Here is a 41,742-nt window from a genome sequence, read left to right on the forward strand (position 1 = left end):
CCTGATCTTCGCCCTGATCTTCGCCGCGCCCGCTTGGGCGCAGGACGATTCCGTGCCGGCTGAAACGCCTGATACCGCAAATCCGGTGGCTGACGCCGGACCGGCCCTGCCGCCGATCGAATTTGGCGGACCTGAACCCCTGACCATTGATACCGGCTCGGCGCAGCACGTCTTCATGGCCGAGATCGCGACGACGCCGGAACAGCTGGCGCGCGGCCTGATGGGGCGCGAACAGGTCGATCCTGATTCGGCGATGCTGTTTGTCTATCTGCCGCCGCGCCGTGCCGTGATGTGGATGGAGAACACGCTGGTCAGTCTCGACCTCCTCTTCATTCGTGAAGATGGCACCATCGTCAAACTGATCGCCAATGCCCAACCGGGTTCACATCGCAGTCTGGTGTCAGATTTCGACGTCGCTGCGGTGCTTGAAATCGCCGGCGGCCGGGCAGCCGAGCTGGGAATTCGTCCCGGCGCGATTTTGCGCGATGAAGCCTTCGGTTCGCTCGAGCTTGATACAGCAGTTGTCGAGCCGCTTGAATCCACACTTGATGAGGCATCTGCTGCACCTGAATCGCCTTCAGAAGCTCAGTAGACTTGCCTAACTGCAAAAGCGCTTTCATAAGGGCGCTCTCGGGGCGTAGCGCAGCCTGGTAGCGCATCTGGTTTGGGACCAGAGGGTCGCAAGTTCGAATCTTGCCGCCCCGACCATTTTCAAGGCCCGCAACAGGCAGGGCCGCAGCATGATGGGGAGAACCGCATGTTTGCGAAGATTTACCAGCCAGCCCGCAATGCGATGCAATCGGGCCGGGCTCTCTCCAAACACTGGTTTCTCGAATTCACCCCTGAAATGGCCGAGCGTCCGGATCCGCTGATGGGCTGGACCTCAAGTACGGATATGCGCGCCCAGATCCGCCTGAGCTTTGACAGCAAGGAAGCGGCCGTCGCCTATGCACGCCAGCAGGGTATCCCGTATCAGGTTACGACGCCGCACAAAGCCAGACGCTACGTCAAATCCTATTCCGACAATTTCGCCACCAACCGCAAACAGCCCTGGTCGCACTGACCGTACGGGCCGCCGGTCGCGTCGCCTCCGTAGCTCAACCGGATAGAGCACCCGCCTTCTAAGCGGACGGTTACAGGTTCGATTCCTGTCGGGGGCACCATTTCACAAATCATTTCAGCGTGCCCGGCCTTGGCGCCGAGGCCGGCGATGGCACCGGTGCTCGCTCGCCCTGGCTGGCGCGAGCGAGCACCGGCATGCCGTCAGAAACGTTGGAGGATGGCAATCCGGAAAGAGCGTCCCGGGAGCGGGATCGTGTCCTTCAATTGCGAGGTGTGCAGACGACCCTCCTCGTCGGTAATATTGCGCGCCTCAAGGATCAGCCGGGTGTCTGACCCGAATGGACGGGCCACTGCGGACAGGTTGACCATGGTGTAGCCATCCGTCGGCAATTCGGAGTTGGCAATGTCATCCTGGTCGGCCGCCCAGACGATTTCACCGCGCAGATCGACGATGTCACGCTGCAATTCCGCACCGATCGTGGTGGAGAGCGGAGGCATGCGGGGAAGATTGCCGAAACTGTCCGTTTCGCCCTGGACATATTCCAGGGTGAAATCGCCCACCAGGGCCCAGGGTCCGAGTTCCGCGAGGTCATGTTCGACATAGACCTCGCCGCCCCACAGCGTGGCATCGTCCTGCAGATAGCGATAGACCGGAGCTTCCTCGACGGGATCTTCCAGGCCGGTCGGGGCCAGGTAGATGAAATCGCTGAAGTGCGAATAGAAGGCTCCCGTCTCCACGCGCCAGCCGTCGCCGCTCCAGCGGAATGTGCCATCGAGCGCCCAGCCGGTTTCCTTGCCGAGGCTCGAATTGCCGATCTCGACCGTGCCTGTCGCAGCATGCAGTCCATCCGAATACAGTTCCGCATCGGTTGGTGCCCGTTCGGTCCGCGCCAGCGAGACGCCAAGAAACAGGCCGTTGGCGGGCCGCCAAAACGTACCGGCTGCCAGGCTGACCGTGTCGAAACGGCGGTCCGGTCCTGTTGCGGTATCCAGTTCGCGGCGTTCCACCCGCGCACCCAGATCGAATCCGTAGCTGTCGAGGTCATAGCGCTGGGCAGCGAACAGGCCGATATCTTCAGTCGTCACGGGCGGTATGAAGGCCTCTTCGCCGGAGGCGGACAGGTCGGTTTGCAGCATCTGTATGCCCACAGACCCGTTCCACCGGCTGTCTCCCCCGCCATTCACGAGGGCCGCACGCGCTTCCCAGCCCTCGCTTTCGAACAGCGTCCCGATTTCGCCATCCGGTTCAAGCTCGACATGTTGATAGTCCGCAATGCCCGATGAGATATCGAGGTGATCGAATGGACCCAGATCGAAGTTGAACTGGCCGCGAATGTCCCAGCGCGTCTGTTCCATCACGATCATCGGATCGCCTTCTTCGTCCTCGTGCCCGTCCTCGTCCTCGTCCTCGTCGTGTTCGTCCTCTTCGGGATGGTGTTCATGGGCTGGCAGGCCGTATTCGGCATCGTAACTGCGCACCGATATGCCCAGGAAGCCCCAGTCACCGATCAGCGAGGCGCCGGCACCGATTGTGTCGAAGGTCAGCCCGGAATTCGGAACAGTGCCGCGGACTTCTTCCTCCTCCTCGTGCTCATGTCCCTCCGCCTCGTGCTCCTCCTCGTGTTCAGCTTCCTCAAGGGCGCGCAGCCGCGCCGATTCCGCATAGCCCGGAATGTCGAAATCATCCGCTTCGCGATGCGAGGCCTCAAGCTGGAAGACGAAGGGGCCGGCGCCGGTACGGATCCGCGCTGCTTCCTGGTGTCCGCTGTCAACCGAGGACATCCCGGCATAGACCTGGCCGTCGAACAGACCGTCGACGGGGCGGGTCGGGATGCGCCCGTCGATCACATTGATCACACCGCCGATCGCGCCACCGCCATAGGCGATCGCCGCGGGCCCGCGCAGGATGATGATTTGTTCCGCATCGAGGACTTCGGTGGTGCTGGCGTGATCCACGCTGACGCCGGAGGCATCGACCAGCCCGACGCCATTGTTGAGAATGCGCACGCGATCGCCGCCCAGCCCGCGAATGATCGGACGTCCGACTGCCGGTCCGAAGGATGTCGTTGAAATGCCGGGCAGGGCCGCAAGCGACGCACCAAGCGAGCCGTCAAAGGAGTCCACGATATCGTCCAAGGTGATGACATCGACTGACTGCAGGGTCTCTCCGCTCAGGGCCTCGATCGCTGTGCCGGTAACAACGATCACGTCGTCTGTGGCGGGATTGTCCTGTGCGGCTGCGCTTGTCGCGATTGCGGCGGCCAGGGCCACGCCAGAAGCGGTGCTCAACCAGTGTCTTGTCATGACGTCAGTCCTTGTTGGAATGTTATAGTGTAACACACCAAAGAAACGTTATAACATCGTCCTCGTCAAGGCCGGCCGAGGCGGAAAATGCAGGGTGAAAGATGATGGGCGAGGGGACGGTGAGGGGGAGTGGCGTCGTCTGCCTCGCCGGGGCGCGTTGCCGCGAGCAGGGATGGCAGCTGACGCCCCTGAGACGGCGAGCGCTCGCGGCGCTTGTGCCTGCCGACCGACCGATAAAGGCCCACGGTATAGGAAAAAAAGAGTGTTCCTGGTGGCAGGACCCAACCATTTTCCGCATATCGGACGCCCGCATTCCTGCAGGCGATCAGTCTGGCCCGGCGGGTGGAAAGGCTCAATGCCCATATGCTCCGGGTTGAAAATAAGCAGAGCGGACCGGTGTTGCCATTCATCGGCGAGCGGTGGCGTGAAGTCCAGACCAGCCCCATCGACACAGAAGCGCTGTGGATGCCCGGCGAATTTCGAATGACGCACCCGGTGTCTGACGATTATGGCGTCTGCGCCGCCTGTGGCGCGGCGATGGAGTGAGGCACAGCCAGGGGGCCGCTGCCCCGATGCGGGGTGAATAAACCGGTCATGCCCGAGGCCCGGCCGGCTCAGTTATCGGCCGCAAGTCTCAGCCCACCGCGGCAAATCCCTTCTCGAGATCGGCCATCAAATCCTCCGGCGCTTCCAGACCGCAGGAAAAGCGGAGCAAGGCGCCGTCATGCCTGTGCTCGGTTGCGGTGCGCTTGAGTTGCGGGTCGCAATGGATGGCGAGGCTTTCATAGCCGCCCCAGGAAAAACCGAGGCCGAAAATATCCAGCGCATCGAGGAAGCGTTCGCTCGTCGCCACGTCCCAGCCCGGAAATTCCACCGCGAACAGGCCGCAGCCGCCAGTGAAATCGCGTTTGAAGATCGCGTGATCGGGATGGTCGGTGCGCACCGGGTGACGGATGGCGCCGGTTTCGGGACGCGCCGCGAGCCAGTCGGCGAGGATGAGGCTGGTCGCCTCGCTGCGCTGCATGCGCAGCGCCATGGAGCGGAAACCGCGCAGGGCCAGATAGGCGTCGTCAGGCGCGGTGTGAATGCCAAAGGCGCGCTCGGTCGTCTGCAGGCGCTGGGCCATGGCTGCGTCGCGCGCGATCACCGCACCCATCAACAGGTCGGAATGGCCACCGACATATTTGGTCAGCGACTGGGCAGCGAGGTCGACGCCCAGGGCGAGCGGTTTCATCGTCAGTCCGGCCGACCAGGTATCATCAATAATCGTGGCGACGCCCTTGTCCCGGGCCAGTTTGGCAATCGCCGGGATGTCCTGCAATTCCATGGTCAGGGAGCCAGGCGATTCCAGCAGGATGGCCTGGGTATCCGAGGTGATCAGATCGCTGATTTCCGCGCCCATGCGCGGCGCGAAGAATTGCGCCGTGACGCCATAGCGCGGCAGCGTGTTGAGCAGGAAGCTGCGCACCGGTCCGTAAATGCAATCGGCTGCCAGTACCGTGCCGCCGGCTTCGACCACGGTCATAATGGCAAGCGTATTGGCCAGCAGGCCCGAAGAGGTGAGGGCGCAGCCGGCGCCGCCCTGCAGCCCGCTCAGCGCCTCGCGCAGGGCGCTCTGGGTTTCCAGGCCGACGCGGCCATAATGCGGCATGCCCGGCGGGAAATCATAGAGTTGTGCCGCCGAGGGCGCGAGAATCGTCGAGCCGCGCTCGACGCCGGGATTGACCAGGCCGCGCTTGTCATGGGGACGCCCCAGACGGGTGAGCCGGGTCTCGTCCTTCATCGTGGTCTGCGCCCGCCGCCCTTGACGATCGGTGTGTCCGTGCGCGAACCCCATTCCGACCAGGAACCGTCATAGACTGCCGAGGTGCGTCCGGCGCGTTCCAGCGCCAGGGCGACGATACAGGCGGTGACGCCGGAACCGCAGCTGGCGATCACGGGCAGGTCCGGATCCAGGCCGATATCATAGGCAAGGTCCTCATCGATCTCGAGCAGGTTATTGTCGTCATCGAACAGGTTTTCATAGGGCAGGCTGGTCGAGCCCGGGATGTGGCCACTACGCATCCCGGCGCGGCGCTCCGGTTCCAGCCCGGCAAAACGGCTGAGCGAGCGCGCATCGAGAATTTGATGCGAGGCATTGCGGCTGGCGATTTTCACATCCGTGACGGTGGCGACGAGTTCACGGCGATAGCTGGGTGTGTAGACGCCGGGCTCCTCGGCCGCGGCGCCAGGCTGATCCTCGATCGGACCACCGGCGGCGATCCAGGCGGGCAGGCCGCCGGCCATGACGCGGACATTGTCATGCCCCATCACCCGGAAGGTCCACCAGACCCGCGGCGAACTGAACAGACCGATGCGGTCGTAGACGATCAGCTCGCTATCATTGCCGATGCCCAGCGTCTCGACATGGCGCGCGAAAACGTCCGGCTCGGGCAGCATGTGCGGCAGGGAGGAGCGCTTGTCCTTGACGGTATCGATATCGAAGGCCAGTGCGCCGGGAATGAAACCCTCGCTCTCAACCACCGGTCCGCCATCATAAGTCCAGCTGGCGTCGATGAAAATTGTACCGGGCTGACCCAGGCGGGTCAGGGCCTCGGTGGCAGTAATAAGCGGGTCGGTCATGTGGCGAGCCATGCGGGCACTGGCAGCCCCTTTTCGTTTCGGAAATCTGGGTATAGAGCTTTGAAGGATATTATAGAGCTTTGGATGGTAACGGGAACCTTGATTTCGCAATACTGTCACACGGATGCGGGCCGGCGGGTCGCGCCGGAGTTGGCGCGCGTTCCAATCCTGGCGTCTGCCCTTTCGTGTATCCTCTTGCGGCGCGTGCAGCCTGACGCGAAGGGCTATCAATGGCGATTGTGATCCGGCCGCGCGGGAGCTGCGTAAACCAGCAATGAGATCAATCTTGGAAGTCTTCACGATAGCAGGCTTTTGCGCTGCCATGTTCGCCGTCGACACAGCGTATGCAGCGGACCTGCCGGAGCCGGCGGACATCCATTTCCAGGTTCTGCGCAATGGGACCCCGTTCGGTGAGCATCGCGTCAGTTTCACGCGCTCGCCTTCCGGGGAACTCCGGGTTGATACCGAGATCGAGCTGACAGTCCGGTTCGGTCCGCTGACTGTGTTCCGCTATGAACAAAGCATCGAGGAAGCCTGGGATGGCGATGATCTGATCTCGCTTGCCGGCAATACATTGAGAAATGGCCGCGAGTACACGATTGATCTGGACCGCGGCAGCGCCTTTGCCAACCTGATCCCGTCAAGCCATTGGCGGGGCTATGAGGCGGGTACGGAGCAAATCCTCAACACAGAAACCGGCGAGCCGATGGCCGTCACGATCACCGAACTCGGCCGCCGGGAAATCTTCACCAGCCGTGGCGCGGTCGCGGCGCGCGGTGTCCGGATGACCGGAAGCCTGAGCGTCGATCTCTGGTATGATGAGGACGGCGAATGGATCGGGTGCGAGTTTGAAGTCGACGGGCAGTCGGTCCGCTACGTATTGCTCTAGGCTGATCATTTTAGGCTGACGGCGCGTTGGCACTGCCCTCTTTCATCTCCTTATAGGCCGACAAGGCCGCATCGCGGCCGGTCGCCAGGTCGCAGATCGGGAATGGATAACCGGCCCCCAGCTTCAGACCGGCCGACTGACGGATTTCGGCCGGCGCTTTCCAGGGTTGATGAATCCAGCGCACCGGCAGCGCGGCCAGTTCCGGAACCCACTTCTGCACATAGCGGCCTTCCGGGTCGAAGCGTTCGCCCTGGCGGATCGGGTTGAAGATACGGAAATAGGGTGCCGCATCGGCGCCGGAGCCGGCCACCCATTGCCAGCTGGCGGCGTTCACGGCGCGGTCGGCATCGACCAGTGTGTGTTCAAACCAGGCCATGCCGTCACGCCAGTCGCAGCGCAAATGCTTCACCAGGAAGGAGGCGCACACCATCCGCACCCGGTTATGCATCCAGCCCGTGGCCCACAATTGCCGCATGCCCGCATCGACCATCGGAATCCCGGTCTGTCCGCTTTTCCAGGCCGCCAGGCCTGCGGCATCCCGGCGCCAGGGGAAATGATCGAATTCCCGGTTGAAATTTGCCGTCCGCAAATCGTCGAAATGGTACAGGAGATAATAGGCAAATTCGCGCCATCCGATTTCGGCCAGAAAGCGCTCGCCGGCCTGGAATCCGGTGCCCGATGCGAGTTGCGTCTGCACGCTGTGCCAGATCTGTCGCGGGGAAATTTCCCCGAAGCCCAGATGCGGTGAGAGCATGGAGGTGCCGGGCTTGTCCGGCCGGTCGCGGCCATCGGCGTAGTCGTGCAGGGCGTCCGCGAGAAATCGGTCCAGCCGGTCTGCGGCGCCCGCTTCGCCTGGCCGCCACTCAGCATCAAGGCCGCAGGCCCAGTCGGGATTCGACGGACGCAGGACCCAATCCCTCAGCGCCGCACCCGCTGGCTGGCCGGCCGCCATTGGTAGACGCTCGGGGGCGGGCAGCGCTGTCCCGGGCGCAAGATCGCGCAGCGCGGCGCGCCAGAACGCACCGAACACCCGATAGGGCGTTCCGGCGCCGGTCAGAAGGGCGAGGGGGTTGATCAAGTTTGTGCCCGCAAGGGCATGCGGCTGGGTACCGGCACCCTGAAGCGAAGCGGCGATCACACGGTCGCGGGCATTGATGTCAGGTTCGCCGGAGTGATTCCAGAACGCCTCGGCGACACCGTGTTGGCGCGCGAGCTCCGGGATGAGTTCTGCCGGGTCGCCGCGCAGCAGCGTCAATTGTCCGCCCCGGCGCGCCATGTCCTGCGCCAGGCGGGTCAGGGAGCCCTGCAGCCACCAGTCTGCCGCCTCACCGGGAGCGCTGCCCAGGGCGCGGTCGCGCTGGTCGATGAAGACCAGGATGAGCGGCCGGCCCGTCTGGACGGCGGCGTGCAGCGCGGGATTATCGGCGAGGCGCAGGTCGCGGCGAAACCAGACGAGCGCTGCGTCGGTGGCGGAAATGGTTGCCATGGAAGCCCTGTGGACAGATAACGGGTTGAACTTGGTACGCGCCACACCAGATACCGGATCAGTGGCGAACGCCATCAATGACATCGGCCGCACCAGGGCCGGTCGCACGCTTCAAGAGGATATCTTCGTGAGCCAGCTTAATGCCGTCATCTCCCTGCCCAGGCCCGGCCGCGATCCGATCGAGATCGGCAATGCCCGCAAGCTCACCATCATCGCCGGCCCCTGCCAGCTGGAAAGCCGCCAGCACGGTCTGGAAGTCGCTTCCGAATTGCGCGCCATCTCCGACCGGCTCGGCATCGGCCTGATCTACAAGACCTCCTTCGACAAGGCCAACCGCACCAGCGTCAATAGCCAGCGCGGCATGGGGCTTGAAGCATCATTGCCGGTGTTTGCCGAGATCCGCGAAAGCATCGGCCTGCCGGTGCTGACAGATATTCACACCGCCGAGCATGCCGCGATCGCGGCCCAGGCCGTCGATGTGCTGCAAATTCCGGCCTTTCTGTGCCGCCAGACCGACCTTCTCGTCGCTGCCGCCCGGACCGGCAAGGTGATCAATGTCAAAAAGGGCCAGTTCCTGGCGCCCTGGGACATGAAGAATGTGCTCGAGAAAATCGCCGGCGCCGGCAATCCCAATGTGATGGCCTGTGAACGCGGCGCCAGTTTTGGCTATAATACCCTGGTCAGCGATATGCGGTCCCTGCCGATCATGGCGAGCTTTGGCGCCCCGGTCGTATTTGATGCCACCCATTCGGTGCAGCAGCCGGGCGGTCAGGGCACGACTTCGGGCGGACAACGCGAATTCGTGCCGACCCTGGCGCGTGCGGCCGTCTCCATAGGGGTCGCCGCCGTCTTCATGGAAACCCATCCTGATCCGGACAATGCGCCTTCGGATGGCCCGAATATGGTGCCCTTGAATGAGTTTGAAGGCCTGCTGAATACCCTGCTGGAATTCGACGCCATCGCCAAGCGTGTCTAGTTCACAACTGTCAGAAGCGGCGGCGGTCCGGAATGGCGACCACGGGCGCGTCCTCGATCGCCTCTGGCGCATCGAAGGCGGGCGCCCACTGGCGTTCATCCTGTAGGATCGTGGCCAGATTCAAACTCCTGCGGGCGACGTCGAAGCGCAGATCCTCGTAGAACAGGTTGAAGGGCGGCAAGCGGTAATCCTCGACCAGGCGGCGTGGACGATGCAGGGCGCGCGAACGCGGCTGTTCGAAGAAGAGCACACCATCGGCGCATTGTGCTCCGGTCTGGGCCGGGATAGGCGCGGGAACGGCGTCAGGGTCGAGCCCCTCTGCGGCCACGCCGCCGCGGTGCTGGCGCGCCGACGCGTATTCATTGCTCACGGCCGACAGGAGCGGATTGACGCAGAGCAGGCCACGCCCATCGACAAAATCGAGCCGGCCGTCGGGCGTCCAGCTCATCGCGCGTTCGGTGATGATATGGATCCGGCCCTCTTCGGACGCCATCGCCGAGGTGAAGGCGTAGACACAGCGCACATCCTCCGGTGTGACGCAGGGCGGGATGGCCTGCAGCGGGCCTGCGAAGAGGTCCAGTGGCACCGGGGATTCGATCACATAGGCCGCGACCAGGCGGGTCAGAAGTGCGTCATTCGTGGCCATCCGGTCGAGCAACAGGCCGAGCACGTCCAGCCCGCCCTGGCCATAGCCGGCCAGGATGATGGGGCGCGTCTCGCCGATTTGCGCTGCAAAGGCGTCGAATGCGCGCTGGATGTCGTCATAGGCAAACAGGCGGGCGCGCAGACTGTCCTCGCGATTATTCATGAAGGCATATAGCGAGGCCTGCCGGTAGCGCGGGGCATAGAGCGCGCCGGCATTGGCGAAAGGGGCTGCGTAATTGGGCAGGACCACCTGGGTGACGGCTTCGACCGAGCTGGGTTTGTCCAGCTGGCCATTCCAGTTGGCGCCGCCGGAATAAGTAGTCGGATGGACGAAGAAAACCGCGGGTTCATCGGCATTGTTGAACCCCTCACGGGCATACCAGCCCTCGGCCTCGGCGTAATCGGCACCGGCGGGCGGGGAATAGGTCTGAAACGGAACGCCCGGGTCCTGGAAGGTGCGATAGACCTGGTCACGCAAAACCCAGCCAGCGGCAAGCAGGAGTGCGGCCAGGGCGAGACAGACCCACAGGAAGGCGTGTCGGGCGATAAGGTTCACGCTCACAATAACTCCATCGAAACCGGACCCTATCATCCCCGGCTCCTTGCTTGTGTGCAACCGGTTGGCGCGGTCGGGGGCTTCACGTATTGTAACCCGGTCTGAGGGCAGGGCGGCCGGGCGCGTGAACCGCGCAGATTGGGTGCACGAACACAATGTTTCGATGGCTTCGCAACAGTTTTCTGACCGGGATCGCGATCGCGACCCCGCTCGGTGTCACGCTCTTCCTGATCATCAGTTTTGTCGGTTTCGTCGACAATGTCGTCAAGCCGCTGATCCCGGCGCGGTATAATCCGGAAAATTATCTGCCGGGCGATTACACCATTCCCGGCCTGGGAGTGGTGATCGCTGTGGTCCTGCTGACCATGGTCGGTGCACTGGCGGCCAATCTGTTCGGCCGCACCCTGATCTCGGTGGGCGAGCGCCTGGTTGATGGCGTGCCGCTGGTGCGCCATGTCTATGGCGCGCTCAAGCAGATCGTCGAAACGGTCTTCTCCGGCAAGACCAATTCCTTCAAGGAAGTCGTGCTGATCGAATACCCGATGAAGGGCCTATATGTGGTCGCCTTCGTCTCGGCCGAAGGGCGCGGCGCGATGCAGGAGGTGATCGGAGATGATGTGATCGGGCTCTTCGTGCCGACCACGCCCAATCCGACCTCGGGCTTCCTGCTCTATACGCCGCGCGCCAACACCATCCATGTCGACATGTCCGTCGAGGAGGCCGCCAAGCTGATCATTTCCTTCGGTATGGTCACGGCTGACAAACTGCCCAAGACGGTTCGCGACAACCTGCCGCCTGACGTGACGGCTGCGCCCAATGCCGCCCCCTAACCGGATTTGAGCAGTCTGATGCCGCGATCCTGCTCGAACAGGTAGAGCAGGGTACGCAGGGCTTCGCCGCGCGGTGTCGTCAGTTCGGCATCGCGGTGAACGGCCAGTTTGGCGGTGTCATTGGCCAGGGCGATGAGGTGCCCATGCGCCTCCAGCTGGGCCAGGGCGAAATCGGGCAGGCCGCTTTGACGCAGGCCGAGCGGATCGCCGGCCCCGCGCAGGCGCCAGTCCTCCTCGGCGATGATGAAGCCGTCATCGGTTTCGCGCATCATTTCCAGACGCGCCTTGGCGGTTTCCCCGATCGGCCCCTTGTATAGCAGCAGGCAGGAGGAGGGTTTTTCACCGCGCCCGACCCGGCCACGCAACTGGTGCAATTGCGCCAGGCCGAAACGCTCGGCGTGCTCGATAATCATCACCGTCGCATCGGGCGCATCGACGCCGACCTCGATCACGGTTGTCGCCACGAGCACATCCATCTGGCCTTCGCGGAAGGCGAGGGCGACGCTCTCTTTCTCGGTGGCTTTCATCCGGCCATGGATCAGTCCGACGCGCTCATCACCCAGTGCCGCGCGCAAATGCCGCCAACGATCCTCGGCGGCGGAGAGTTCAGAGACCTCAGACTCCTCGACCAGCGGGCAGACCCAATAGACCCGGTCGCCCTTGGCGATGGCGCGGCGCACGCCTTCCACGACATCGTCGAGCCGCTCCATCGGCACCAGGCGCGTGTCGGGCGGGATGCGGCCGGCCGGTTTTTCATCGAGCCGCGAGACATCGAGATCACCATGCACGGCCAGCGCCAGCGTGCGCGGGATCGGGGTTGCGGTCATCACCAGCGTGTCGGGACGGTGCCCCTTGGCGGTCAGGCGCATACGGTCGGAGACGCCAAAGCGATGCTGCTCATCGATCACGACCAGGGCGAGATCGGCAAACTCGACCGCGTCCTGGAACAGGGCATGGGTGCCGCAGACGACATCGACCGCACCGGTCCGCATCTGTTCGAGAATTTCGGTGCGGGCCTTGCCCTTGTCGCGCCCGGTGAGGATGGCCACGCGCAAACCGGCAGACCCGAGCAGGGCGGTCAGCGTCTTGGCGTGCTGACGGGCGAGGATTTCTGTTGGCGCCATGATCGCGGTCTGGCAGCCGGACTCGGCAGCCTGGGCGGCGGCGAGGGCGGCGACGAAGGTCTTGCCGGCGCCGACATCGCCGTGCAGCATGCGCGTCATGCGCACCGGCTCCAGCATGTCGGCACGGATCTCCGCAAAGGCCCGGCTCTGGGCGCGGGTCGGTTCGAACGGGGCATGGCTGAGGACAGCCTCGACCTGCGCTCCATCGCCTCCCAGACTGCGCCCGGGCAGTGCCCTGCGCCGTGCGCGGGCCAGTTGCAGCGCCAGTTGATGGGCCAGCAACTCGTCGAAGGCGAGGCGTTCACGCGCCGGATGCAGGGGTTCCAGATCGGCGGCGGTTTGCGGGTGATGCGCTGCGGTCATCGCCGTCTTGAAATCGGGCCAGCCGTGCTCATCGCACAGGGCTTCATCCTGCCATTCGGGCAGGACCGGCAGCAGGCTCAGCGCGCCGGCGGCGGATTTGCGCATCACCTTGGCCGTCAGTCCGGCCGTCAGTGGGTAGACCGGCTCGAGCAGGGCGGTGTCGGCGGCCTCTTCCTCGCTCATCACCAGATCGGGATGCACCATCTGGATTTCTGCGCCGAAGCGTTCGGCACGGCCGGAGACGATTCGCGTTTCCCCGACGGGGAGGATTTTCTCGAGATATTCCCGGCGGGAATGGAAATAGACGAGGTGCATGAAAGCGGTGCCGTCATACAGACGAACCTTGTAGGGCTTGCCCTGACGTGAGCTGGGAATGTGTTCCTCAACCTTGGCGGTGAGGGTGGTGATCTCGCCATCCGGCGCCTCGGCGATGGAGGTCGTCTGGCTGCGATCGACGAGGCCGGTGGGCAGCTGGAACAGGACATCCTTGACGCGCGGCCCCGCCGCCTTCGCCAGCAGGGCGGCCAGTCTCGGGCCAATACCGGGCAGGGCGATGACGTCCTGGAACAGGGGAAAGAGGATTTCGGGTCGCATGGTCTTGCACTCTAGCGCCAACTTCTGCATCTGCCACTGGTCGACGCGGCCTCATTCACCGACTATATCCGCCACCATGACCGAAACACTCGACAATCGCCGCAAGAAACTGCGCATCCGGGCCTGGCGGCGCGGCTTCAAGGAAGCCGACCTGATCCTGGGCCGTTATGCCGACCAGATGCTGGATACGATGCCGGAATCCGAGGTCGCTGATTTTGACAAGCTGCTGGATCAGCTCGATGCCGACATCTACAGCTGGGTGATCGGCAGCGCGCCGACCCCGGCCGAATTCGACACGCCGGTCATGGATGGCCTCAAGACTTTCCGTGTCGATCGCGACGCGGCCTTTGGCGACGGTCCCAAGATCTGAAGCCCGCAAGAACCGAAAACGACCAGAACCGAAGCCCTCCTGACCCAAAGACTGGCGATATGTCCGAAATTGAGATGATTGCCCGGGTTCAGGGTCCCGCCACCGTTTGCGGTGCTCCGGAAGGCCTCGACGCGCTGGTATTTGCCGATACGGCGCGGCTGCGGCGCGGCGTCAATGTCTTCATTGCGCGTGATGACAGCCGTGCGGCGGCCTTCGTCTCGGAACTGCATTTCTTTGCGCCGGGTCTCGAAATCCTGCGCCTGCCGGCCTGGGACTGTCAGCCCTATGACCGCATCTCGCCATCACCGCGCGTCGCGGCGCGGCGGGCGGCCACCCTGGCGCGGCTCGCTTCGGGCGATCTGCCGGACACCTGCCTGATCGTCACCACCGTCAATGCCATGGCCCAGCGCTGTCCGCCGAAAGACGTGCTGGCGCTGGCCGGGATCATCGCACGGCCGGGCAATCGTGTTGATGTCGAGATGCTCAAACAGCATTTCACCATCAACGGCTATGCCCGTGCGGCCACAGTGATGGAGCCGGGCGATTATGCTGTGCGCGGCGGGGTGATCGATGTCTATCCGCCGGGCGCGCCGGAACCGGTGCGGCTGGATTTCTTCGGCGATACGCTGGAATCAATCCGTTCCTTCGATCCGGAAACCCAGCGTTCCCTGCGCCAGTTGACCGCGATCGAGTTCAATCCAGTCAGTGAGGTCCTGCTCGATGAAGCCAGTATCTCGCATTTTCGTGCTGCCTTCGTGCGCAGTTTCGGTGCCGCCAAGGGCGGGGATCCGATCTATGAGGCGGTCAGCGCCGGGGCGCGGCCGGCCGGGGTCGAGCACTGGCTGCCACTTTTCCATGACGCGCTGTCGACGCCCTTCGATTATCTGCCCGCCACGGCCCTGATCGCGATTGATCATCTCGCCGATGATGCCTTTGCCGAGCGCGCCAAACAGGTCACCGATTATTTCGATGCCCGCCAGGAAGCGAGCAAGACCGCGCATCAGTCCAGCCTGTCGGCGCCGACCTATCGTGCCCTGCCGCCCAGCCAGCTCTATTTCGCCAAGGCCGAGTGGGCCAAGACCCTGAGCGGGCGGACCGTGCGCCGTTTCACCGCCTTCAACGAAGCTGGAGCACAGACGATCGATGTCGGTGGCAAGCAGGGGCGGATCTTCGCCGCCGAACGGGCCGCAGAAAACACCAATGTCTTCGATGCCGCGGCGCGCCATGTCCAGGCGCTGGTCAAATCGGGCAAGCGCGTCGTGCTCGCCTCCTGGAGCGCAGGTGCGTCCGATCGCCTGGCCTCGGTCCTCAATGATCATGGCGTCGGCAAAATCATCGCCGTCGAGCACTGGGACGAAGTCGCGAAGGCTCCGCCGAAAGCCGTCCTGCGGGCCATCCTGCCGGTCGAGCGCGGTTTCGAGACCGAGACCATTGCCATTCTCTCCGAGCAGGACATTCTCGGTGACCGCCTGGCACGGCCACGCCGGCGGCGCAAATCCTCCGATATCATCGTCGAGGCCGGAGCCTTGTCGCCCGGCGATCTGGTCATCCATGCCGATCACGGGCTGGGCCGTTTCATCGGCCTGAAAACCCTGCCGGTGCAGGACGCGCCGCATGATTGCCTCGAGCTGGAATATTCCGGTGCCGCGAAGCTCTATCTCCCGGTCGAGAATATCGAACTTTTGTCGCGCTATGGCGCCGACAGCGATACGGCCCAGCTCGACAAGCTTGGCGGGGTTGCCTGGCAGGCCCGCAAGGCGAAAGCCAAGAAGCGCTTGCGCGACATGGCCGATGCGCTGATCAAGATCGCCGCCAAACGCCTGGCCCGCACCGCCGATCCGATTGTGCCGGAACATGGCAGCTGGGACGAGTTCTGCACCGCCTTCCCCTTTGCCGAAACCGACGACCAGCTCAATGCGGTCGAGGACGTGCTCGGCGATCTGGCACGCGGGCGCCCGATGGACAGGTTGATTTGCGGCGATGTCGGTTTCGGCAAGACCGAAGTCGCCCTGCGCGCAGCCTTTGTCGTCGCCATGAGCGGCCGCCAGGTCGCGGTGGTGGCGCCGACAACGCTGCTCGTGCGTCAGCATTTCAAGACCTTTGTCGATCGTTTCCGCGGCTGGCCGGTCAAGGTGCGGCAATTATCGCGTCTGGTCGGGACCAAACAGGCCAATGCGACCAAGGATGAGTTGCGCGACGGCAAGGTCGAGATCGTGATCGGCACGCATGCGCTTTTGGCCAAGACGGTGAAGTTTGCCGATCTCGGCCTGCTGATCGTCGACGAGGAGCAGCATTTCGGGGTCAAGCACAAGGAGAGGCTCAAGGAATTGCGCGCCGACGTGCACGTGCTGACCCTGACCGCGACGCCGATCCCGCGCACGCTTCAGCTCGCCCTGACCGGGATTCGCGACCTGTCCATCATCGCGACGCCGCCGGTCGACCGCCTCGCCGTGCGCACCTATATCGCACCCTTCGACACGGTCACGATCCGCGAAGCCCTGCTGCGCGAGAAATATCGCGGCGGCCAGGCCTTCTTCGTCGTGCCGCGGATCAGCGATCTCGAGGAGATTATCACCTTCCTGCGCGAATCCGTGCCCGAAGTCTCCTTCGTGGCGGCGCATGGCCAGATGGCGGCGACGCAGCTGGAAGACATCATGACGGCGTTTTACGAGGGTCAGTATGATGTGTTGTTGTCGACGACGATCATCGAGTCCGGCATCGATATCCCGACCGCGAATACGCTGATCATCCACCGCGCCGACCGTTTCGGCCTGTCCCAGCTTTACCAGCTGCGCGGCCGGGTAGGGCGTTCCAAGACGCGCGCCTATGCCTATATGACAACGCCGGCGCGGCAGAAACTTTCCGATGGAGCCGAGAAGCGGCTGAAAGTCCTGCACTCACTCGACGCGCTCGGTGCCGGCTTCACCCTGGCGTCGCACGATCTCGATCTGCGTGGCGGCGGCAATCTGCTCGGCGAGGAACAATCCGGCCATATCAAGGATGTCGGGGTGGAGCTCTACCAGTCCATGCTCGAGGAGGCCGTGGCCTCATTGCGCGAGGGCGGCGAGGAGCATGATGAGGGCGAATGGACGCCGCAAATCAATGCCGGCGGTGCCGTTCTGATTCCGGATTATTATGTTTCAGACCTCGATGTCCGGCTGCAGCTCTACCGCCGCCTGTCCTCGCTCGACAGCAAGACCGATCGCGAGAGCTTTGCCGCGGAACTGATTGACCGTTTCGGGCCCCTGCCGTCAGAAGTCGAGACGCTGTTGCGGGTCGTGGCGGTGAAAACGCTGTGCAAGCGGGCCGGGGTCGAAAAGGTCGATGCCGGGCCGAAGGGCGCCGTGATCCATTTCCGCGGCGACAAATTCATCGACCCCGTCGGACTGGTCGAGCATATCTCGAAAAACCAGGGCCTGTTCAAGGTTCGTCCGGATCACAAGCTGGTTCTGCGGGCCGAATGGGACGCGCCGGATGACCGGCTGCGCGCCATCGAGCGGGCCATGAGTCCGCTTGCCGATCTTGCGGTGCGAGCCGCCAGTCAGGGCGCGGCGGCCGGCTAGCCCAGCGCGGCCAGTGGGTCATTGCGCCGCAATTGGGCGACGGCACGGTCGATCAGCGCTTCGGCGGCCTCGTCCGGCCGTAATTCGACCGATGCTGACAGCACGCTGAGCCGGAAGGGCTGTAACGGATCCTCGCTCTCGAAGGCCGTGCAATCGGCGATCGCGGCGACGCGTGTGGCGACGCAATCAATCCCCGCCGTGTCGGTAAAGGGCAGAATGGCGAGGAAAGTATCGGGTCCGATCCGGGCCGCAGCATCTTCAGTGCGCAGAAGATGGCGCAGCATGGCGGCGAATTGGCGCTTGGCCTTTTCCGTCGCGTTTGCATCGGCGCCGTCATCGGACAATGGCGAGACCACCTTAAGTGCCAGGACTGACAGTGAAATTTCGTCGCGGCTGACGGCGTGGATCAGGTCCTGCAGGTGCGAGGTGATAAAGGCGGCGTGGAACAGGCCGGTCTCGATGTCCAGAGTACGCGGTTCGCGGCAGGCTTCCAGCGCGGCTTTTGCCCGCCGCCGCCGCCGGCGTTCCGCGGCCAGAGCCAGGATCCGGCCATGCATTTCCTCATCGGTCGTGCCAGGCGCAATGATATCCGAGACGCCGCGCGCATAGGCTTCTTCGGCATTTTCGGGATCATCATCGGCGCCCATCAGCAGCACGGGTGTATGATACAGCCGCGCATTGCGCCGCATCGCCGAGGAAATGGTGAAAGCGACATCGCGCTTGCCCGTGGCATTGAGCACGACGGCATCGAATGGGCGTTCATGCAGATAGTCAAAGGCGGAATAGGATGAGAAAGCGCCAACCAGTTCCGCGTCTGCGCCCTTGAGGATGTGCTGCAAGGCCATGAAGCGCGGCGAGGCGTCGCCAACATAAAGGACGCAAGGCGCTGGATCGACCGGGTCGAGATTGCGGCCACGATCACCATACAGAGCGGTGACTGCCGTGCGGCGCTTCGCCACTTCTTCCATCGCATGCAGACGGGTGAGGGCGCGGACCCGCGCCGCGATCTGCACTGGAAGGGTGGGCTCGCGGATCCAGGAATCGACCGCATCATTGTCTGACAGGGCACCTGGATGCACGACAATGACCGGGCGGCGGCCCGGCGCAAAATTCTGCAAGGCGGCCAGACCATCGGCGACATCGCGGTCGCTGTCGGCGAGGATGACGCTACAGGCCCAATGGCGCGGATTGCGCGCGGGCGGGCTGTCGCCGCGGATGGTCCGGGTGCTGAGGGTGAAGGAGTCGAGCGCTCGCCCCAGACCGTCCACGCGGTCGGGATTCCCGAATAACAGGACGTTCAATTCGCGTCCCATGCGTCCCCCTGCCGCAGACACCGATGATTTGGTGTTTCTTGAGTTTGTCACAAGTGCCACGCTTTCGAAACCGCCGATTCGCAAGGAAGTTCCCATGAAAGCGCAAGGACCTCTAAAAGGGGTTAAAGTACTGGAATTTGTTGGGCTGGGTCCGGCGCCCTTCTGCGCCATGATGCTGGCCGATATGGGCGCCGATGTTGTGCGCATCGACCGGCCCGGCGCTCATGGCGGCGGGGCCAGTGAAGTGCTGGCGCGCGGGCGCCGTTCGATCTCGCTGAATATGAAGGATGAGGCCGATCTGGCGATTTGCCGTAATCTGATCGCCAAGGCGGAAATCCTCATCGAGGGCTTCCGGCCCGGCGTGATGGAGCGGCTCGGTCTCGGGCCCGATGCGGCACTCGTGCTCAATCCGGCACTGGTCTATGGCCGCATGACCGGGTGGGGCCAGACCGGTCCGCTCGCCCAGGCAGCGGGTCATGACATCAATTATATCTCGCTGACCGGTGCTCTCGGCGCCATCGGCACACCGGAGACACCGGTGCCGCCGCTCAATCTGGTCGGCGATTTCGGGGGCGGTGCCATGTATCTCGCCTTCGGTGTCATGGCAGGCCTGGTGCACGCCCGCGCCACCGGCGAAGGCCAGGTGGTTGATGCCGCAATCGTCGACGGCGCCACCTCGCTGATGGCGTCGCAGCACCAACTCGCGGCGATGGGGTTGTGGAATACAAGGCGCGGCGAAAACCTGCTCGATGGCGGCGCGCATTTCTATGGCGTTTATGCCTGCGCCGATGGCGGCCATGTCTCGATCGGCCCGCTGGAGCCACAATTCTATGCCCAGCTGATGGACAAGCTCGGGATCGACCCGGCCTCGATGCCGCCCAGCTGGAGCGGCGAGGACTGGCCGGCTGCCAAGGCGCGGCTGGCGAAGATATTCCTCGGCAAGACGCGCGATGAATGGTGTGACCTGCTCGAGGGCACGGATGTCTGTTTCGCACCGGTCCTGAATTACGCGGAATCGCCGGACCATCCCCACATGGCGCAGCGCGGTGTCTATGTTGAGATCGACGGTGTGCGCCAGGCGGCACCCGCACCGCGCTTCTCGCGCACGCCAGGCGCGGTGCAGGGCGCGGCATCCAAACCCGGCGCCGATCGCGACGCCATTCTCGAGGATTGGAAGGTAAGCGGCTGAAACAAGGGTCTGTTTCGTCGATCATGAAGATGACTGAATGCGTTCATGCCGGGTTCAGGGGCTGACGGGCATTCTCTTCCTCGAGATCAGCGGACACCCTTGTCCCTCGCACGTCCGCTTCTCTTCGTAGCAATACGATACCCCGAGACGCCGGTCGCCCCCAACGACCGGCGTCTCACTTTTTCGGGCCTGAGATGGCGCGAGACAGCACCCGGTCAGGCGGGTGACTGTTTTTGTCGCCCGCGCGATCCATGATGATGTCCAACGAGCCAATCGGATGGAGATCAATCATGGCAATCGCAATCAATGCCTATGTCGAAGGCGCCGGCGGCGCACTGCGCTCAATGGCCCCGCACCGTTTTCGTGACGGCTATTTCCGCATGCAACAGCCCGGCGATGATATCAGTTGCCTCCATGTCGAGGATCTGCGCTCGGTCTGCCGCTATCTGCACAAGGGCTACCGCCTGGCAATGTCGGCATCTGACGGACACTCCATGCCGTCCTGGCTGCCATCGGAATCCGTGCGGATCGCCGTGCGCTGAGCGATCAGGGAAAGCCGGGGAAGTCATCGCGCCGGTGGCCGGCGACCATGGCGGCGAGGGCAGGCGGGGCCAGAACCTCGACCTGGTCGCCCCAGGCATAGAGATGCCAGCACATTTCCAGATAACCGCAGGCGGAGAAGCGCACGATCAGTGAGCCATCCGCCTGTTCCTCGCTCGTCTGGTCCGGATGAAAACGAAAGCGCGCCGCATGCGGTGCGGCGCGGGCGGTGAATTTCCAGACCACCTCGCCAAACTCTGCCTGGTTCTGGAACACGCCGAAGGCCTGCCTGGCATAGGTCTCCAGGTCAAAGCCCTCATCGCGGGCGAACCAGTCTTCGGTGACGCCGGCGCGTTCAATATCCTCGACCCGGAAATGGCGTAAATGGCCATCGGGTTTGGACGGGTCGCGGGCGACGAGATAGCGGCGTGCACCGAGCAGAAGACCATAGGGCTCGACCCGGCGCTGCATGGCGGCTGCGTCCTGGCGGCCACGATAGAGAATATCCAGTGCGAACGGGCCTTTGAGGGCTTCGGCAATGGCGGCGTCGACGGCCGGATCGCTGGCGGGGCGAGGGCCCGGACGCGCGGCATGGCCCATGGCCTCGAGCAGCGCCTCTTCATCAGCCTCAAGCCGGGCATGACGCTTGTCAGGGGTCAGGATCTTGATGGTTTCACGCAAGGATCGCAGCCGCCCGGCCTCGGTCGGTAGTCCCTGATGCTCAAGCGTGGCGCACGCCAGTTCCAGGGTCGCGATCTCGTCGGGGGTCGGGGCGAAGAATTCGGCGACCCGCCGCCGCGGCACCCGCCAGCGTTTGCGCCCGTCGACGTCGACATAATCCTCGGTATCGGGAAAGGTCTGGGCGAGGGCGTCGGTCATGCGCTGGGCGGTACGGCGCACGACCCCGAATTCAGCCTCGATATCGCTCAGCGTGATGCCGACATGGCCGCTGGCCAGGCGCGCCAGGCGCAAGAGATCGGCGGCTTTGCCAAATGACATGGTGTCTCCTCACAGCAAGGGTGCGCAAACCGCCATCTTGGCGTATTAGGCATCGCAACCCTTTGAACCGGACCTATTCCTGCCACCATGCTGCAATCAATCAAGCGCTTGTTGAAGATCAAACTCGATCTCCCGCCCTGGCTGGAGATCATCATTGCCGCCATCAGCCGCTCCATGGCACGCGATGTCATGCTGTTCGCCGGCGGCGTGTCCTTCTTCGGCATGCTGGCGCTGTTCCCGACCATCGCGCTGGGCATCTCGATCTACGGTCTGGCCTTTTCAACCGCTGACGCTGAAGCCCAGATTGCACGCTTTGCCGAGATCATGCCGGAGGGCGCGCAGGTCTTTGTCCTGGGCCAGATCGGGCGCATTACCGAAGCACCGATCACGGCGCTGTCATTCAACGGTGCCGTCGCCCTGCTGATTGCCCTGTTTGCTGCGGCGCGCGGGGCCAAGGCGTTGATCGCGGGGCTCAACCACCTCGCAGAAGATCGCGATATCCGTAATGTCATTCATTTCAATTTCCTCGCCATCACCTCGCTGCTGATCGGCGGCGCGCTAATCACGGCGGCGAATCTGGCGGTGTTGGTGATCCCGGTCTTCATGCGGCAATTATTCGAGGCGCTCGGCCTGGAGCCGCTCGATATACGCTCGGTGATCAATGAATGGTCGGCGACCGGGCTGACCATGTTCGCGGCGCTCACACTGCTCTACCATATGGCAATGCGGCGGCGTGAATATGCGATCGCCTGGGTGCCATCGATGATCGCGGCCGCCGTGTCCTGCGGTCTGTGGCTGAGCCTGTCCAAGGGATTTTCCATCTATGTCAGCCGCGTGCTCGATTTCGGCATTTATGGCTCGATGGGCGCGCTTGTCGTTTTCCTGTTGTGGATTTACTGGTCGGCCTATGCGGTCTTTTTTGGCGGAGCCCTGGCGATCGAAATCGATGCACGGCGTCCGGCGATTCCCGAACCGGGGTGAAGGCGCTAGTATTTTGCTGCGTCTGCGATATAAACATGAACCGAACATCAACTTTCGACTGAGGTCCCGATGAAAAAGGTATTTCCCGACGCCAAGGCTGCCCTGGACGGTTTGGTCTTTGACGGCATGACAGTGATGTCCGGGGGTTTCGGCCTCTGTGGTATTCCGGAAAATTCGATCGCCGCGCTCCTCGCCACCGGCGTCAAGGACCTGACGGTGATTTCGAATAATTGCGGCGTTGACGGTTTCGGCCTCGGCGTCTTGCTCGACGCCAAGCGGATCAAGAAAATGATCTCCTCCTATGTCGGCGAGAACAAGGAATTCGAACGGCAATATCTGGCCGGCGAACTGGAGCTGGAATTCAATCCGCAGGGCACACTGGCCGAGCGCATTCGCGCCGGCGGTGCCGGCATTCCCGGTTTCTACACCAAGACCGGTGTCGGGACCCTGATCGCCGAAGGCAAGGAAGCACGCAAATTCGCCGGCGAGAGCTATATCCTGGAAACCGGCCTGACGGCCGATGTCTCGATCATCAAGGCCTGGAAGGCGGATCCGCAGGGTAATCTGATCTTCCGCAAGACGGCGCGCAATTTCAATCCGATGATGGCGACGGCCGGCAAGGTGACCATCGCCGAGGTCGAGGAAATCGTCGAGCTGGGCTCATTTGATCCCGATCACATCCACACGCCGGGCATTTTCGTCCAGCGCGTCTTCGTCGGCGAATTCGAAAAACGTATCGAACAGCGTACCGTGCGTCAGCGCGAGAGTGCATGAGCATGATTGCCGCGCTCTTCTTCGCGCTGGCCCAGCCTGACGCCGCACCGGTTTGCGAGATTTCTGCCGACCAGCGCGCGGCTTATCTGGCGATGGAATATCAGGCCTTTGACCAGACCATGGGTGAGGGCTGGCGTCCACTGGGCGAGGATGATGGCTGCCAGTCGGTCGCCGGCATTCTGATCGCGGATTACCTGCTCTATTCCCACGCGCCGCTGGAGACGTATCAGGTCCGCGTGCTGCGCTTTCATGCTGGCCAGATGTTCGCCTTTGCCGGCGAGACAGGACGGGCGCTGGATTTCTTCCGTGCTTCCTATGGCGCGCCCTATGGACCGGGCGACCGGCTCGACTGGAATAGCTATGTCGATGCCACCATCGCCTTCCTGGGAGATGACCGCGAGACCCTGGATGCGGCCCATGCCCGCCTTCTGCTGCAGACGCCCTTCGAGAATGGCGCCATCCCCAACCTCAATGTCGGGGACGGATTTCTGGCCTGTTATGGCGAGGGCTATCGAAAGGCCTATTCCGCCGAATGCATGAGCGACGTGCGGCCGCAATGAGTCGGCATCGCCTGAACCGTACCAAGACAATGACACCGGCCGCCTTGCGGCACAGAACTGGAGACTGAAGATGGCCTGGACACGCGATGAGATGGCGCGGCGCGCCGCACAGGAGCTGGAAGACGGTTTCTACGTCAATCTGGGGATTGGCATCCCGACCCTGGTTGCCAATTACATCCCCGAGAATATCGACGTCACCCTGCAGTCGGAGAACGGCATGCTGGGCATGGGGCCTTTCCCCTATGATGACGAGGTCGATGCCGATCTGATCAATGCCGGCAAGCAGACCATTACCGAGCTGCGCCGGACGAGCTATTTCTCGTCGGCTGACAGTTTCGCCATGATCCGCGGCGGCCATATTGATTTGTCCATTCTGGGCGCGATGGAAGTGTCGGAAAATGGCGATATCGCCAACTGGATGATCCCGGGCAAGCTCGTGAAGGGCATGGGCGGCGCGATGGACCTGGTCGCCGGCGTCAAGCGCGTCGTGGTGATCATGGATCACGCCAACAAGGCCGGGGAGAGCAAGCTCCTGAAAGCCTGCTCGCTGCCGCTGACCGGTCAGGCCTGTGTCGACCGCATCATCACGACGCTGGGCGTGTTCGATGTCACACCGGACGGTCTGGAGCTGATCGAACTGGCACCGGGTGCGTCGCTGGAGCTCGTTGCCAGCCAGACCGAGGCGAAATACTCGGTCACCGACCACGTCCTCAAGCACGAAGCAGCCTGACGCTGCTGATTATCGGGGCGGCTCACTGTCTCGTGAGCCGCCTTAGCAATATTTAATCATTGTTACATCGTTTTAGCACGTTCGCGGCGGGTATGAGGTAGGTGCGAGGGAGACGCACATGCCACTTACACGACTGTCACTGAACAATCCTGCTGCCGTATTTGTCGGCATTGCCCTGATTGTGGTTCTCGGCCTGGTCGCCTTTACGCGCCTGCCGATCCAGCTCTTTCCGGACACCCAGCAGCCGCAGGTCAATATCGCGACCTTCTGGCGCTCGGCCTCGCCGCAGGAAATGGAATCTGAAATCATCGAGCCGCAGGAGCAGGCGCTGGCCGGCCTCGCCGGCATGGAAGAAATGCGCGTCTTCGTCGGGGAGGGCTCCGCCTTCGTCAATCTCACCTTCGCGCTTGAAACCGACATGACGCAGACGGCGATCGAGATCTCCAACCGTCTGTCGCAATTACCGCCCCTGCCGCGCGACGCGGTCGGGCCGAATATTGGCGGCTTTGGCGGCGATGCACAGCAAAGCCTGATCTGGTTCTTCGTCCAGGCCCTGCCAGGCAATCCGCGGGAGATCAATGATTATTCCAGCCTGATCGAAGACCAGGTCGTGCCGCGCCTGGAGGCAATCCCCGGCGTGGCCAGCGTCCAGATCGGATGGGGCCAGCAGCCGGAAGAACTTCAAATCACGGTCGATCCCTATCGCGCTGCGGCCCTGGGCGTGACCTTGCCGGAGATCTCCGCAGCGATCGTCAATAACCAGGACGTCTCCGGCGGCAATGCCGAGATCGGCCGCCGCTCCTACCAGATGCGTTTCGAGGGTGAGTTCGAGCCTGCCGAGATGGACGAGTTGGTGGTCGTCTGGCGCGAAGGCAATCCGGTACGGCTGGGCGATCTGGCAACGGTTGAGGTCAATTACGGCGAGCGGACGAATTTCACCTATCAGAACGGCAATCCGGCGATGGGCATTGAAGTGCGCCGTCAACCCGGCGCCAATGTGCTCGCAGCCCTGGACGCGGTGAAGGCCGAAGTCGCCGAGATCAACGCCACTGTCCTGGCCGAACAGCAACTCGTCATGGCGCCATCCTTCGACGCCTCGGTCTTCATCATGCGGGCGATCGATCTGTTGCGGACCAATTTACTGCTCGGCGTCGGGCTGGCGATTTTCGGGCTCTGGCTGTTCCTGCGGCGCTCCCGGGCCACGCTGATCATCTCGCTGGCGATCCCGGTTTCGCTGCTCTCGACCCTGATCGTGCTCTTCCTGTTCAATCGTTCCCTGAACGTGATCTCTCTGGCAGGCCTCGCCTTTGCCACCGGCATGGTGATGGATGCGGCGATTATTGTGCTGGAGAATATCATCCGCCGCCGCGAAATGGGCGAGGATGCCGACACGGCCTCGGAGAAGGGCGCGACCCAGGTCTGGGGCGCCTTGCTGGCCTCGACGGTCACCACGGTGGCGATCTTCCTGCCAATCATCTTCATCCGAGATGTGGAGGGGCAGCTCTTCGCCGACCTGGCGATCACAATTGCCGTCGGCGTGGCCATTTCCATGATCGTCGCTGTGACCATTCTCCCGGTGGCGGCCAAATACTGGATCCGCGACCGTCAGACCGTAACCCGCCAACCGATCCTCAACCGGATTGCCGAGGGTATTCTGTCGCTCAGCGACAATCCGCGCATCCGGCTGGGCGTGATTGCCGGCCTGATCGCGATCCCGATCGCCACCACCTGGATGATCCGGCCGCAAATGGACTATCTGCCGCCGGTCAAGCGCGATGCGGTCGACGCCTTTTTCATTTTCCCGGCCGGCTCCAATATGGACTGGATCGAAGCCGAAGTGGCCGCGACGGTCATCGAGCGGTTGGCGCCCTACATGTCCGGGGAGCGGGAGCCGGCGCTGCGCAATTACTATTTCGGGACCTTTCCGGGCGGCGGCGGTGCGACGGCCGGAATTCGTGTTCTTGATCAAAGCCGGGTGGGGGAACTGGAGCGGATTGTTCGCGAGGAGATCATCACGGGGATTCCCGACGTAATCGGCTTCGCCCAGCAGGGCGATCTGTTCGGGGGCTTCTCCCAGGGCGGCAATATCCAGGTCAATGTGCAGAGCGCCGATTCCGAAGCAAGGGGGCGGGCGGTGAATGCCGGGCTGGCTATCCTGCGCGAGCGGTTTCCCGGCGTGAATATCAACGCCAATCCACCGCCCCAGGACAATCAGCCCCGCCTGACCATGGTCCCCGATGATCGCCGCATCCAGGAAGCCGGATGGGCACGGCGCAATGTGGCCGGCATGATTGCCATGCTTGGTGATGGCCAGTTCATCGGCGAATATTTTGATGGCGATAGCCGGATGAATATCATCCTGCGCTCGAATGGCTGGGAGACGCCGGATCAGCTGGCGGGCTTGCCGATCGCCACGCCATCCGGGGCCGTCGTGCCGCTCGGTGATCTGATCAATATCCGCGAAGATGTCGGCCCGGGCGGGATCCAGCGGCTCAACCGGCGCCGCACGGTGACGATCAATATCAATCAGCCGGAGGGGCAATCGCTCGAGGAAATCCTCACCGTCGTCCAGAACGAGGTCGAGCCGGCGATCCGCGCCGCCCTGCCGGAGGATGGCTCTGTGACCTATGGCGGCAGTGCCGACAGCCTCGAGCGCGCCAAGATGACCATGGCGACAAATATGGGCATGGCGCTGATCATCCTCTTCCTGATCCTGGCCGGCATGTTCCGCTCGCTGCGCGATGCAGCGCTGGTGCTGGTCTCCCTGCCCCTGGCCGGGGTCGGCGGCGTGGTGATGTTGCAGATTCTCAATATCTGGGTCACCCAGCCGCTCGATCTGCTGACCATGATGGGCTTCGTCATCCTGCTCGGCCTGGTGATCAATAATGCCATCCTGCTGGTTGATCAGACCCGTCAGGGCGAGCGTGACGGTCTGAGCCGCCGCGATGCGGTCGAACAGGCGCTGCGTATGCGGCTGCGGCCGATCTTCATGAGCACGATGACCAGCCTTCTGGGCATGCTCCCGCTGCTATTGGTGCCTGGCGTCGGCAGTGCGATCTATCGCGGTCTTGCAGCGGCGATCGTCGGCGGAATGAGCGTCAGCCTGGTCTTCACCCTGATCCTGATCCCTTGCCTTCTGCGCCTCGGTGAAAGCCGCCAGCAGGCGCGCCTGGCATCTTCTGCCCTGGCTCCGGCCGAATAGACCGAAGTCACAAGGACCCGAACCCATGACACTCTCACCGCAACTCCTCGCAGCCTTCGCCGGGCTTGGCCTTCTCACCCTGATGCCCGCCGGGGCCGTCGCCCAGGACGGGCCGCCGCCGGCCATTATTCGCAGCGCCGCCATCGTCGAACGCGATATGGCGCGCACGATCACCACACCGGCCAGTGTCGTGGCGCGCAATGATGCCCGGATCGCCGCCGAGGCGGCGGGCCGCATCACCTTCATCGCCGAGGCGGGTGACAGGATCGAGGCTGGCGGCCTGATCGCGCAGATGGATGATCGCCAGGCCCGGATCGCCCTCGACGAGTCACGGGCGCGCCTGGCCCGGGCCACGGCGAATGGTGATTATCAAAGCGCCGAGGCCGCCCGTTTCGAGGGTTTGGCGCGAAATGGAACTGTTCCGCCGACCCGTTTGCGCGAGGTCGAGCTGGCGCGCGATCTGGCCCTGCAGGATGTGCGCGAGGCCCGTTCGGCCGTGTCCCGCGCCGAACTGGAGCTGGAGCGCACCCGTATCCTCGCACCCTTTGCCGGCCGTGTGGTCGAACGGCTCATCCAGGCGGGCGAGCTGTCGGCACCGGGCCGCGATATCGTGCGCATTGTCGATATCGATCACAAGGAAGCCGTCGCCCAGGCCCCGGTCGCGATTGCGCCCTATCTCAGACTTGGTCAGGAGGTCGTCCTGACGATGGGGGATGGCGGGAGCACAACAGCGCCCATCCGGGCCATCATTCCGGTCGGCGATGCGGTGTCGCGAACCTTCGAGGTCCGGATCGATCTGGCGAGTTCCGACTGGATTGTCGGTTCGGCCGCCCGTGCGGCCTTTCCCGCCGAGACGCCGCGAACGCAATTGGCCGCGCCCTATGATGCGGTGATCCTGCGCTCGACGGGGGCTTTCATCTTCACCGTCGATGCCGACAATATTGCGCATCAGATCGCGGTGACGGCGGGCGTGCGCGATAATGGCTATATCGCCATTGCCGGCGATGTCGCGGCGGGCGAGCGCGTCGTGGTCTCCGGCGCGGAAACCCTGAGCGATGGACGTGTGGTTCAGGAAATGGGCGAGGATGCCTGATCCGGCTAGCGGGAAGGCCCGGTCGTGATACATTGGGGGGCGAGACTGTCCGGACCCGTCTCCCAGTCCCGCAGGGCCAGCAATCACGCGCGGAAATCTGCCATGCGAAACCTCGTTCACTTCGTCCTGCTCGCCCTGATATTGGCGGGCTTTTCTCCGGGCCTGACGCAGGAGACGGACCTGGCCCGCCTGCTGGCCGCGCCGCTCCGCATTGAACGGACTGAAGCGGTCACAAGGGTCAATCTGGAGACCCGGGGCGGGAAGCTCTTCATCCATGCGCTCGCCAATGGCGAGGCGGGTGAATTCATCCTCGACAGCGGCTCGCCGACCATTCTTTCACGTGATTTTGCCGATGCGCTGGGCCTGGAAACTGTCGCCCAGAACACCGGCCGCGATGCCAATGGTACTGAAGTGACAATGGACTTCGCGATCCTCCGGACGCTGCAGGTCGGCACGGCAGTGTTTCACGACATCCCCGTCCTGATCCATGATTTCAGCACCCTCGACATGGGGGCCTGCGTGGTCGGTCCCGGTATTCTCGGTTCGGAACTCTTTCCCGGGAGTGTGTGGCGCTTCGACACCCGGGCCGCAGAACTATCCATCGCCACCAGCCTGATGGAGCTGCCGGAGCTTGAGGCTGTCGCATCGACGCGCCTGTATGATTTTGGCTACCCGCACGCGCCCATCATCGATTATTCCGTCGGTGACGTGTCGGACAAGGCCTTGTTTGACACGGGCAGCAGCGCCGAGGTGGCGCTATTCAGCCAGGTGGCGCAGGCACCATCGGTCCGGCAGGCTATCCGCGCCGGCAGCCGGGTTACAGGCACCGGTTATGAAGGCGAATCCGCTGGCGGGCGCGGCGAAGTCACGACGCTGACGCGCTTCACGCTATCGGATTTCCGTCTCGATGGCACCGATCTGGACCCGGTCCGCGCAATGGTGCGAGCTGTCCCGCCGACACTCGTCGGGGCGGGCATGCTCGGATCGCATGCCGTGACCCTGGACTACCCGGGCGGACAATTCATCATCCAGGCCCATAGTGACCCGGCACAGACGCCGGCCGAACCCGGCTATTCATTGGCGCTTGTCGGCAACGATATCCGCGTCGTGCAATTATTCGATGACACAGCCGCCGCCCGTGCCGGATTGCGGCTGGGTGACGAGGTGACCGCGATTTCCGGGCGGTCGCTTATCGTGAGCGCGGACAATCCGAAATGCGCCGTGGCAAACTGGCTGTTTGCGAGCTTTGATCCCGCCGAAGCCGCCGAGCTGGTAATCCTGCGCGATGGCGTTTCCAGCCGTCTCAGCATTCCACAACATTGACGGCGAGACCGCCCTGGCTGGTCTCCTTGTATTTTTCCTGCATGTCGACGCCAGTCTGACGCATGGTCTCGATCACCTGGTCGAGCGAGACCTTCATGTCGGCCGAGGTCGCACGTAGCGCGAGGCGCGCGGCGTCGATCGCCTTGATGGCGCCGATCGCATTGCGCTCGATACAGGGGATCTGCACCAGTCCGCCGACGGGATCGCAGGTCAGGCCGAGATTGTGCTCCATGCCGATTTCGGCCGCATCCTCGATCTGGTTATTATTGGCGCCCATCGCAGCGGCCAGCGCTCCGGCAGCCATGGAACAGGCAACGCCGACCTCGCCCTGGCAGCCCGCTTCAGCGCCGGAGATCGAGGCGTTCTTCTTGTAGAGGGCACCGATCGCCGCCGCCGTCAGGAAGAAGCGCTGCAGGGCTTCATCATCGGACGGGTTGCGGTGATAGCGGTCGAAATAGCGGGCGACGGCCGGGAGGATCCCCGCCGCGCCATTGGTCGGTGCGGTCACAACACGGCCGCCAGCGGCGTTTTCCTCATTCACTGCCATCGCCCAGAGATTGATCCAGTCCATGGCGACGAGCGGATCGTCGGCCGGATCGGTCTGTTCATTCAACAGGTCTCTGTAAAGCTTGGGCGCCCGGCGTTTGACTTTCAGCCCGCCCGGCAGGATTCCGTCCTCACGCAGGCCACGATCAATGCAGGCCTCCATGGTGCGCCAGATCGTCTCGATCCCGTCTTGTACTTCGGCCTCCGAGCGAAACGCACATTCATTGGCCAGCATGATGCGGAAAATCGACAGGTTTTCGCGCTCACCAATCGCCAGCAGCTCGGCGCCGGAATTGAACGGGTAGGGCTCGCCTTCCTTGACATCGGCGGCCGAATTGCGTCCGGCCTCGTGTTCGTCGATGACGAAACCGCCGCCGATTGAATACCAGATCTCTTCCAGCAGGACGCTCCCGTCGCTGGCCAGGGCACGGAATTTCATGGCGTTGGAGTGGAAGGGCAGGCGGATATCGCCGCGAAACTGGAGATCACGCCGTTCGGAGAACTCAATCGCGCGGCCGCCGGGCAGGGTGAGGCGGTGTTCGCTGCGGATCCGCTCCAGCCTCTGCGGGATTTCCGCCGGGTCGACCCGGGACGGGTCACAACCTTCCAGCCCGAGCAGAACCGCCTTGTCAGTCCCGTGACCCAGGCCAGTCAGGGCGAGCGAGCCGTAGAGTTCGGCCTCAAGACGGGCAATGCCGGCCTCCCCGTGGGTGCCGATCACGCGCTCGACGAATTGCCGTGCGGCCAGCATCGGCCCTACGGTGTGCGAGCTGGACGGGCCAACCCCGATCTTGAACAGGTCGAAGACGCCAAAATGCATGAGAAATCCGCCGGATGAGCGCAGGCAGGCCTGGCGTCAGCCGAGGCCGCGATCGCGCGTGAATGCGTTGAAGCAGATAATGGTCTGCGTGTCCTTGATGCCGGGAATCGTCTGGACTTTCTCGTTCACGAAACGGCCGATATCGGCATCATCGGCGATCGCGAAATGCGCCAGCAAATCAAAAGCGCCGGAGATCGAGTGCACCATGGGGGCTTCGTCGAGCTTGTCGACCAGCGAGGCCGCGACATCATAGGTATGGCCCAGCTCGCATTTGATGAAGACGTAGAATTGGCGCATCGCAGACTTCCTTATCAATCCCCGGATTCGGATCGACCCTAATACCAAGCTAGCGAAGTTTGAAACGTTGAATCTTCCCGGTCTGGGTCTTGGGCAGGGCGGCGAGGAATTCGATGGCGCGCGGATATTTATACGGCGCGATACTCGCCTTGACGTGATCCTGGAGCCGGGCGACCAAATCATCGTGCGCGTCATGACCATCGGCCAGCACGATGAAGGCCTTGACGATGGTGCCGCGCTCCGCGTCGGCCGCGCCGACAACGGCGCATTCCAGCACCGCATCATGCAGCAAGAGGGCCTGCTCCACTTCGGGGCCGGCAATATTATAGCCCGACGAGACGATCAGATCATCGGCGCGCGAGACATACCAGAAATAGCCATCTTCATCGCGGCGATAGAGATCGCCGGTGATGTTCCAGCCCTTCTGCACATAGGTTTTCTGGCGTTTGTCGTCGAGATAGAGACAGCCCGTCGGCCCCTTGACGGCCAGCCGCCCGATTTCGCCATCGGCCACCGGATCGCCCGCTGCATTCACCACCCGGGCCTGATAGCCGGGCACAGCCTTGCCGGTCGCCCCAGGGCGGATGTCGCTGCCGGCGGCTGAAATGAAGATATGGATCATCTCGGTGGCCCCGATTCCGTCAATCAGGCGGATGCCGCTCAGAGCGTGAAAGGCGTCCGAGGTCGCGGCCGGCAAATGCTCGCCCGCCGATACACCCTTGCGCAGGCTGGACAGGTCGAAGCGGTCCCACAAGCCCATCAAGGCCCGATAGCCTGTGGGTGCCGTGAACAGGGTCGTGACCGCGAAGCGCTCGATCGTCTCACACAATGCCTCGAAGCCGGGCCGGTCTGGCAGGGCCGTGGCGAGGCCGGCGCGGGCCGGAAACACGACACAGGCCCCCAGGCCAAAGGTGAAGGCGAAAGGCGGCGTGCCGAGATAAATCTCGTCGGGATCGGGGTTCAGGACGGTCGCGCCGAAAGTGTCGGCCATGGCCAGCACGCTGGAGTGGAAATGGGCGCACGCCTTGGGCTCGCCGGTGGTCCCGGAGGTGAAGGCAAGCAAGGCGATATCATCACGCGCTGTGTCGGCGGCGGCGAATCTATCGGGCTTGGCGGCCATGGCGGTGGCCAGCTGCCCGTCCTGGCCCCAGGCGAGGATGGACGCCAGTCCCGGCTCGAGCGCGGCGGCTTCCCGCACGGGCTGCGCCAGTGCCGCGTCAAACAGTGCGTGGCTCACCTTGCCCTTGGCGATGACCTTGGCGATCTCGCCGGCACGCAGCATGGGCATGGTCATCACGGCCACACCGCCGGCGAGGATGGTGCCATACCAGCTGGCGATCAGTTCGATCGAATTGGGTCCGTGCAGGAGGACGCGATTGCCCGGCACCAGGCCCATGTCTTCCACCAGGACATGCGCGATGCGGCTTGCCTCGCGGCGCAGGTCCGACCAGGTGATATTGCGCGCGGACGAATAGATGGCGACCTTGTCGCCCAGGCCGTTTTCGAGATTGCGATCAAGGAGCTCGGCTGCGCAGTTCAAGCGGCCTGGATAGGTGAGGCCGGGACTGTCGAAGCAGAATTCCGGCCAGTCGCACGCGGCGGGCAAATGCTCGCGGGTAAAACTGTCAATATGCCCACTGGTCTGCATCGTCATGACGTCCTCCCCGACGTGTCCGACTTCTGGAGCCTGGCGCTAGAGCGGTACCACCGCGGTGGTCTCGATCTCGATTTTCGCCCCCGGCTCGATCAGGCCCGCGACAATGACGAAGGCCATGGCCGGATAATTGCGCCCGATCAAATTCTTCCAGATGCTGCCAATCCTGGATTCGGCCGCGATATACTCGTCCCGGCTGGTGATATAGCCGGTCATGCGAACGATATGCTCCGGGCCGGCATCGGCCTCGGCCAGTATGGCGAGCGTGTTTTCCAGGACTTGCTCAAACTGGGCCGCGAAGTCGTCCGAGACGATGACACCATGCTCATCCCAGCCAATCTGACCGGCAATATAGACCTGGCGGCCGCTGACAGCGATGCCGTTTGAATAGCCTTTCGGGCGCGGCCAGCCCGCCGGCAGCAGGATCTGCATTATTTGACCTCCAGGAAGGTGAGCATGCGGGCGCGCATGATCTCGGGAATCCGCTCCGGGGCGTGCTTTTCGATATCGATATAGACCAGAACCAGCTGCGCGATCATCCGCACTTCATCCTCATGCCAGGCCTTGATCGTCAGCTTGAAGGAGCTGCGCCCGACCTCGGTGACGACCAGTTTGAAGGCGAGCTCGTCATCGAGACGGCTGGGTGCCTTGAATTCGACCTCGATATTGGCCAGTGGCACGGCATGATTGCCCTTGACGATCATGGCATCGAAACCGTGCCCGAGCCCGGTCTCGAACCAGTCCTCGACACAGGCATTGATCATCTCGAAATAGCGCGGATAGAAGACGATTCCGGCCGCATCGACATCGGCAAAGCGTACACGGCGATCAACGCGGAAGACCATTATTTCCACTCCGAAAGATGCTGACGGGCAATAACGAGTTTTTGCACTTCCGACGCGCCCTCATAGATGCGCAGGGCGCGGATTTCGCGGTAGAGCGCTTCGGGCACCGACCCCTTGGTCACGCCCAGCCCGCCGAATAGCTGGACCGCCGTATCAATGGCCTTCTGCGCGGCTTCGGTAGCATAAAGCTTGGCCATGGCCGCTTCGCGAGTGATGCGCGCCGAGCCTGTGTCCTTGGTCCAGGCGGCGCGGTAGATCAATAGCGCGCTGGCATCGATATCGAGCGCCATCTCCGCCAATTGCGTCTGCACGCCCTGCTGGTCAGCGAGGGTGGCCCCGAAAAGTTTGCGGGTCGTGGCGCGGCCTGTCGCCTCGTCAAGCGCCCGGCGGGCAAAGCCGAGCGAGGCGGCACCGACCGTGGACCGGAACACATCCAGCGTTGCCATGGCGATCTTGAAGCCGGCACCCGATGCGCCGATCAGGCTGGAGGCCGGTAGATGGCAATCCTCGAACACCAGGCGGGCAAGGGGGTGTGGCGCGATGGTCTCGATGCGTTCGGCGACTTTCAGGCCAGGCGTGTTGGCGTCGAGGATGAAAGCGGACAGCCCGCGTGCGCCGGCCGCCTCGCCGGTGCGGGCGAAGACGACGTAGAAATCGGCTATGCCGCCATTGGAGATAAAGGTCTTTTCGCCCCTGAGGCGCCAGCCATCGCCGTCCGGTGTCGCGGTGGTGGCGATGGCGGCGACATCAGAGCCGGCCTCCGGCTCGGTCAGGGCGAAGGCGGCACACAGTTCGCCAGCGGCGACACCGGGCAGCCAGGACCGTTTCTGGGCCTCGGAGCCAAACAGCGAGATGGCGCCGGAACCCAGCCCCTGCATCGCGAACACGAAATCGGCCAGGCCGCAGCGATAGGCCAGATGTTCGCGCATCAGGCAGAGCGAGCGCACATCGAGGCTTTCGGTCGCGCCGCCATAGGCGGCCGGCACGCAATAGCGGGTCAGGCCGGACTCGCCGAGCGCTTTCAGGATGGCGCGGCAATCTCCATCGACATCGTCATGGGTAGCAAAGCCGTGGGGGCCGAACCGGCTCTCGGCCCAGCCGCCGGCGAGGGTTGCCAATTCCCGGTGGGCATCCTCGAGAAAGGGCCAGTCGAGATAGCTGCGGTCGGCCATTCAATTGCCCTCGAAGACGGGTTTCTGCCTGGCGATGAAAGCCGTGTAGGCGCGTTCAAAGTCCTTGGTCTGCATACAGATGGCCTGGGCCTGGGCCTCGGCCTCAATGGCGGTGTGCAGGCTCATATCCCATTCGGTATTGAGCTGGTTCTTGGTCATCGCATTGCCGAAATTCGGGCCTGAGGCGATGCGGGCGGCCCAGTCCCGGGCTGCGTCCATCAGCGCATCAGCGCTTGTGATGCGATTATAGAAGCCCCAATTCTCGCCCTCTTCGGCCGACATGGAACGGCCGAGATAGAGGAGTTCCGAGGCGCGGCCCTGGCCGATAATGCGCGGCAGCATGGCGCAGGCGCCCATATCGCAGCCAGCGAGGCCAACGCGGTTGAACAGGAAGGCGCATTTGGCTTCCGGCGTCGCGATGCGCAGGTCCGAGGCCATGGCCATGATCGCGCCAGCGCCAACACAGACGCCGTCAATGGCGGCGATGATCGGCTGCGGGCAATCGCGCATCGCCTTGACGAGATCGCCGGTCATGCGCGTAAAATCCAGCAATTCGGGCATGTCCATGCCCACCAGCGGGCCAATGATTTCATGGACATCACCACCGGAGCAGAAATTCCCGCCGGCGCCGGTGATAATGATCGCCTTGACCGATTTGACGTAGACGAGGGCACGGAACATGTCGCGCAGCTCGGCATAGCTCTCAAAAGTCAGCGGGTTTTTGCGTTCGGGCCGGTTGAAGGTCACTGTGCCAATGCCATCGGCGAAGGACCAGAGATAATGTGTCGGCGTATAATTCGTCGGGTCCATGGAGACTAATCCCTGTTTCCTCGGCCGGCGCCTGGCGCGGCCATGCCCGTTAAATGCGTGATTCCGGTGCGATACCCCCAAGACCTACGACGCCGCGCGGGCAGCGTCCACTCTCGCCGGCCTGGCTCAGGATGAGGGCGCGGCCAGCGTGCGCTGGCACAGGTCTGTCAGATGCCCGACCCAGTTGTGGGGCTGGTTGCCCTCCACGCTGATCAGCATTTGATAGCGCCGCGCGCCCCAGACGGCGAGCAGCAGGCTGGCGACCAGATCGCGCTCTGGCTGCGGGCCTAGATCCTCAAGCGCGGCAATGCCTTCGCTCCATTTACTCGTCAGGGCGGCGAAGGCTCGGCTGTGCCGCTCCTGGTCCGCGATCTCGTTTTCCCGTTGCAGCATGGCGGCGTCAAAATAGGGCGAATCGGACCGGGTCCCGCAAGTGATCTCGACCAGCGTGCGGACGCGCTCCGGCCAGGGCTGGGCCGCGGGTGCGATGACGTCCCGGTCGATCTGGGCCAGCACCATCTCCATGGCGTGGCGGACATAACCGGAATGCAGCGCCGCCTTGTTGGGGAAATATCCATAGAGCGTGCCGATGGCGAAGCCGGCTTCGGCGGCGACGCTGCGGGTGGTTGCGGCCTCGGGGCCATCGCGGCGCCAAATCCGAACATAGGCGTCATATATGGCCTGGACGGTGAATTTCGCGCGGTCCTGGACTGGCCGTTTATGCGGGGCAGGCAAGGCATTCGGGGCCGGACGCGAGAGAGCAGCGGAATCCGAACCCATGGGCGGTCTGGATCTGCTAGACATAAGTCACCGACTTCCCGTGTATTCTTCCGTTGCTGCCCAGCCCAACCCAGCCAAGCAAGGTCATCATGAACGCTCCGATCACTATTTCCCGCCTGTTCACCGATAAATCCGATCTTGGTCGCACCGAATTGCGCGAGCATCAGCAAGGCCCGCTGGGAAAAGGGGAGATATTGCTCGAAATCAAGAGCTTCTCCCTGACCACAAACAATATCACCTATGCCGCATTTGGCGATGCGATGCAGTACTGGAATTTCTTCCCGACCGGGGAGGAAGGGTTCGGACACATGCCGGTCTGGGGCTTTGCCGATGTCATCGCGTCCACTACCCCCGGGATTGCCGCAGGTGAACGCTTCTATGGCTATTACCCTATTGCCAGTCACGTCTTGATGCGCCCCGGCCGGATCTCGCCGCGTGGCTTCTATGATGTGCTCGACCACCGGATCGATCTGGTCTCGGCCTACAACCAGTACAGCCGCTGTAGCGAGGACCCCGTCTACCGCTCCGACCGCGAGGATTTGCAGGCCCTGTTCCGGCCGCTTTTCGTTACCGCTTTCATGCTGGCCGATTATCTCGAGGATAATGACTGGTTCGGGGCCCAGCAATTATTGCTCTCCAGCGCGTCGAGCAAGACGGCCTATGGCACGGCCTTCTGCCTGCTCAGCGAGGACCGGGTCACGCTGGCGGCGCTGACCTCGCCGCGCAATGCGGATTTCGTGCGCGGGCTTGGCTGTTATGAAACGACGACGCTCTACGATGATATCGAGACGCTTGATGCCTCAATCCCCACTGTCTATGTCGATTTCGCCGGCGATGCCGCCCTGCGGGCCCGGATCCATCATCATTTCGGGCCGTCCCTGATGCATGATTGTGTTGTCGGGGCCGCCCATAATGCACCCGTCTCCAGACCGGTCGACATGCCCGGTCCGGCGCCGAAATTCTTCTTCGCGCCGGAGCAGATCGCCAAGCGCAACAAGGATTGGGGCCCGGACGCGTTCAATGCGCGTTTCAATGATGCGCAGGAAGCCTTTTTCGCCCAGCTCGACAGCGCCGAGCCGGCCTGGATGACGGTCAAGACCGGCCAGGGTTTCGAGGCGGCGCAGGCGGTGATCAGGACGCTGGCCGAAAGCGGCGGCGACCCGGCCATGGGCCATATGATCGAACTGGGCTGAGCGATCGGACCGGAACACGGCCGGACCCGGGCGGATTATCACCCGGGTCCGGCATGGATCCGGTCTTGGCCGAAAATGCCGGTATGGTTAAATTGCGCCGCCGGAGATGGTAATCGCCTGTCCTGACACGGATCCGCTGAGCGGCGAACACAGCCAGGCCACCGTTTCGGCGACTTCTTCGGGCTGGATCAGACGGCCCTGCGGGTTGGTCTTGGTCAGCTCCGAAAGGGCGTCCTCGCGTGACCGGCCGGTCTTGGCCATGATATTGGCGACCGAATTATCCACGATCGCGGTTTCGACATAGCCCGGGCAGACCGCATTGAAGGTCACGGCGGTGCCGGCATATTCCAGCGAGAGCGATTTGGTCAGCCCGACCACGGCGTGTTTCGAGGCGACATAGGGCGCGATATAGGCGCCGCCACGCAGGCCGGCGATCGAGGCGATATTGATGATACGGCCATAGGCCGACTTCATCATCGGACCGATGACCGCCTGGGTGCAACGTACCAGTCCCTCGACATTCACCGCCTGGATGCGCTGCCATTCCTCCATCGAGGTGCGGTGGAAGGCGGCCGCGCCGACAATGCCGGCATTATTGACCAGAATATCGATGGCCCCGCCGGCCGCGGCCTTGGCAAAGGCCGCTTCGACACTCTCCGCATCGGTGATGTCGAGCTGGATTGCTTCGGCGCCGGGAATGGTCTTGGCAGCGGCTTCCAGCCGGACCAGATCACGGCCCATGATCACCACTTGCGCGCCCTCGGCGGCGAGGCTTTTGGCGCAGGCCAGTCCGATGCCCGTGCCGCCGCCGGTGATGACGGCGCGATGTCCTGTCAACTTGCTCATGCCTGGGGTGCTCCCTCTGCAGCGCGCGCGAGATTGCGCGTCAATTGATCGAAGCCGGCCGCATATTGCGGCGGGATATGCACACCACGATACCCCAGTTCGGCCGCCGCGCGCAGCGTCCACATCGGATCAATCAGGTGCGGACGCGCCAGCGCCACCAGATCGGCGCGCCCGGCGGCGAGAATGGAATTGACGTGATCGGTCTCATAGATATTGCCGACCGCCATCGTCGCACAGCCGAGCTGATTGCGGATGCGGTCGGAAAACGGCGTCTGGAACATGCGGCCATAGACCGGGCGCGCCAGCGGGGTCGTCTGACCGGCCGAGACATCGATCAGATCGGCCCCGGCCTCGCGGAAGGCGCGGGCGATGGCGAGGCTGTCGGCCTCGGACAAGCCCTCATCGCCCAGCCAATCCGTCGCCGAGAGCCGCACGGCCATCGGCCTGTCATCGGGCCAGACGGCGCGCATGGCATGGAAGACCTCCAGCGGGAAGCGCAGCCGGTTTTCAACCGGGCCGCCATATTCATCGCTGCGATGATTGGAGACCGGGGTGAGGAAGCTGGAGAGCAGATAGCCGTGGGCGCAGTGCAGCTCGACCATGTCGAAACCGGCTTCGAGCGCGCGGTGCGTCGCGGCGACGAAATCGGCCAGCACCGCATCCATATCGGCGCGGTCCATTTGCTTCGGCGTCTGGCTTGTCTCGCTCCAGGGCAGGGGTGAGGGCGCGATCAGCGGCCAATTGCCCGTCTCAAGCTGTCTGTCCGAGCCTTCCCAGGCGAGCCGTGTCGAGCCCTTGCGGCCGGCATGGGCCAGCTGGACCGCCATTTTGGCGCGGCTCTGGGAATGGGCGAAATCGGTGATCGCCCGCCAGGCCTTCACATGTTCATCGGTATAGAGGCCGGCACAGCCCGGCGAGATACGGCCATCGCGGCTGACATCGGTCATTTCGCTATAGACGAGGCCGGCTCCGCCCAGGGCGCGGGCGCCGTAATGCACGCTGTGGAAGGGGCCGGGCAGGCCATCCTCGGCGGAATACATGCACATCGGCGAGACGACGACGCGGTTTTCCAGCCGCATGCCCCGCAGCTCGAACGGCGCAAACATCGGCGGCCGCGCATCGGACTTGGCACCGCCGGTGGCCTGGCTGGTAAACCAGCTCTCGACGCCCGCCAGCCAGTCGGGGTCGCGCAGACGCAGATTTTCATGGCTGATACGCTGGGAGCGGGTCAGCAGCGAATAGGCGAATTGCTTGGGCTCGAAACCGAGATAGCGGTCGAGATGCTCGAACCATTCGGTTGAATTGCGCGCCGCGCTCTGCAATTTGAGCACTTCGACCGTGCGCACGGCCTGGTAATCCTTGAGGCCCTCGGCGACCGGCTTGTCGGTGCTGGTGAGGACATCGGCGAGCATGATCGCGTCTTCCAGCGCCAGCTTGGTGCCGGAGCCGATCGAGAAATGGGCCGTATGGGCGGCATCCCCCAACAGGACGATATTGTCATGCACCCAGTTCTCGCACAGCACGCGCGGGAAATTGAGCCAGGCCGAGCCGCGCAGATGCCGCGCATTCGACATCAGATCATGACCGTCCAGCCAGGGCGCGAACAGGGCCTCGCTGGCGCGGCAGCATTCATCCTGGTCCATCTCGCCAAAGCCCAGTCCCTCCCAGGTCTCCGGGGCGCATTCAATGATGAAGGTCGAAGTCTCGTCATCGAAGCGATAGGCATGGGCCCAGACCCAGCCATGCGGCGTTTCGACAAATATGAAGGTGAAGGCGTCGAACACCTTGTGCGTGCCCAGCCAGACGAATTTATTGCGGCGCAGTTCGATATCCGGCTTGAAACTGCCGGCGAAACGGGTGCGGATCTTCGAGTTGAGCCCGTCGGAGGCGACGATCATGTCGGCATCGGCGAAGGCAGAGAGATCATCGCCGATCTCGGCCTCGAAATGCAGGCCGACGCCGAGTTCGCGCGCCCGGTCCTGCAGCAGGCTCAGGAGTTTCTGGCGCCCAATGCCGCAAAACCCGTGCCCGGTCGAGGTTTCGGTGACGCCCTTGATGACGACATCGATATCATCCCAATGCGCCAGGCTGGCACCGATGGCGGCAGCGCTGGCTGGATCATTGCGGCCGAGATTGTCCATCGTCTGGTCGGAGAAGACGACGCCCCAGCCGAATGTGTCGCCGGGCTTGTTGCGCTCATAGACATCGATGACGCAATCGGGATCGCGCAGTTTCATCGAGATCGCGAAATAGAGGCCGGCGGGGCCGCCGCCAATACAGGCAATTTTCATGGCTTGCGACCTTTCCAGATGGGTCTCAGGTAACGGCGGCACGCGTCGCGAAACGATCCTCGCGCCATTCGCCGGTCTGCATGATGTCCGCCAGCGCCTCGATCGCCAGCCAGACATCTTCATACCGGGTATAGAGCGGGGTGAAGCCGAAGCGCAAAATATCCGGCGCCCGGAAATCACCGATCACGCCGCGCGCGATCAGGGCCTGCATGATGGCATAGCCCTCATCATGACGGATCGAGACCTGGCTGCCGCGCAGCGCCGCATCGCGCGGGCTGGCGAGTTCGAACCCGGTCAGCTGGTCCTCGCAAAGCGCGATGAAGAGATCACCCAGCGCCTGCGATTTCAGGCGGATCGCGGCCATCTCGGCCTCCAGCATCAGATCCAGCCCGCACTCCAG

Annotated in this window: 36 protein-coding genes, 2 tRNA genes and 1 pseudogene; 20 read left to right on the forward strand and 19 right to left on the reverse strand. The window is 63.4% G+C overall.

The features are described from left to right. From AAC023_RS03255 to AAC023_RS03270, 4 genes are all read left to right on the forward strand, one after another. Positions 1–592, forward strand: a 592-nt coding sequence (locus AAC023_RS03255) for a DUF192 domain-containing protein (protein WP_339738082.1), incomplete at its 5' end; no start/stop codon positions are given. Between the two features lie 39 nt (positions 593–631). Then, a tRNA-Pro gene (locus AAC023_RS03260) sits at positions 632–708 on the forward strand. 49 nt (positions 709–757) lie between these two features. After that, entirely contained in the window at positions 758–1,063 is a 306-nt protein-coding gene (locus tag AAC023_RS03265) for an ETC complex I subunit (RefSeq protein ID WP_339738084.1), read from the forward strand. A gap of 23 nt (positions 1,064–1,086) precedes the next feature. Beyond that, positions 1,087–1,163 (forward strand) — tRNA-Arg (locus AAC023_RS03270). A gap of 100 nt (positions 1,164–1,263) precedes the next feature. Here AAC023_RS03270 and AAC023_RS03275 read toward each other — a convergent pair. Next, positions 1,264–3,366, reverse strand: coding sequence for a TonB-dependent receptor (locus AAC023_RS03275; protein WP_339738086.1), 2,103 nt, complete (start codon positions 3,364–3,366; stop codon positions 1,264–1,266). Between the two features lie 342 nt (positions 3,367–3,708). Between AAC023_RS03275 and AAC023_RS03280 the strand changes: the two genes are divergently transcribed. Beyond that, positions 3,709–3,912 (forward strand): hypothetical protein, encoded by a 204-nt coding sequence (locus AAC023_RS03280; RefSeq protein WP_339738088.1) that lies wholly within the window; start codon positions 3,709–3,711, stop codon positions 3,910–3,912. Positions 3,913–4,000: 88 nt separating this feature from the next. Here AAC023_RS03280 and metC read toward each other — a convergent pair whose 3' ends face one another. Both metC and AAC023_RS03290 read right to left on the reverse strand, forming a co-directional pair. After that, positions 4,001–5,149 (reverse strand): cystathionine beta-lyase, encoded by a 1,149-nt coding sequence (metC, locus tag AAC023_RS03285; RefSeq protein WP_339738090.1) that lies wholly within the window; start codon positions 5,147–5,149, stop codon positions 4,001–4,003. Further along, positions 5,146–5,988, reverse strand: coding sequence for a sulfurtransferase (locus AAC023_RS03290; RefSeq protein ID WP_339738092.1), 843 nt, complete (start codon positions 5,986–5,988; stop codon positions 5,146–5,148). The genes metC and AAC023_RS03290 overlap by 4 nt, the downstream gene beginning before the upstream one ends. 274 nt (positions 5,989–6,262) lie before the next feature. On the opposite strand from AAC023_RS03290, the gene AAC023_RS03295 reads away from it, so the two are divergent. After that, positions 6,263–6,877 carry a DUF6134 family protein gene (locus tag AAC023_RS03295; RefSeq protein WP_339738094.1) on the forward strand — a complete coding sequence of 205 codons (615 nt, stop codon included), beginning with the start codon at positions 6,263–6,265 and terminating at the stop codon, positions 6,875–6,877. A gap of 10 nt (positions 6,878–6,887) precedes the next feature. On the opposite strand, the gene AAC023_RS03300 is transcribed toward AAC023_RS03295, so the two are convergent. Continuing rightward, entirely contained in the window at positions 6,888–8,363 is a 1,476-nt protein-coding gene (locus AAC023_RS03300) for a deoxyribodipyrimidine photo-lyase (protein ID WP_339738096.1), read from the reverse strand. A 127-nt stretch (positions 8,364–8,490) separates the two neighbouring features. On the opposite strand from AAC023_RS03300, the gene kdsA reads away from it, so the two are divergent. Then, the gene (gene kdsA / locus AAC023_RS03305) at positions 8,491–9,339 is read left to right on the forward strand and encodes a 3-deoxy-8-phosphooctulonate synthase (RefSeq protein WP_339738098.1); all 849 of its coding nucleotides are present in this window, start codon (positions 8,491–8,493) and stop codon (positions 9,337–9,339) included. Between the two features lie 10 nt (positions 9,340–9,349). Here kdsA and AAC023_RS03310 read toward each other — a convergent pair whose 3' ends face one another. Continuing rightward, complete coding sequence (locus tag AAC023_RS03310; protein WP_339738100.1) at positions 9,350–10,546, reverse strand: DUF3089 domain-containing protein; 1,197 nt, start codon at positions 10,544–10,546, stop codon at positions 9,350–9,352. Between the two features lie 149 nt (positions 10,547–10,695). Here AAC023_RS03310 and AAC023_RS03315 point away from each other — a divergent pair, with 149 nt between their 5' ends. Then, positions 10,696–11,370 carry a DUF502 domain-containing protein gene (locus tag AAC023_RS03315; RefSeq protein WP_339738102.1) on the forward strand — a complete coding sequence of 225 codons (675 nt, stop codon included), beginning with the start codon at positions 10,696–10,698 and terminating at the stop codon, positions 11,368–11,370. On the opposite strand, the gene recG is transcribed toward AAC023_RS03315, so the two are convergent. Further along, the gene (gene recG / locus AAC023_RS03320; RefSeq protein WP_339738104.1) at positions 11,367–13,451 is read right to left on the reverse strand and encodes an ATP-dependent DNA helicase RecG; all 2,085 of its coding nucleotides are present in this window, start codon (positions 13,449–13,451) and stop codon (positions 11,367–11,369) included. The two genes, AAC023_RS03315 and recG, sit on opposite strands and share 4 nt — an antisense overlap. A 76-nt stretch (positions 13,452–13,527) precedes the next feature. Here recG and AAC023_RS03325 point away from each other — a divergent pair, with 76 nt between their 5' ends. Beyond that, positions 13,528–13,821, forward strand: coding sequence for a succinate dehydrogenase assembly factor 2 (locus tag AAC023_RS03325; RefSeq protein WP_339738106.1), 294 nt, complete (start codon positions 13,528–13,530; stop codon positions 13,819–13,821). A 59-nt stretch (positions 13,822–13,880) separates the two neighbouring features. Further along, positions 13,881–17,384, forward strand: a complete 3,504-nt coding sequence (gene mfd, locus AAC023_RS03330; protein WP_339738108.1) for a transcription-repair coupling factor — start codon at positions 13,881–13,883, stop codon at positions 17,382–17,384. Here mfd and AAC023_RS03335 read toward each other — a convergent pair. Beyond that, positions 17,381–18,697: a hypothetical protein gene (locus AAC023_RS03335; RefSeq protein ID WP_339738110.1), complete on the reverse strand. Its 1,317-nt coding sequence runs from the start codon at positions 18,695–18,697 to the stop codon at positions 17,381–17,383. The two genes, mfd and AAC023_RS03335, sit on opposite strands and share 4 nt — an antisense overlap. A 94-nt stretch (positions 18,698–18,791) precedes the next feature. Between AAC023_RS03335 and AAC023_RS03340 the strand changes: the two genes are divergently transcribed. Both AAC023_RS03340 and AAC023_RS03345 read left to right on the forward strand, forming a co-directional pair. Continuing rightward, complete coding sequence (locus AAC023_RS03340) at positions 18,792–19,886, forward strand: CaiB/BaiF CoA-transferase family protein (protein ID WP_339738112.1); 1,095 nt, start codon at positions 18,792–18,794, stop codon at positions 19,884–19,886. Between the two features lie 290 nt (positions 19,887–20,176). Then, positions 20,177–20,428, forward strand: a complete 252-nt coding sequence (locus AAC023_RS03345) for a hypothetical protein (RefSeq protein ID WP_091767261.1) — start codon at positions 20,177–20,179, stop codon at positions 20,426–20,428. 4 nt (positions 20,429–20,432) lie between these two features. On the opposite strand, the gene AAC023_RS03350 is transcribed toward AAC023_RS03345, so the two are convergent. After that, entirely contained in the window at positions 20,433–21,425 is a 993-nt protein-coding gene (locus AAC023_RS03350; protein WP_339738115.1) for a WYL domain-containing protein, read from the reverse strand. An 87-nt stretch (positions 21,426–21,512) separates the two neighbouring features. On the opposite strand from AAC023_RS03350, the gene AAC023_RS03355 reads away from it, so the two are divergent. The 7 genes from AAC023_RS03355 to AAC023_RS03385 all read left to right on the forward strand — a co-directional run bounded on the left by AAC023_RS03355 (position 21,513) and on the right by AAC023_RS03385 (position 30,088). Continuing rightward, on the forward strand, positions 21,513–22,406 hold the full coding sequence (locus tag AAC023_RS03355; RefSeq protein WP_339738117.1) for a YihY/virulence factor BrkB family protein: 894 nt from the start codon (positions 21,513–21,515) through the stop codon (positions 22,404–22,406). 69 nt (positions 22,407–22,475) lie between these two features. Further along, on the forward strand, positions 22,476–23,180 hold the full coding sequence (locus AAC023_RS03360; protein ID WP_339738119.1) for a CoA transferase subunit A: 705 nt from the start codon (positions 22,476–22,478) through the stop codon (positions 23,178–23,180). After that, positions 23,177–23,740 carry a hypothetical protein gene (locus tag AAC023_RS03365; RefSeq protein ID WP_339738121.1) on the forward strand — a complete coding sequence of 188 codons (564 nt, stop codon included), beginning with the start codon at positions 23,177–23,179 and terminating at the stop codon, positions 23,738–23,740. The genes AAC023_RS03360 and AAC023_RS03365 overlap by 4 nt, the downstream gene beginning before the upstream one ends. 70 nt (positions 23,741–23,810) lie before the next feature. Further along, on the forward strand, positions 23,811–24,470 hold the full coding sequence (locus AAC023_RS03370; protein WP_339738123.1) for a CoA transferase subunit B: 660 nt from the start codon (positions 23,811–23,813) through the stop codon (positions 24,468–24,470). 118 nt (positions 24,471–24,588) lie between these two features. Then, the gene (locus tag AAC023_RS03375; protein WP_339738125.1) at positions 24,589–27,672 is read left to right on the forward strand and encodes an efflux RND transporter permease subunit; all 3,084 of its coding nucleotides are present in this window, start codon (positions 24,589–24,591) and stop codon (positions 27,670–27,672) included. Between the two features lie 25 nt (positions 27,673–27,697). Continuing rightward, positions 27,698–28,765, forward strand: a complete 1,068-nt coding sequence (locus tag AAC023_RS03380; RefSeq protein WP_339738126.1) for an efflux RND transporter periplasmic adaptor subunit — start codon at positions 27,698–27,700, stop codon at positions 28,763–28,765. Between the two features lie 102 nt (positions 28,766–28,867). Then, complete coding sequence (locus AAC023_RS03385; RefSeq protein WP_339738128.1) at positions 28,868–30,088, forward strand: aspartyl protease family protein; 1,221 nt, start codon at positions 28,868–28,870, stop codon at positions 30,086–30,088. Here the strand turns inward: AAC023_RS03385 and AAC023_RS03390 are convergent. The 8 genes from AAC023_RS03390 to AAC023_RS03425 form a co-directional block, all read right to left on the reverse strand. Beyond that, entirely contained in the window at positions 30,069–31,454 is a 1,386-nt protein-coding gene (locus AAC023_RS03390) for an L-serine ammonia-lyase (RefSeq protein WP_339738130.1), read from the reverse strand. The two genes, AAC023_RS03385 and AAC023_RS03390, sit on opposite strands and share 20 nt — an antisense overlap. A gap of 36 nt (positions 31,455–31,490) precedes the next feature. Continuing rightward, positions 31,491–31,751, reverse strand: coding sequence for an Lrp/AsnC ligand binding domain-containing protein (locus tag AAC023_RS03395; RefSeq protein WP_339738132.1), 261 nt, complete (start codon positions 31,749–31,751; stop codon positions 31,491–31,493). 49 nt (positions 31,752–31,800) lie between these two features. Further along, positions 31,801–33,405 carry a benzoate-CoA ligase family protein gene (locus AAC023_RS03400; RefSeq protein ID WP_339738134.1) on the reverse strand — a complete coding sequence of 535 codons (1,605 nt, stop codon included), beginning with the start codon at positions 33,403–33,405 and terminating at the stop codon, positions 31,801–31,803. A gap of 39 nt (positions 33,406–33,444) precedes the next feature. Next, positions 33,445–33,837: a RidA family protein gene (locus AAC023_RS03405; RefSeq protein WP_339738136.1), complete on the reverse strand. Its 393-nt coding sequence runs from the start codon at positions 33,835–33,837 to the stop codon at positions 33,445–33,447. Beyond that, entirely contained in the window at positions 33,837–34,250 is a 414-nt protein-coding gene (locus tag AAC023_RS03410; RefSeq protein WP_339738138.1) for a thioesterase family protein, read from the reverse strand. Before AAC023_RS03410 ends, AAC023_RS03405 begins: the two co-directional genes overlap by 1 nt. Then, complete coding sequence (locus tag AAC023_RS03415) at positions 34,250–35,422, reverse strand: acyl-CoA dehydrogenase family protein (protein ID WP_339738140.1); 1,173 nt, start codon at positions 35,420–35,422, stop codon at positions 34,250–34,252. Before AAC023_RS03415 ends, AAC023_RS03410 begins: the two co-directional genes overlap by 1 nt. Then, positions 35,423–36,232: an enoyl-CoA hydratase family protein gene (locus AAC023_RS03420; RefSeq protein WP_339738142.1), complete on the reverse strand. Its 810-nt coding sequence runs from the start codon at positions 36,230–36,232 to the stop codon at positions 35,423–35,425. Between the two features lie 126 nt (positions 36,233–36,358). After that, complete coding sequence (locus AAC023_RS03425; protein WP_339738144.1) at positions 36,359–37,012, reverse strand: TetR/AcrR family transcriptional regulator; 654 nt, start codon at positions 37,010–37,012, stop codon at positions 36,359–36,361. Positions 37,013–37,101: 89 nt separating this feature from the next. Between AAC023_RS03425 and AAC023_RS03430 the strand changes: the two genes are divergently transcribed. Next, positions 37,102–38,205 (forward strand): DUF2855 family protein, encoded by a 1,104-nt coding sequence (locus AAC023_RS03430; RefSeq protein ID WP_339738146.1) that lies wholly within the window; start codon positions 37,102–37,104, stop codon positions 38,203–38,205. Between the two features lie 87 nt (positions 38,206–38,292). Here the strand turns inward: AAC023_RS03430 and AAC023_RS03435 are convergent, their stop codons facing one another. From AAC023_RS03435 to AAC023_RS03445, 3 genes and pseudogenes are all read right to left on the reverse strand, one after another. Beyond that, the gene (locus AAC023_RS03435; RefSeq protein WP_339738148.1) at positions 38,293–39,051 is read right to left on the reverse strand and encodes an SDR family NAD(P)-dependent oxidoreductase; all 759 of its coding nucleotides are present in this window, start codon (positions 39,049–39,051) and stop codon (positions 38,293–38,295) included. Continuing rightward, positions 39,048–41,342 (reverse strand): bifunctional salicylyl-CoA 5-hydroxylase/oxidoreductase, encoded by a 2,295-nt coding sequence (locus tag AAC023_RS03440; protein ID WP_339738150.1) that lies wholly within the window; start codon positions 41,340–41,342, stop codon positions 39,048–39,050. Before AAC023_RS03440 ends, AAC023_RS03435 begins: the two co-directional genes overlap by 4 nt. A 25-nt stretch (positions 41,343–41,367) precedes the next feature. Then, a pseudogene (locus AAC023_RS03445) lies at positions 41,368–41,742 on the reverse strand (kynureninase); the annotation flags it as partial.

Source organism: uncultured Maricaulis sp., assembly GCF_963976135.1.
In the GTDB taxonomy this organism is placed as follows: Bacteria; Pseudomonadota; Alphaproteobacteria; order Caulobacterales; family Maricaulaceae; genus Maricaulis.

What these genes read in the sequence shown, in the direction of transcription:
- AAC023_RS03415 (WP_339738140.1), bottom strand. Translation starts at nt 35,422, where the DNA reads ATGGCCGACCGCAGCTATCTCGACTGGCCCTTTCTCGAGGATGCCCAC.
- AAC023_RS03395 (WP_339738132.1), bottom strand. Translation starts at nt 31,751, where the DNA reads ATGCGCCAATTCTACGTCTTCATCAAATGCGAGCTGGGCCATACCTAT.
- AAC023_RS03410 (WP_339738138.1), bottom strand. Translation starts at nt 34,250, where the DNA reads ATGGTCTTCCGCGTTGATCGCCGTGTACGCTTTGCCGATGTCGATGCG.
- AAC023_RS03350 (WP_339738115.1), bottom strand. Translation starts at nt 21,425, where the DNA reads ATGTCATTTGGCAAAGCCGCCGATCTCTTGCGCCTGGCGCGCCTGGCC.
- metC (WP_339738090.1), bottom strand. Translation starts at nt 5,149, where the DNA reads ATGAAGGACGAGACCCGGCTCACCCGTCTGGGGCGTCCCCATGACAAG.
- AAC023_RS03290 (WP_339738092.1), bottom strand. Translation starts at nt 5,988, where the DNA reads ATGACCGACCCGCTTATTACTGCCACCGAGGCCCTGACCCGCCTGGGT.
- AAC023_RS03335 (WP_339738110.1), bottom strand. Translation starts at nt 18,697, where the DNA reads ATGGGACGCGAATTGAACGTCCTGTTATTCGGGAATCCCGACCGCGTG.
- AAC023_RS03370 (WP_339738123.1), top strand. Translation starts at nt 23,811, where the DNA reads ATGGCCTGGACACGCGATGAGATGGCGCGGCGCGCCGCACAGGAGCTG.
- recG (WP_339738104.1), bottom strand. Translation starts at nt 13,451, where the DNA reads ATGCGACCCGAAATCCTCTTTCCCCTGTTCCAGGACGTCATCGCCCTG.
- AAC023_RS03355 (WP_339738117.1), top strand. Translation starts at nt 21,513, where the DNA reads ATGCTGCAATCAATCAAGCGCTTGTTGAAGATCAAACTCGATCTCCCG.
- AAC023_RS03400 (WP_339738134.1), bottom strand. Translation starts at nt 33,405, where the DNA reads ATGACGATGCAGACCAGTGGGCATATTGACAGTTTTACCCGCGAGCAT.
- AAC023_RS03275 (WP_339738086.1), bottom strand. Translation starts at nt 3,366, where the DNA reads ATGACAAGACACTGGTTGAGCACCGCTTCTGGCGTGGCCCTGGCCGCC.
- AAC023_RS03380 (WP_339738126.1), top strand. Translation starts at nt 27,698, where the DNA reads ATGACACTCTCACCGCAACTCCTCGCAGCCTTCGCCGGGCTTGGCCTT.
- AAC023_RS03375 (WP_339738125.1), top strand. Translation starts at nt 24,589, where the DNA reads ATGCCACTTACACGACTGTCACTGAACAATCCTGCTGCCGTATTTGTC.
- AAC023_RS03425 (WP_339738144.1), bottom strand. Translation starts at nt 37,012, where the DNA reads ATGGGTTCGGATTCCGCTGCTCTCTCGCGTCCGGCCCCGAATGCCTTG.
- AAC023_RS03265 (WP_339738084.1), top strand. Translation starts at nt 758, where the DNA reads ATGTTTGCGAAGATTTACCAGCCAGCCCGCAATGCGATGCAATCGGGC.
- AAC023_RS03315 (WP_339738102.1), top strand. Translation starts at nt 10,696, where the DNA reads ATGTTTCGATGGCTTCGCAACAGTTTTCTGACCGGGATCGCGATCGCG.
- AAC023_RS03360 (WP_339738119.1), top strand. Translation starts at nt 22,476, where the DNA reads ATGAAAAAGGTATTTCCCGACGCCAAGGCTGCCCTGGACGGTTTGGTC.
- AAC023_RS03325 (WP_339738106.1), top strand. Translation starts at nt 13,528, where the DNA reads ATGACCGAAACACTCGACAATCGCCGCAAGAAACTGCGCATCCGGGCC.
- AAC023_RS03300 (WP_339738096.1), bottom strand. Translation starts at nt 8,363, where the DNA reads ATGGCAACCATTTCCGCCACCGACGCAGCGCTCGTCTGGTTTCGCCGC.
- mfd (WP_339738108.1), top strand. Translation starts at nt 13,881, where the DNA reads ATGTCCGAAATTGAGATGATTGCCCGGGTTCAGGGTCCCGCCACCGTT.
- AAC023_RS03390 (WP_339738130.1), bottom strand. Translation starts at nt 31,454, where the DNA reads ATGCATTTTGGCGTCTTCGACCTGTTCAAGATCGGGGTTGGCCCGTCC.
- AAC023_RS03405 (WP_339738136.1), bottom strand. Translation starts at nt 33,837, where the DNA reads ATGCAGATCCTGCTGCCGGCGGGCTGGCCGCGCCCGAAAGGCTATTCA.
- AAC023_RS03385 (WP_339738128.1), top strand. Translation starts at nt 28,868, where the DNA reads ATGCGAAACCTCGTTCACTTCGTCCTGCTCGCCCTGATATTGGCGGGC.
- AAC023_RS03345 (WP_091767261.1), top strand. Translation starts at nt 20,177, where the DNA reads ATGGCAATCGCAATCAATGCCTATGTCGAAGGCGCCGGCGGCGCACTG.
- AAC023_RS03295 (WP_339738094.1), top strand. Translation starts at nt 6,263, where the DNA reads ATGAGATCAATCTTGGAAGTCTTCACGATAGCAGGCTTTTGCGCTGCC.
- AAC023_RS03435 (WP_339738148.1), bottom strand. Translation starts at nt 39,051, where the DNA reads ATGAGCAAGTTGACAGGACATCGCGCCGTCATCACCGGCGGCGGCACG.
- AAC023_RS03430 (WP_339738146.1), top strand. Translation starts at nt 37,102, where the DNA reads ATGAACGCTCCGATCACTATTTCCCGCCTGTTCACCGATAAATCCGAT.
- AAC023_RS03420 (WP_339738142.1), bottom strand. Translation starts at nt 36,232, where the DNA reads ATGGACCCGACGAATTATACGCCGACACATTATCTCTGGTCCTTCGCC.
- AAC023_RS03340 (WP_339738112.1), top strand. Translation starts at nt 18,792, where the DNA reads ATGAAAGCGCAAGGACCTCTAAAAGGGGTTAAAGTACTGGAATTTGTT.
- AAC023_RS03365 (WP_339738121.1), top strand. Translation starts at nt 23,177, where the DNA reads ATGAGCATGATTGCCGCGCTCTTCTTCGCGCTGGCCCAGCCTGACGCC.
- AAC023_RS03440 (WP_339738150.1), bottom strand. Translation starts at nt 41,342, where the DNA reads ATGAAAATTGCCTGTATTGGCGGCGGCCCCGCCGGCCTCTATTTCGCG.